At 66.9% G+C, this 54629-nt stretch carries 54 protein-coding genes and 1 tRNA gene (2 of these 55 running past the window's edge); 29 read left to right on the forward strand and 26 right to left on the reverse strand.

The window, feature by feature from the left end; translation table 11 throughout:
* The 3 genes in view from ABIB58_RS03130 to cysD are tightly spaced (at most 40 nt apart) and all read right to left on the reverse strand, a layout consistent with a single transcriptional unit that may run on beyond the window.
* A protein-coding gene (locus ABIB58_RS03130) for a mechanosensitive ion channel family protein (RefSeq protein ID WP_354039048.1) crosses the window boundary here: on the reverse strand, positions 1-55 show its start. Its footprint begins 995 nt before the window's first position; only the first 55 of its 1050 coding nucleotides appear in the window; its start codon is at positions 53-55; the stop codon falls past the left edge of the window.
* A gap of 40 nt (positions 56-95) precedes the next feature.
* Positions 96-2009 (reverse strand): sulfate adenylyltransferase subunit CysN, encoded by a 1914-nt coding sequence (gene cysN, locus ABIB58_RS03135; RefSeq protein ID WP_354039050.1) that lies wholly within the window; start codon positions 2007-2009, stop codon positions 96-98.
* Positions 2009-2950: a sulfate adenylyltransferase subunit CysD gene (gene cysD / locus ABIB58_RS03140; RefSeq protein WP_045811528.1), complete on the reverse strand. Its 942-nt coding sequence runs from the start codon at positions 2948-2950 to the stop codon at positions 2009-2011. The genes cysN and cysD overlap by 1 nt, the downstream gene beginning before the upstream one ends.
* 177 nt (positions 2951-3127) lie before the next feature.
* Here cysD and ABIB58_RS03145 point away from each other — a divergent pair, with 177 nt between their 5' ends.
* Both ABIB58_RS03145 and ABIB58_RS03150 read left to right on the forward strand, forming a co-directional pair.
* The gene (locus ABIB58_RS03145) at positions 3128-3679 is read left to right on the forward strand and encodes a lipocalin family protein (protein ID WP_052689597.1); all 552 of its coding nucleotides are present in this window, start codon (positions 3128-3130) and stop codon (positions 3677-3679) included.
* A gap of 12 nt (positions 3680-3691) precedes the next feature.
* On the forward strand, positions 3692-5014 hold the full coding sequence (locus ABIB58_RS03150) for a PQQ-dependent sugar dehydrogenase (RefSeq protein ID WP_045811529.1): 1323 nt from the start codon (positions 3692-3694) through the stop codon (positions 5012-5014).
* Between the two features lie 57 nt (positions 5015-5071).
* Here the strand turns inward: ABIB58_RS03150 and ABIB58_RS03155 are convergent, their stop codons facing one another.
* Complete coding sequence (locus ABIB58_RS03155) at positions 5072-5635, reverse strand: flagellar basal body-associated FliL family protein (RefSeq protein ID WP_156146822.1); 564 nt, start codon at positions 5633-5635, stop codon at positions 5072-5074.
* 325 nt (positions 5636-5960) lie between these two features.
* Between ABIB58_RS03155 and ABIB58_RS03160 the strand changes: the two genes are divergently transcribed.
* From ABIB58_RS03160 to ABIB58_RS03185, 6 genes are all read left to right on the forward strand, one after another.
* Entirely contained in the window at positions 5961-7760 is a 1800-nt protein-coding gene (locus ABIB58_RS03160; RefSeq protein ID WP_354039054.1) for a long-chain-acyl-CoA synthetase, read from the forward strand.
* A gap of 86 nt (positions 7761-7846) precedes the next feature.
* The gene (gene motA, locus ABIB58_RS03165; RefSeq protein WP_039246359.1) at positions 7847-8713 is read left to right on the forward strand and encodes a flagellar motor stator protein MotA; all 867 of its coding nucleotides are present in this window, start codon (positions 7847-7849) and stop codon (positions 8711-8713) included.
* Between the two features lie 98 nt (positions 8714-8811).
* Positions 8812-9117: a hypothetical protein gene (locus ABIB58_RS03170; protein ID WP_045811531.1), complete on the forward strand. Its 306-nt coding sequence runs from the start codon at positions 8812-8814 to the stop codon at positions 9115-9117.
* 85 nt (positions 9118-9202) lie between these two features.
* The gene (gene mnmC1 / locus ABIB58_RS03175; protein WP_354039057.1) at positions 9203-11035 is read left to right on the forward strand and encodes an FAD-dependent 5-carboxymethylaminomethyl-2-thiouridine(34) oxidoreductase MnmC1; all 1833 of its coding nucleotides are present in this window, start codon (positions 9203-9205) and stop codon (positions 11033-11035) included.
* 26 nt (positions 11036-11061) lie between these two features.
* A complete protein-coding gene (locus ABIB58_RS03180) occupies positions 11062-11448 on the forward strand; it encodes a DUF6491 family protein (RefSeq protein ID WP_354039059.1) in 387 nt (128 codons plus the stop codon).
* An 87-nt stretch (positions 11449-11535) separates the two neighbouring features.
* Positions 11536-11976 (forward strand): hypothetical protein, encoded by a 441-nt coding sequence (locus ABIB58_RS03185; protein WP_354039061.1) that lies wholly within the window; start codon positions 11536-11538, stop codon positions 11974-11976.
* Positions 11977-11996: 20 nt separating this feature from the next.
* On the opposite strand, the gene gyrB is transcribed toward ABIB58_RS03185, so the two are convergent.
* The 5 genes from gyrB to rpsT form a co-directional block, all read right to left on the reverse strand.
* Positions 11997-14423, reverse strand: coding sequence for a DNA topoisomerase (ATP-hydrolyzing) subunit B (gene gyrB / locus ABIB58_RS03190; RefSeq protein WP_354039063.1), 2427 nt, complete (start codon positions 14421-14423; stop codon positions 11997-11999).
* Positions 14424-14567: 144 nt separating this feature from the next.
* Positions 14568-15689, reverse strand: coding sequence for a DNA replication/repair protein RecF (gene recF, locus ABIB58_RS03195; RefSeq protein ID WP_354039065.1), 1122 nt, complete (start codon positions 15687-15689; stop codon positions 14568-14570).
* Positions 15690-15772: 83 nt separating this feature from the next.
* Positions 15773-16891 carry a DNA polymerase III subunit beta gene (gene dnaN / locus ABIB58_RS03200; protein WP_045811537.1) on the reverse strand — a complete coding sequence of 373 codons (1119 nt, stop codon included), beginning with the start codon at positions 16889-16891 and terminating at the stop codon, positions 15773-15775.
* Positions 16892-17086: 195 nt separating this feature from the next.
* The gene (gene dnaA / locus ABIB58_RS03205; RefSeq protein ID WP_369796287.1) at positions 17087-18562 is read right to left on the reverse strand and encodes a chromosomal replication initiator protein DnaA; all 1476 of its coding nucleotides are present in this window, start codon (positions 18560-18562) and stop codon (positions 17087-17089) included.
* A gap of 456 nt (positions 18563-19018) precedes the next feature.
* Entirely contained in the window at positions 19019-19288 is a 270-nt protein-coding gene (rpsT, locus tag ABIB58_RS03210) for a 30S ribosomal protein S20 (protein WP_017505938.1), read from the reverse strand.
* 339 nt (positions 19289-19627) lie between these two features.
* Between rpsT and ABIB58_RS03215 the strand changes: the two genes are divergently transcribed.
* From ABIB58_RS03215 to ABIB58_RS03230, 4 genes are all read left to right on the forward strand, one after another.
* The gene (locus ABIB58_RS03215; RefSeq protein ID WP_354039068.1) at positions 19628-22183 is read left to right on the forward strand and encodes a TonB-dependent receptor plug domain-containing protein; all 2556 of its coding nucleotides are present in this window, start codon (positions 19628-19630) and stop codon (positions 22181-22183) included.
* A gap of 198 nt (positions 22184-22381) precedes the next feature.
* Positions 22382-23095 carry a 2,3-diphosphoglycerate-dependent phosphoglycerate mutase gene (gene gpmA / locus ABIB58_RS03220; protein WP_017505936.1) on the forward strand — a complete coding sequence of 238 codons (714 nt, stop codon included), beginning with the start codon at positions 22382-22384 and terminating at the stop codon, positions 23093-23095.
* Complete coding sequence (locus ABIB58_RS03225; protein ID WP_017505935.1) at positions 23092-23721, forward strand: bifunctional diaminohydroxyphosphoribosylaminopyrimidine deaminase/5-amino-6-(5-phosphoribosylamino)uracil reductase RibD; 630 nt, start codon at positions 23092-23094, stop codon at positions 23719-23721. Before gpmA ends, ABIB58_RS03225 begins: the two co-directional genes overlap by 4 nt.
* A 52-nt stretch (positions 23722-23773) precedes the next feature.
* Complete coding sequence (locus ABIB58_RS03230) at positions 23774-25042, forward strand: pentapeptide repeat-containing protein (RefSeq protein WP_354039071.1); 1269 nt, start codon at positions 23774-23776, stop codon at positions 25040-25042.
* Between the two features lie 3 nt (positions 25043-25045).
* On the opposite strand, the gene metK is transcribed toward ABIB58_RS03230, so the two are convergent.
* Positions 25046-26251, reverse strand: a complete 1206-nt coding sequence (gene metK / locus ABIB58_RS03235; RefSeq protein ID WP_354039073.1) for a methionine adenosyltransferase — start codon at positions 26249-26251, stop codon at positions 25046-25048.
* Between the two features lie 160 nt (positions 26252-26411).
* On the opposite strand from metK, the gene ABIB58_RS03240 reads away from it, so the two are divergent.
* The 4 genes from ABIB58_RS03240 to ABIB58_RS03255 are packed head-to-tail and all read left to right on the forward strand — an operon-like array spanning position 26412 to position 28068.
* Positions 26412-26858, forward strand: coding sequence for a helix-turn-helix domain-containing protein (locus ABIB58_RS03240; RefSeq protein WP_354039075.1), 447 nt, complete (start codon positions 26412-26414; stop codon positions 26856-26858).
* Positions 26859-26885: 27 nt separating this feature from the next.
* The gene (locus tag ABIB58_RS03245) at positions 26886-27224 is read left to right on the forward strand and encodes a hypothetical protein (RefSeq protein WP_354039078.1); all 339 of its coding nucleotides are present in this window, start codon (positions 26886-26888) and stop codon (positions 27222-27224) included.
* A gap of 14 nt (positions 27225-27238) precedes the next feature.
* Positions 27239-27694 carry a hypothetical protein gene (locus tag ABIB58_RS03250; protein ID WP_045811545.1) on the forward strand — a complete coding sequence of 152 codons (456 nt, stop codon included), beginning with the start codon at positions 27239-27241 and terminating at the stop codon, positions 27692-27694.
* Between the two features lie 5 nt (positions 27695-27699).
* Entirely contained in the window at positions 27700-28068 is a 369-nt protein-coding gene (locus ABIB58_RS03255) for a hypothetical protein (protein WP_045811546.1), read from the forward strand.
* Here ABIB58_RS03255 and ABIB58_RS03260 read toward each other — a convergent pair whose 3' ends face one another.
* From ABIB58_RS03260 to hemC, 4 genes are all read right to left on the reverse strand, one after another.
* The gene (locus tag ABIB58_RS03260; protein WP_039246365.1) at positions 28069-28422 is read right to left on the reverse strand and encodes a helix-turn-helix domain-containing protein; all 354 of its coding nucleotides are present in this window, start codon (positions 28420-28422) and stop codon (positions 28069-28071) included.
* 171 nt (positions 28423-28593) lie between these two features.
* A tRNA-Thr gene (locus ABIB58_RS03265) sits at positions 28594-28669 on the reverse strand.
* A gap of 41 nt (positions 28670-28710) precedes the next feature.
* Positions 28711-29418, reverse strand: a complete 708-nt coding sequence (locus ABIB58_RS03270; RefSeq protein ID WP_045811548.1) for a uroporphyrinogen-III synthase — start codon at positions 29416-29418, stop codon at positions 28711-28713.
* Positions 29415-30380 carry a hydroxymethylbilane synthase gene (gene hemC / locus ABIB58_RS03275; RefSeq protein ID WP_185224453.1) on the reverse strand — a complete coding sequence of 322 codons (966 nt, stop codon included), beginning with the start codon at positions 30378-30380 and terminating at the stop codon, positions 29415-29417. The genes ABIB58_RS03270 and hemC overlap by 4 nt, the downstream gene beginning before the upstream one ends.
* 46 nt (positions 30381-30426) lie before the next feature.
* Here hemC and tsaD point away from each other — a divergent pair, with 46 nt between their 5' ends.
* The 3 genes from tsaD to ABIB58_RS03290 are packed head-to-tail and all read left to right on the forward strand — an operon-like array spanning position 30427 to position 32955.
* Positions 30427-31554 (forward strand): tRNA (adenosine(37)-N6)-threonylcarbamoyltransferase complex transferase subunit TsaD, encoded by a 1128-nt coding sequence (gene tsaD / locus ABIB58_RS03280; protein WP_045811595.1) that lies wholly within the window; start codon positions 30427-30429, stop codon positions 31552-31554.
* Positions 31555-31580: 26 nt separating this feature from the next.
* Positions 31581-32579, forward strand: a complete 999-nt coding sequence (locus ABIB58_RS03285) for an NAD(P)H-dependent glycerol-3-phosphate dehydrogenase (RefSeq protein WP_354039082.1) — start codon at positions 31581-31583, stop codon at positions 32577-32579.
* Positions 32572-32955, forward strand: a complete 384-nt coding sequence (locus ABIB58_RS03290; protein WP_045811551.1) for a Rieske (2Fe-2S) protein — start codon at positions 32572-32574, stop codon at positions 32953-32955. The genes ABIB58_RS03285 and ABIB58_RS03290 overlap by 8 nt, the downstream gene beginning before the upstream one ends.
* Positions 32956-32961: 6 nt before the next feature.
* On the opposite strand, the gene ppk2 is transcribed toward ABIB58_RS03290, so the two are convergent.
* Entirely contained in the window at positions 32962-33711 is a 750-nt protein-coding gene (gene ppk2 / locus ABIB58_RS03295) for a polyphosphate kinase 2 (RefSeq protein ID WP_045811552.1), read from the reverse strand.
* A 102-nt stretch (positions 33712-33813) separates the two neighbouring features.
* On the opposite strand from ppk2, the gene ABIB58_RS03300 reads away from it, so the two are divergent.
* Both ABIB58_RS03300 and ABIB58_RS03305 read left to right on the forward strand, forming a co-directional pair.
* On the forward strand, positions 33814-34575 hold the full coding sequence (locus ABIB58_RS03300; protein WP_045811553.1) for an extensin-like domain-containing protein: 762 nt from the start codon (positions 33814-33816) through the stop codon (positions 34573-34575).
* A 196-nt stretch (positions 34576-34771) separates the two neighbouring features.
* Positions 34772-34975 (forward strand): cold-shock protein, encoded by a 204-nt coding sequence (locus ABIB58_RS03305; protein WP_017505920.1) that lies wholly within the window; start codon positions 34772-34774, stop codon positions 34973-34975.
* Between the two features lie 68 nt (positions 34976-35043).
* Here the strand turns inward: ABIB58_RS03305 and ABIB58_RS03310 are convergent, their stop codons facing one another.
* The 3 genes from ABIB58_RS03310 to ABIB58_RS03320 are packed head-to-tail and all read right to left on the reverse strand — an operon-like array spanning position 35044 to position 38768.
* Positions 35044-35952, reverse strand: a complete 909-nt coding sequence (locus tag ABIB58_RS03310; RefSeq protein WP_045811554.1) for a DMT family transporter — start codon at positions 35950-35952, stop codon at positions 35044-35046.
* Positions 35953-36009: 57 nt separating this feature from the next.
* Complete coding sequence (locus ABIB58_RS03315) at positions 36010-38184, reverse strand: histidine kinase dimerization/phosphoacceptor domain -containing protein (RefSeq protein WP_045811555.1); 2175 nt, start codon at positions 38182-38184, stop codon at positions 36010-36012.
* The gene (locus ABIB58_RS03320) at positions 38181-38768 is read right to left on the reverse strand and encodes a biliverdin-producing heme oxygenase (protein ID WP_052689599.1); all 588 of its coding nucleotides are present in this window, start codon (positions 38766-38768) and stop codon (positions 38181-38183) included. Before ABIB58_RS03320 ends, ABIB58_RS03315 begins: the two co-directional genes overlap by 4 nt.
* A 132-nt stretch (positions 38769-38900) precedes the next feature.
* On the opposite strand from ABIB58_RS03320, the gene ABIB58_RS03325 reads away from it, so the two are divergent.
* Entirely contained in the window at positions 38901-39677 is a 777-nt protein-coding gene (locus ABIB58_RS03325) for a transglutaminase-like domain-containing protein (RefSeq protein ID WP_039246235.1), read from the forward strand.
* A gap of 7 nt (positions 39678-39684) precedes the next feature.
* Here ABIB58_RS03325 and ABIB58_RS03330 read toward each other — a convergent pair whose 3' ends face one another.
* Both ABIB58_RS03330 and rpmB read right to left on the reverse strand, forming a co-directional pair.
* Positions 39685-41409: a M1 family metallopeptidase gene (locus tag ABIB58_RS03330; RefSeq protein ID WP_354039087.1), complete on the reverse strand. Its 1725-nt coding sequence runs from the start codon at positions 41407-41409 to the stop codon at positions 39685-39687.
* Between the two features lie 109 nt (positions 41410-41518).
* Positions 41519-41815: a 50S ribosomal protein L28 gene (gene rpmB, locus ABIB58_RS03335; RefSeq protein ID WP_026108540.1), complete on the reverse strand. Its 297-nt coding sequence runs from the start codon at positions 41813-41815 to the stop codon at positions 41519-41521.
* 235 nt (positions 41816-42050) lie between these two features.
* Between rpmB and ABIB58_RS03340 the strand changes: the two genes are divergently transcribed.
* Entirely contained in the window at positions 42051-42530 is a 480-nt protein-coding gene (locus ABIB58_RS03340; RefSeq protein WP_354039089.1) for a DUF3617 domain-containing protein, read from the forward strand.
* 72 nt (positions 42531-42602) lie between these two features.
* On the opposite strand, the gene ABIB58_RS03345 is transcribed toward ABIB58_RS03340, so the two are convergent.
* Complete coding sequence (locus ABIB58_RS03345; protein ID WP_017505911.1) at positions 42603-43133, reverse strand: CarD family transcriptional regulator; 531 nt, start codon at positions 43131-43133, stop codon at positions 42603-42605.
* Between the two features lie 300 nt (positions 43134-43433).
* Positions 43434-43775, reverse strand: a complete 342-nt coding sequence (gene fdxA, locus ABIB58_RS03350) for a ferredoxin FdxA (RefSeq protein ID WP_017505910.1) — start codon at positions 43773-43775, stop codon at positions 43434-43436.
* 171 nt (positions 43776-43946) lie between these two features.
* On the opposite strand from fdxA, the gene ABIB58_RS03355 reads away from it, so the two are divergent.
* Complete coding sequence (locus ABIB58_RS03355; protein WP_052689600.1) at positions 43947-44573, forward strand: YceI family protein; 627 nt, start codon at positions 43947-43949, stop codon at positions 44571-44573.
* A 71-nt stretch (positions 44574-44644) separates the two neighbouring features.
* Here the strand turns inward: ABIB58_RS03355 and ABIB58_RS03360 are convergent, their stop codons facing one another.
* The 4 genes from ABIB58_RS03360 to ABIB58_RS03375 are packed head-to-tail and all read right to left on the reverse strand — an operon-like array spanning position 44645 to position 49446.
* Positions 44645-44920, reverse strand: a complete 276-nt coding sequence (locus ABIB58_RS03360) for an RNA-binding S4 domain-containing protein (RefSeq protein ID WP_039246231.1) — start codon at positions 44918-44920, stop codon at positions 44645-44647.
* Positions 44917-47406 (reverse strand): helicase-related protein, encoded by a 2490-nt coding sequence (locus tag ABIB58_RS03365; protein WP_185224459.1) that lies wholly within the window; start codon positions 47404-47406, stop codon positions 44917-44919. The genes ABIB58_RS03360 and ABIB58_RS03365 overlap by 4 nt, the downstream gene beginning before the upstream one ends.
* Before the next feature lie 34 nt (positions 47407-47440).
* Entirely contained in the window at positions 47441-48052 is a 612-nt protein-coding gene (gene fixJ / locus ABIB58_RS03370; protein WP_039246224.1) for a response regulator FixJ, read from the reverse strand.
* Positions 48052-49446, reverse strand: a complete 1395-nt coding sequence (locus ABIB58_RS03375; protein ID WP_354039094.1) for a sensor histidine kinase — start codon at positions 49444-49446, stop codon at positions 48052-48054. The genes fixJ and ABIB58_RS03375 overlap by 1 nt, the downstream gene beginning before the upstream one ends.
* A 351-nt stretch (positions 49447-49797) precedes the next feature.
* Between ABIB58_RS03375 and ABIB58_RS03380 the strand changes: the two genes are divergently transcribed.
* The 5 genes in view from ABIB58_RS03380 to ABIB58_RS03400 are tightly spaced (at most 45 nt apart) and all read left to right on the forward strand, a layout consistent with a single transcriptional unit that may run on beyond the window.
* Positions 49798-50475 carry a TorF family putative porin gene (locus ABIB58_RS03380; protein WP_045811559.1) on the forward strand — a complete coding sequence of 226 codons (678 nt, stop codon included), beginning with the start codon at positions 49798-49800 and terminating at the stop codon, positions 50473-50475.
* A 45-nt stretch (positions 50476-50520) separates the two neighbouring features.
* Complete coding sequence (locus tag ABIB58_RS03385; RefSeq protein ID WP_354039547.1) at positions 50521-52452, forward strand: methyl-accepting chemotaxis protein; 1932 nt, start codon at positions 50521-50523, stop codon at positions 52450-52452.
* Positions 52452-52727 carry an STAS domain-containing protein gene (locus ABIB58_RS03390; RefSeq protein ID WP_354039096.1) on the forward strand — a complete coding sequence of 92 codons (276 nt, stop codon included), beginning with the start codon at positions 52452-52454 and terminating at the stop codon, positions 52725-52727. The genes ABIB58_RS03385 and ABIB58_RS03390 overlap by 1 nt, the downstream gene beginning before the upstream one ends.
* A complete protein-coding gene (locus ABIB58_RS03395) occupies positions 52724-53089 on the forward strand; it encodes a response regulator (RefSeq protein ID WP_039246220.1) in 366 nt (121 codons plus the stop codon). Before ABIB58_RS03390 ends, ABIB58_RS03395 begins: the two co-directional genes overlap by 4 nt.
* Before the next feature lie 42 nt (positions 53090-53131).
* On the forward strand, positions 53132-54629 hold the 5' portion of the coding sequence (locus ABIB58_RS03400) for a chemotaxis protein CheA (protein WP_354039099.1). The gene runs 761 nt beyond the window's last position; only the first 1498 of its 2259 coding nucleotides appear in the window; it begins with the start codon at positions 53132-53134; its stop codon lies off the right edge, out of view.

Consider the following 54629-nt stretch of genomic DNA (forward strand, 5'->3'; position numbering starts at 1 on the left):
CGATCTGCGACTGCTCGATGGTGTCGAGGCTCAGCTTCTGGATCGGAGTGGTCATCGCGTCCTAGAGCGTCCGGCGAACGGTCAAGGTTCCGAACCTAGATGGCGAAGTCCTCGGTCGAGAAGCGGCCATCCAGCCAGGCGACGATGCGTTCGGCGGCGTCCTCGGGCGACATGGTTGTGGTGTCCACGACGATTTCGGGCGTCTCGGGCGCTTCGTAGGGGCTGTCGATGCCGGTGAAGTTCTTGAGCTCTCCCGCGCGGGCCTTCTTGTACAGACCCTTGACGTCGCGTGCTTCGGCCACCGCCAAGGGCGTATCGACATGGACCTCGACAAACTCGCCCTCGCCCAGCAGGTCGCGGGCCAGGCGGCGTTCGGCGCGGAAGGGCGAGATGAAGCTGACCAGGACGATCAGGCCCGCGTCCACCATCAGTTTCGACACCTCGGCGACGCGGCGGATGTTTTCGACCCGGTCTTCCTCCGTAAAGCCCAGGTCGCGGTTCAGGCCGTGGCGGACGTTGTCGCCGTCCAGCAGATAGGTGTGGCGACCGTCGGCGTGCAGCCGCTTTTCCACCAGATCGGCGATGGTCGATTTGCCGGCGCCTGAAAGGCCGGTCAGCCAGATGACGCGTCCCATCTGGTTCTTGATGGCTGCCCGAGCGTCCTTGTCGACCGACAGCGCCTGCCAATGGATGTTGTGGGCGCGACGCAGGGCGAAGTGCAGCAAACCCGCCCCGACCGTGCGGTTCGAGATCCGGTCGATCAGGATGAAGCCGCCCAAATCCTTGTTCTGGGCATAGGGAGTGAAGGCGACGGGGGCGTCCAGCGACAGGTTGCAAACGCCGATTTCGTTCAGTTCAAGGCGCTTGGCCGGCTGCTGTTCCAGGGTGTTGACGTTCACCTTGTGCTTGGGCTCGGTGATCGTGGCTCCGACCAGCTTTGCGCCGATCTTGAGCAGGTAAGGGCGGCCCGGCAGCAGGGGCTCGTCGTCCATCCAGACCACCGTGGCCTCGAACTGATCGGCCGCCTCAGGCGGAACGGCGGCGCTGGCCAGGACGTCGCCGCGCGAGACGTCGATCTCGTCGGCCAGGGTCAGGGTGATCGACTGGCCCGCGACGGCCTGGGCCAGGTCGCCGTCGGCGGTGACGAGCCGGGCGACGGTCGAGGTCTTGCCGGACGGCAGGACGCGGACCGGATCGCCGGGGCGCACGGTCCCGGCGGCGATCTGGCCGGCGAAGCCGCGGAAGTCGAGATTGGGACGGTTGACCCACTGCACCGGTAGGCGGAACGGATCGGCCTGAAGAGCGTCGCCGACCTCCAGCGTTTCCAAAAGGCTCATCAGCGGCGGGCCGGCGTACCAGGGCGAAAGGGCGCTGGGTTCGGTGATGTTGTCGCCGCGCAGGGCCGACATCGGAATGGCGTCGAAACCCTTCAGCCCGATCTGGGCGGCGAAGGCGGAGAAGTCGGCGACGATGGCGTCGAAGACGGACTGCGACCAGCCCATCAGGTCCATCTTGTTGATCGCCAGGATCACGTGGCGGATGCCCAGCAGGCTGACCAGATAGGCGTGCCGCCGTGTCTGGGTCAGGACGCCGCGCCGGGCGTCGATCAGGATGACGGCGGCGTCGGCGGTCGAGGCGCCGGTGACCATGTTGCGGGTGTACTGTTCGTGGCCCGGCGTATCGGCGACGATGAATTTCCGCTTCTCGGTCGAGAAGAAGCGATAGGCGACGTCGATGGTGATGCCCTGCTCGCGCTCGGCGGCGAGGCCATCGACCAGCAGGGCGAGGTCGATGTCGCCGCCTTGGGTGCCGACGCGGCGGCTGTCCGCCTCCAGCGCCGCCATCTGATCCTCGAAGATCATCTTGGAATTGTAGAGCAGCCGCCCGATCAGGGTGGACTTGCCGTCGTCCACGCTGCCGCAGGTGATGAAGCGCAGCAGGCTCTTGTGCTGGTGGGCGTCCAGATAGGCGTCGATGTCGCGCGCGATCAGATCCGATTGGTGGGCCATCAGAAATAGCCCTCCTGCTTCTTCTTCTCCATCGAGGCGGACTGGTCGTGGTCGATCATCCGGCCCTGCCGCTCCGAGGTGGTGGTCAGAAGCATTTCCTGGATGACCTCGGGCAGGGTCGCGGCCGTGCTCTCGACCGCCCCTGTCAGGGGGTAGCAGCCCAAGGTGCGGAAGCGGACCGACTTCATCTGGGGCGTCTCGCCGGGGCGCAGCCGGAACCGGTCGTCATCGACCATGATCAGGGCGCCGTCCCGCTCAACCACCGGCCGTTCGGCGGCTAGATACAGCGGCACGATGGGGATCCGCTCCAGGTGGATGTATTGCCAGACGTCCAACTCGGTCCAGTTTGAGATCGGAAAGACGCGGATGCTCTCACCGGGCTTTTTGCGCGTGTTGTAGAGCCGCCAGAGTTCAGGTCGCTGGTTCTTGGGGTCCCAGCGATGTTCGGCGGTGCGGAACGAGAAGATCCGCTCCTTGGCGCGCGACTTTTCCTCGTCGCGACGGGCGCCGCCGAAGGCCGCGTCGAAGCCGTAATGGTTCAGGGCCTGTTTCAGACCTTCGGTCTTCCACAGGTCCGTATGCAGGGCCGAGCCGTGATCGAAGGGATTGATGCCGCGTTGGAGGGCGTCGGGGTTCTGGTGGACCAGCAGTTCGACGCCCAGATCGGCGGCCGCCTGTTCCCGCATCGCGTACATGGCGCGGAACTTCCACGTCGTGTCGACGTGCAGAAGCGGGAAGGGCGGCCTGGACGGATAGAAGGCCTTCTTCGCCAGATGCAGCATGACGGCTGAATCCTTGCCGATCGAATACAGCATGACCGGGTGCTCCGCTTCGGCCGCCACCTCGCGCAGGATGTGGATGCTCTCGGCCTCCAGGCGCTGAAGGTGCGTCAGGCGCGGCGCGGACAGGGTTGGGTTCGCAGTCAGAATGGCAGTATCCACCGAGGGTCTCCGTCGAGCGGAGGTGACAACGCCAATGTGCGACGTAAGACAAGCGATTGATACTGCCACGTCCTGTGAGATTTCCGATCTGACGGGCAAGAGGTCCAAGAACAGCGTTGTGACGTAGAGGAACCAGGGTCGCGGAAAGCGGCTTATGGCATCAAAACGGAAACGCCCATGTCCAGCCTGAAATCCCTCGCCGCATCCGCCGCCGCCGCGATCGCGCTGGCGGGGTGCGTGACCGCGCCTTCTCCGTCCGAATATCGCGCGCCGCAGCCGGCCAAGCCGGTGGACGTGCAGCGTCTGTGGTCCGGGCGCTGGCACGAGATTGCGCGCCTGCCGGATCGGCTGACCGACGGCTGCGTCGCCGGCGCGTCGATCTATACGCCGGTGGAGGGCACGCGCGTCGATGTGCGCGACACCTGTCAGGTCGGCACGCCGGACGGCAAGGAAAAGGCCATCGGCGGGCGAGGCGAGATCCTTGATCCCGGAATGAACGCAAAACTCAGGGTGAGATATCTGGCCGGGTTCGTGACCTGGGACTATTGGGTGCTGGACCGGGCGGATGACTACAGCTGGTTCATCTCGGCCGATCCGACCTTCAATCGCCTGTTCATCTATACGCGCGACCTGCCCAGCGAGCAGCAAGTGCGCGCCTTGACCGAACGGGCGCGGGCCCTTGGATACGACGTCAGCCGTCTGGAGTTCCCGGCCCAACCGGCGCGGTAAGGATCAAAGGCAATGCGCTCGCCACGGACGGTCTTGTTTGCCTCGACACTGCTCGCGACGGTGATCGGTTTGGGAGCCTGCGCCGGTGGGACAGCCTTACCCGTCGCGGCGGGATTTGGTCCGGACCCGCAACTGCCGGCGCCGCGTCGGGGCTTGCTGCCCACCGTCAACATCGCCCCGGCGTCGAGCTGGCCCGAAGGCGCGACGCCGGTCGCGGCGGCGGGCTTGCGCGTGCAGGCGTTCGCGACAGGCCTAAACCACCCGCGCTGGCTCTATCGCCTGCCCAACGGCGACATTCTGGTCGCGGAGTCGAATGCGCCGCCCAAGCCCGAAGACAAGAAAGGCGGTCTGCGTGGCTGGGTGATGGGCAAGGTCATGGCCAAGGCCGGCGCCGGCGTCCCGAGCCCCAACAAGATCGTCCTGCTGCGGGATGCGGACGGCGACGGCGCAGCGGAGATCAGGACCGATTTCTTGGTCGGGCTGAACTCGCCGTTCGGCATGGCTCTGGTCGGCGATCGGCTCTACGTCGCCAACGCCGATGCGGTGGTGGCCTTTCCGTATCGGAGCGGCCAGACGCGGATCGACGCTGTGGCGACCAAGGTCGCGGACCTGCCCGCCGGCCGCAATCACCACTGGACCAAGAGCCTTGTCGCCAGCCCGGACGGCCGGCGGCTTTATGTCGGGGTCGGCTCCAACTCCAACGTCGGCGAAAACGGCCTGGATGAGGAAGTCGACCGCGCCGCCATCCTGGAGATCGATCCCGCGACGGGCGCACGGCACGTCTATGCCTCGGGCCTGCGCAATCCGGTCGGCATGGACTGGAACCCGCAGACCGGCCAGCTGTGGGTGGCGGTCAACGAGCGTGATGAAATCGGCGACGATCTGGTGCCCGACTATATGACTTCGGTGACGCCGGGCGCCTTCTACGGCTGGCCGTGGAGCTATTACGGTCAGACGGTCGATACGCGTCCGCCCGCCAATCCTGCGATGGTCGCGCGCGCGATCCGGCCGGATTACGCCCTGGGCGCGCACACGGCGTCGCTGGGGCTGACGTTCGGACAAGGCGCGAGCCTGTTGCCGCCAGCCCTCCGCTCTGGCGTTTTCGTCGGCCAGCATGGGTCGTGGAATCGCAGCGTGCGCAGCGGCTACAAGGTGATCTTCGTGCCGTTCGTCGATGGGCGTCCCGCCGGGCCGCCGCAGGATGTTCTGACCGGATTCCTCAACGCCCGGGGTCAGGCTCAGGGCCGGCCCGTCGGGGTGCAGGTCGACCGGCAAGGCGCGCTGCTGGTGGCCGACGACGTGGGCAATGTCATCTGGCGCGTCAGCGGCGCCTGACCTCGATCATGAAAAAAGCCCCGGCCGAAGCCGAGGCTTTCCATCATTCTGCTGAGATCAGTTCAGCGGCTGGACCGTGATCGCCGGAGCGGCGGGCGTGGTCACGACCGGAGCCGGGGTCGAGGCGGCCGGCGCAGAGTTCAACCGGCTGGTGCCCGACGTCGAAGCGGCCGGCGCAGTGTAGGGTTGCGGACCCGCAGGCGTAGCCGGCGTCTCGACACGGGCGGCGGCCGGCCGTTCGACGGCGGGCGCAGCGCGACGGGCCACGGGTTCGGCGCGGCGACCGACCGGCGCAGGCGCGGCGGCGGGCGTCGGAGCCGCAGCCGCCGTGGGCGCGACTTCGGCCGGGGCGGGCGTGACCGGCGCTTGGGCGGTTGCCATCGCGGCGGGCGCGGTCTGCATGGCCGGTGCAGCGGTCTCGGCGGGCTGGGCCGGAGCGGCCTGTTCGCCGCCCATCATCATGGCGACGCCGCTACCCAGCAGCACCACCGCGCCGATCGGGGCCAGGATCATCCAAGTCTTCACCGACTTCTTGGACTTGGTCGTGCGGGCGTAGCGCGGAACGAAGGTCGTGTCCTCAGCGCGGGCTTCGGTATTGGCGTTGGCATAGGTCATAGACATCGTTTCTGTCCTCCATGCCGTCGATCAACCAACCCGCCGTCCCGCAACGCCGTTCCGCGTAAGGCGCAAGAGCCCCGAAGAAACACCGTTTCCGCCCTGAATGCGGCGAAGACCGTGCGCGCCTCCGCCGCATTTGCCGTCAATACGGCAATAAAAAGCAGGGCGGCGCTCTGGATTTCCGCCGCGTCAACCGAACAAATGGATCACGGCCGGACGGCAATTCGTCAGGTTCGCGAAGGATTGCGGACCCTACGGTTGACCCGACCGGCCGCCTTCGTCCATCACCGGACCGGGTGGAACACGCATTGACCGGAGTACGGCGCGCATGGGTTTTGTAGCCAATATCCGCAGGGATGTCCGGTTCGCGCGCGGCCTGTTCCGTCTGTTGAAGCGCATCAAGCCGATCGAGTTGGACAGTGACGTCCTGCTCTGTGACGACTTCGAAGAAGCGGTCGACAAGTTCGCCGACAACATCGCCATCGACGACGGTCAGCGCACCCTGACCTATCGCGACCTGGACGCCATGGCCAACCGCTTCGCCCACTGGGCCAAGAACCGGGGCCTGCGTCGCAGCGACACCATCGCCCTGATGATGACCAACCGGATCGAGTATCTGGCGGCGTGGATCGGCTTCTCCAAGGTCGGCATCGCCACGGCCTTGATCAACACCAATCTGAACGGGCAGGGGCTGGCCCACTGTCTGGCCATCTCCAAGGCCTTCAACGTCGTCGCGGATGAGGATTGCTGGCGTCAGATCGAGGAGGCGCGGCCTCTGGTCGATCACAACTTGGCGCTCTGGGTTCTGGGCCTGACCGAAGATCTGGAGACCAGCGACCGTCGCGGCCTGGACAAGCCCGTGCGCGGCGGGTCTTCGGTGCGGCCGTCCAAATCGGCGCGCGAAGGCCTGACCAACCGCGACACAGCCCTTTATATCTACACCTCCGGCACGACCGGCCTGCCCAAGGCGGCGCGCATCCCGCATTCGCGCGCCCGGACCTATATGCGCGCCTTCGCCGGCGCCACGCGTTCGACCCCCGAGGACCGGATCTTCAATGTCCTGCCGCTGTATCACTCGACCGGCGGTCTGGTCGGCGTGGGCGCAGCGCTGTTGAACGGCGCGCGGTTGGTGATCCGCAAGAAGTTCTCGGCCAGCACCTTCTGGCCCGACGTGCGCTCGTCGGGCGCGACCATGTTCGTCTATATCGGCGAGTTGTGCCGCTATCTGGTCAACTGCCCGCCGCACGAAGACGAGACCAAGCACAAGCTGCGTCTGGCGTTCGGCAACGGCCTGCGCGCCGATGTCTGGCCCGACTTCCAGAGCCGGTTCAAGATCCCCGACATCCTGGAGTTCTACGGTTCGACCGAAGGCAATGTCTCGCTGTTCAACTTCGACGGCAAACAGGGCGCGATCGGTCGGGTGCCGAGCTTCCTGAAGTCGCAGATCAATATCCGCCTGGTCGAGTTCGACGTGGAGACGGAACAGCCGATCCGCGGCTCGGACGGCCTGTGTCGCCTGGCGCGCGTCGGCGAGGTCGGCGAGGCTATCGGACTTATCGGCAACGACATCCGCCACGACTTCTCGGGCTATGCCGACAAGGCCGCCTCGCAGAAGAAGATCCTGACCGACGTGTTCAAGAAGGGCGACCGCTGGTTCCGCACCGGCGACCTGATGAAGCAGGACAAGGAAGGCTATTTCTACTTCGTCGACCGGATGGGCGACACCTTCCGCTGGAAGGGCGAGAACGTGTCGACCTCAGAGGTCGAACAGGTGCTGATGGACGCACCGGGCGTAACCGAGGCCATCGTCTATGGCGTACCTGTGCCGGCCCAGGACGGCAAGGCCGGCATGGCGGCCCTGGTGGTGGACGGCAAGTTCGACGCCCAGGCCTTCTCCGATCATGTCGAGGCCAAGCTGCCCGCCTATGCCCAACCGGTGTTTGTGCGGCTGATCAAATCGGCGGAGACGACCGGCACCTTCAAATATCGCAAGGCCGATCTGGTGGTCGACGGGTTCGATCCGTCCAAGACCGGCGCCGCTCTCTATGTGCGGGGCGGGGCGACAGGCTATCAGAAGCTGACGGCGTCCGGTCGCAACGCCATTCTGAAGGGCGAAAGCCGTCTGTGACGACTGGGAAGGCGGCGTTCGCGAAACGCCGTCTTAATGATTAATGGCGATAGTCCCGACCTCTCGCGTCAGGATTGTTCGCCTCCATGTTCCAGATCATCGGCATCGTGCTGCTGTTCGGCCTCGTCTTCGGCAGCTACGCCATTTCGGGCGGCAAGTTCGAAGTGATCCTGCACGCCGCGCCGCACGAACTGATGGCGATCGGCGGGGCGGGCATCGCCGCCTTCCTGATCTCCAACTCCATGCCGGTAATCAAGGGGGCCATGGGCGGGCTGGGCAAGACCTTCGCCGGGCCGAAGTGGAAGAAGCAGGACTATAAGGACCTGCTGTCGCTGCTGTTCCAGCTGACCAAGACGATGAAGTCCAAGGGCGTGGTGGCGCTGGAAAGCCATATCGAAAAGCCCAAGGAATCGACCATCTTCCAGAAGTACCCCAAGGTGCTGAAGGACCATTTCGCCGTCGACTTCATCTGCGACACCCTGCGGATGATGACGATGAACCTGGAAGATCCGCACCAGGTCGAGGATGCGATGGAAAAGCAGCTCGAAAAGCACCACCACGAGCATCTGGAAAACGCGCACGCGCTTCAGAACCTGGCCGACGGCCTGCCGGCGCTGGGCATCGTCGCCGCCGTGCTGGGGGTCATCAAGACCATGGGTTCGATCACCGAGCCGCCCGAGGTGCTGGGCGGCATGATCGGCGGCGCCCTGGTCGGCACCTTCATGGGCGTGTTCCTGGCCTATGGTCTGGTGGGTCCGTTCGCGGCGCGTCTGACCGCAATCATCAACGAGGAAGCCGCCTACTATAAGATCATCCAGTCGGTTCTGGTCGCCCACCTGCACGGCAACGCCGCCCAGATCTCGGTCGAGATCGGCCGCGGCGACATTCCTTCTTCCTCGCAGCCGTCGTTCAGCGAGATGGAAGAGGCGTTGAACAGCATCACCGCCGACTGATCCCGACTTTCCTGATCTTAACTTGCCCTGCCGCGCGCGGCGGCCCTATCGTTTGCGCCAAGAGACGTTCCGGTCTCGCAAGCTTCGGAGACATCTTCATGCGTATCAAAGCCCTCGTCGCCGCATCCGCTGCGCTCCTGGTACTGGCCGCCTGCAGCAAGGCCCCGGAAGAAAAGGCCGAAGCGCCGGCCACCGATGCGGTCGAGGCCGCCGGCAGCGCCGAAGAAGCCGCCCTGACGGTGGATCAGGCCGCCAAGGACGCCGAAGCGGCGGCCAATCAGGCCATTCAGGAAGACACCGCCGCCCAGGCCGCCACGACGATGCAGGGCGCCGACGCCTCCGCCGCCGCGCCCGCGCCTGTCGCGCCCGCCGAGCCTGCGCACGGTCCGGCGGCCGCCCACTAGGCCACGTCGACACCAAGGCTTGAAGAGGCCGCTCCGACCGGGGCGGCCTTTTTCATGTCGGCGACGAAGGTGCTAGAGCCGCGCGATGACGCCTGACGACGACGCCTCGCCCCTGCTGACCTGGACCGAAGAGGGCGAACCCCGCTCCGGCCGGTTCGGCGACGTCTATTTCTCGCGAGACGACGGCCTGGCCGAGACGCGAGCGGTGTTTCTGGGAGGGTGCGGCCTGCCGGACGCCTGGAGGGGGCGGGATCGTTTCACGGTGGCCGAACTGGGCTTCGGCACGGGGTTGAACATCGCCGCCCTGCTGGATCTGTGGCGACGGACCCGGCCCGAGGGCGGGCGGCTGCACATCTTCTCTGTCGAGGGGTTTCCGCTGACGGCGGCGGAGGCGGCGCGAGCGCTGGGCGCCTGGCCCGAACTGGCGGCCGCGACCGAGGCCTTGATCGCAAACTGGCCGGCCGCGACGCCGGGCTTTCACCGGGTAGACCTGCCGGACTTCGACGCCGTGCTGGACGTAGGCGTAGGCGATGCGGCCTGGGCCCTGGGGCAGTGGTCGGGATCGGCGGACGCCTGGTTCCTGGACGGTTTCTCGCCGGCGCTGAACCCGGGCATATGGTCGCCCGAAGTAATGGCCTTGATCGCCAAACGCTCGGCACCGGGCGCGCGCCTGGCCACCTTCACCGTCGCCGGAGCCGTGCGGCGGGGCCTGGCCGAGCAGGGTTTCGTTGTCGAGAAGCGCCCCGGTCATGGTCGCAAGCGCGAGCGGCTTGAGGCCCATCTGCCCTCGGCTTTCGAACCGTCGCCGCAGCCCACCGTCGCCGTGATCGGCGCGGGCATCGCCGGCGCATCGGTGGTGCGGGCCCTGAAGGCGCAGGGCGTCCGGGCGATGGTGTTCGAGGGCGAGCGCCCGGGCGCAGGCGGCTCTGGCTTTCCGGCGGCCCTGGTTACGCCGCGTCTGGACGCTGGCGACCACGGCATCGCCGCCCTGCACGCCCAGGCGCTGGAGCGGGCGGGCGATCTTTATTCTGCGATCCAGGGCGCCATAACGGGCCACGGCGTGCTGCAACTGCCCCAGGCGCCGCGCGACGCCGCCCGGTTCGAAAAGATCGCCCGCCAGCCGATCTGGAATGACGGTGACATGGCGGTGCTGGACGAAGGGGCGGCCTCAGCCGTCGCCGGCGAAGCGACGGGGCAGGGCGGTCTTCTGATGAAGGGCGCGTTCGCGCTGCGTCCTGCGGCGGTGCTGTCGACCTGGCTTTCGGACGCGGAGATGCGCTCTGAGCGCGTGACGCGGCTGGAGCGCACCGACGGCCGCTGGCGGCTGATCGGCGAAGACGACGCGGTGCTGGTCCAGGTCGATGCGGTGGTTCTCGCCGCCGGCTGGCGATCGGCCGCCCTGCTGGACGGGTTTGACCAGACGCCGCGCCTGTCGCCCGTTCGGGGGCAGGCGGACTGGATCGACGGGGACGTGACCGCCCACCCCATAGCCTGGGGCGGCTATGCGGCTCCGACGGGCCAAGGCATGCTGTTCGGCGCGACCCATGATCGAGGCGACACCGACACGGCGCCGCGCGAGGACGACAGCGCGCGAAATCTGGCGACGTTGGAAGCGCGCCAGCCGGCATTGGCCAAGCGCATCGCGGCAGGCGGGCCAATCCAGAGCCGCGCCGCGATCCGCGCCACGACGCCGGATCGTCTCCCTTTGGCAGGCCCTCTCGATGACGGCCTCTATATGCTCGGCGGTCTGGGGTCGCGTGGGTTTTGCGTCGCGCCCCTGCTGGGCGAGCATGTCGCCGCCCTGATCCTGGGTCAGCCCTCGCCCCTGCCGCGCGATCTGGCGGCGCGCGTGTCGCTCCGTCTGTCTTCGGTGCTGGCGGACGCCCTTGCATCGTCCTCGCCCGCGCGCGCAGGATGAAGTGGGGGCCTGTTCAGGAGTTGACTATGCATCGTCTCATTCTGTCGTCGGCGGCTCTCCTCGCCGTGTCGGCCTGTGCGCCCTCGCCGGGCGTGGCGACGTCCAACCGCGCCGACGCCGGCCAGTGTTTCCGGCCCAATCTGGTGCGCAACTTCACCGCCCCGAACGACCAGACCCTCTATGTCCGAACAGCCGACGCCGGGGTGTTTCAGATCGAGACCCCCTTCTGTCGCGACATGACCCGCGCCCTGTCGATCGCGCTGGAACCTGTCGCCGGATCCAGCCGCCTGTGTCCCGGCGATCAGGCCGCCTTGCTCAGTCCGGCGACGGGCCCTCAACCGTGCCGCGTGCGCGTGGCCAGGAAGCTGACGACCGCCGAGATCGAGGCCCTGCCGTCTCGCGATCGGCCCTGATCGAAAACGCGTTCGGAGCCTTCGGGAGAGATTGAATTCTCGCGCGCGCGGGTATGAAATGATCGTCTTGCCTGGGGAGGGAAGAGAATGATCAGAACAATCGGCGTGGCGGCGATCCTGGCGACGGCGGCGATCGCATCGCCATCGGCGGCCGAAAGCTGGGCCACGTTTTCACGCAGCGACGCCACCGTCTATCTGGTGGATGTCGACGCGCTGACGCCGGTGGACGGCGTGGCGACGACGCGCATGGCGCGGGTGCCCGCGCGCGGCGAGGCGAGCAATCTCAGCCATGAGACCGAAGAGGTCATGGTGCGGTGCTCGGACGGCCAGTCGCGTTCGGGCGCGACAGTGACCTATGGCGCGGATGGGGCGGAAACCGATCGCTATTCCGAGGACACGCCGTGGGAAGCGACGCCGGCCGGCGGCATCTATGGCGCGATCAAATCCTTCGCCTGCGAGGACATGCGTCCCCAGACGGCGGCCTTCCCGACCATCCAGGCCTTCATCGCGGGCGGACGCGGCCAGTAGGCCGCGCCGCCCCTTCGCCGTCAGACGTCGACGGCCGCGTCTAGGGCGTTGTCCTGGATGAACTCGCGGCGCGGTTCGACCACGTCGCCCATCAGCTTGGCGAACAGATCGTTGGCGTCTTCCTCATGTTCGACCGAGACCTGGAGCAGGGTGCGGGCGTTGACGTCCAACGTCGTCTCCCAAAGCTGCTCGGGGTTCATCTCGCCGAGGCCCTTGTAGCGCTGGATCGACAGACCCTTCTTGCCGGCGTCCAGCACGGCGGTCAGCAGGTCCAGCGGCCCGCGAATGGTCGTGGACTTGTCCTTGCGGCGGTAGGTGGCCGGGGCGCTGAAGACGCCGTCGAAGGCGCCGGCGCGTTCGGCCAGACGACGGGCGTCCAGCGAACGGATCAGGGTCTCTTCCAGTACGATGGTCTCCTGTACCGCGCGACGGGTGCGGCTGAAGACCACGGCGCCCTGTTCGCCCGGCGCGCCCGTCCACTCCCCATCGCCCTCTTCGGCATAGAGGTTCAGGCGCACGGCGGCGGCGGCCGAGGCGACCGCCATGTCGGCGTTGTCGGCGAACAGGCCGGCGAGCGCCGCCTGTTCGATGGCGAAGGCGGGGGCGCGCTGGCTGAGGCGATCGACGCCCGCGCTGAAGGCCTTGGCCTTGCGCACCAGGGATTGCAGGTCCAGACCCAGGCGACGCTCGCCCGTGGACAGGTCCAACTCGGCCTCTGACGCGCCTTCCTCGATCAGATAGGCGTCCATCTCGGCCTGATCCTTCAGGTAGCGCGACTGCTTGCCCTTGGAGACCTTATAGAGCGGCGGCTGGGCGATATAGACGTGGCCGCGCGTGATCAGCTCGGGCATCTGACGATAGAAGAAGGTCAGCAGCAAGGTGCGGATGTGGGCGCCGTCGACGTCGGCGTCGGCCATCAGGATGATCTTGTGATAGCGCAGCTTGTCGGCGTTGAAGTCGTCGCGGCCGATGCCGGTGCCGAGCGCCAGGATCAGCGTGCCGATCAAATCCGACGACAGCATCCGGTCAAAGCGCGCGCGTTCGACGTTCAGAATCTTGCCGCGCAGAGGCAGGACGGCCTGGTTCTCGCGGTTGCGCGCCTGTTTGGCCGAGCCGCCGGCGGAATCGCCCTCGACGATGAACAGTTCGGACTTGGCGGGATCGCGTTCCTGGCAGTCAGCGAGCTTGCCCGGCAGGCTCGAGATTTCCAGCGCGGATTTGCGCCGGGTCAGGTCGCGGGCCTTGCGGGCAGCCTCACGCGCTGACGCCGCCTCGATGATCTTGGCCACGATCTGCTTGGCCTCGACCGGATGCTCCTCGAACCAGGTCGACAGGCCCTCGGTGCACAGGCTTTCGACGGCCGGACGCACTTCGGAGGAGACCAGCTTGTCCTTGGTCTGGGAGCTGAACTTGGGATCCGGCACCTTGACCGACAGAACGCAGGTCAGGCCCTCGCGCGCATCCTCGCCCGTGACGGAGACCTTCTCCTTCTTTCCGGCGCCCGAGCTCTCGATATAGCCGCCCATGACGCGGGTCAGGCTGGCGCGGAAGGCCGACAGGTGGGTGCCTCCATCCCGCTGGGGGATGTTGTTGGTGAAGCACAGCATGGTCTCGTGGTAGCTGTCGTTCCACCACAGGGCGAGATCCAGCTCGATCCCTTCCTTCTTGCCGCGAATGACGATGACGTCCTTCAGGATCGGCGTCTTGGACTTGTCGAGGTGACGCACGAAGGCCTCGACCCCGCCCTCGTAGTGCAGGATCATCTCGACCGGCTCGGCGTGGCGCTGGTCGGCCAGCTTGATGACCACGCCCGAGTTCAGGAAGGCCAGTTCGCGCAGACGGTGCTCCAGCGTCTTCAGGTCGAAGTCGATGTGGCTGAAGGTCGTGACGGACGGGAAGAAGGTGACCTCGGTCCCGCTCAGCGGCTTGCCGGTGTCCTCACGGATCGGCGCAACGCCGGTGACTTCCAGCGACTTGACCGTGTCGCCGCGCTCGAAGCGCATCTCGTGCTGCTTGCCGTCGCGATAGATCTTCAGCTGCAGCCAGTCGGACAGGGCGTTGACGACCGACACGCCGACGCCGTGCAGACCGCCCGACACCTTGTAGGAGTTCTGGTCGAACTTACCGCCGGCGTGCAGCTGGGTCATGATGACCTCGGCGGCGGATACGCCTTCCTCGGCGTGAATGTCGGTGGGGATGCCGCGCCCGTTGTCGGTCACGGTGACCGAGCCGTCGCTGTTCAGGATGACCTGGACCAGGTCGGCGTGGCCGGCCAGGGCCTCGTCGATGGCGTTGTCGACCACCTCATAGACCATGTGGTGCAGGCCCGAGCCGTCGTCGGTGTCGCCGATATACATGCCGGGGCGTTTGCGCACGGCGTCCAGGCCTTTGAGAACCTTGATGGAATCGGCGCCATATTCGGGCAGGTCGGCAATCGGATCGGTCATGAAGTCATTGGCTCTGAAGTCCCGACCGGGACGGGGATGGAGCGCCGGACCCGGCGCTCGAATCGACGGCGGGATCGCACCGCGCCGAAGCCCGCAACATATAGGAAATTCCGGCGAAAAAGCGAGGATTTCCGCGATTGGAGCCTAGTCGGTTTCCAGCGCGCCGCCGGCCACGCGGACGAACTGGGCGCGGCCTTCCAGACCGGCGAACAGATCGCGTTCGGTGCCGGTTATGAAGGCCTGAAGATCCAGCGCAGTGATCTCGTCGAACAGGGCTGTGCGGCGCGCCTCATCGAGGTGGGCGGGGGCTTCGTCCAGCAGCAGGATCGGGCGCGCAGCGTGATCGGAAAGCCGCGCGATCTGCGCCAGGATCAGGTTCAGGACGAGGGCCTTTTGCTCACCCGAAGAGCCCTCGGCGGCGGGACGCTGTTTTTCGCGGTGAAGCGCGGTCAGGTCGGTGCGGTGGGGCCCGAACAGGGAGCGGCCGGCGGCGCCGTCGCGGGCGCGCGCCTTGGCCAGGCCTTCGCGGATCGCGGCGGCGATTTCGTCCTCCTCGGCGCCCGCTTCGGCCATCTGTTCGGCGGCGCCGTCCAGACCCAGGTCGGCCTGGGGGAAGGGTCGGTCGCTGCGGGCGTCGATGGCGGCCTGGAGCGCGTGCAGGGCGGCGACGCGGGCGAGGGCGGCGCGGGCTCCGGCCTCGCCCAGCCGAACCTCCAGGGCGTCCAGCCAGACGGGGTCGGCCTCACGGCCGTCCTGGGCGTCGTTCAGCAGGCGCAGCCGCTCGCGCAGGGCCTTTTCATAGGCGGAGACGCTGGCGGCGTGGTCGGGATCGGCGGCGAAGACCAGCCGGTCGAAGAACTTCAACCGCTCGGCGCGCGCGTCCGAGAACAGCCGGTCCTGTTCCGGCGTCGCCCAGACGGGACGCAGGTAGTCGAGCAATCGCCCCGGCTGGGCCGTCTCGCCGTCGATCCGCACGATGCGCCGCGCGGCGCCCGCCGCCTGGACCCCGGTGCCCAGCCGCGTCTCGTCGTCCAGTTCGACCATGACGGCCCAGGCGCGCCCGGTCGCCTCGCCCGGCTCGCGCCGGCCCATCTCGGCGGCGGTGGCGCCCCGCAGCCCCTTGCCCGGGGTCAACAGGCTGATCGCCTCCAGCAGATTGGTCTTTCCCGCCCCGTTCGGCCCGTGCAACACCACAGGCCCGGAGGTCATCTCCAGCCGCGCCCCTGCATAGGATCGGAAGTCGGTGAGGGTGAGGGAGGTGATCACAAGTGGCGAGTGGCGAGTGGCGCGTGGCGAGTCAATGCGAACCCAATCTTGCTCGCCACTCGTCACTAATCACTCGCTACTGACTAGACCCGCAGCGGCATCAGCACATACTGAACGCCCGGATCGCCCGGATCGAGCACCAGGGTGGGGGAGGCCGGGTCGGCGAAGCGGAAGGCGGCGTTTTCGCCGGTGATCTGGCCGGCGACGTCCAGCAGGTAGCGGGCGTTGAAGCCGATCTCGAACGGTTCGTCGGAATAGCCGATCTCGACCTCTTCCTCGGCCTGGCCGGCTTCCATGTTGCGCACGGTCAGCTTCACGCGGTCGTTGTCGAACGCCAGTTTCACCGAACGGCTCTTCTCGGCCGAGATGGTGGCGACGCGGTCGACGGCCTTGGCGAACAGGGCGTTGTCGATGTCGGCCTGTTTGTCGTTGCCGCGCGGGATGACGCGCAGATAGTCGGGGAAGGCGCCGTCGATGACCTTGGACGTCAGGGACGCCTCGCCCATCTGGAAGCGGATTTTCTGGGCCGAGACGGTGACCTCTACGGGTGCGCCGGCGTCGTCCAGCAGGCGACGGACCTGGTCCACCGTCTTGCGCGGCACGATGACGCCAGGGCCGCCGGCCGCACCCTCGGGCGCGGGGGTCTCGGCCAGGGCCAGGCGGTGGCCGTCGGTCGCGACGGCGCGCAACAGGGGAATGCCCTGTTCGGCGACCGTGTGAAGATAGAGGCCGTTCAGATAGTAGCGGGTTTCCTCGGTCGAGACCGCGAACCGGGTCTTGTCGATCAGGCGGGCCAGATCCTCCTTGGGCAGGACATAGGAGGCGCCGGCGCTGTCGGTGGACATGACGGGGAAGTCGCCCGCCGGCAGGACCGGCAGGTTGAAGCGCGACCGGCCGGCCGAGACGACGAGGCGAGGATCGTCGCCGGAGTAGAGCAGCGAAACCTCGGCGCCTTCCGGCAGCTTGCGCACGATTTCGTACAGGGTGTGGGCGGGAGCCGTGATCTGACCCTCAACCTGAACCTGGGCCTCGGCCTCGTCGACCATCTCCATGTCCAGATCGGTGGCGGCGAAGGCCAGCCGGTCGCGGCCCGCGCTCAGCAGGACGTTGGACAGGATCGGAATGGTGTTTCGACGTTCGACGACGCTCTGCACGTGGCCCAGGGCCTTCAGGAGCGCGGATCGTTCGATGGTCAGCTGCATGTCGTCTCGCCCGGCGCGGCCGACTCGCAAGGCGGCTGCGGTTAAGTGACCTGGGACACTAGCGGATTGGGCGCGTGCTGCAAGGAAGTGGCGAGTGGTTAGTGGCGAGTGGCGAGTGGATATTGGGGGCAACTCGGTAGGAGGAGACAGTTTCTCCTCGCTTGTCACTCGCCACGCGTCACTCGCCGCTCGAAATCAGCCCCGCAGCTTGCGCGTCAGGGCCTCGACATCGCGGGCGATCTGATCGTCCTGCGGCATCAGCTCCTCGATCTTGCGCACGCCGTGCAGGACCGTGGTGTGATCGCGCCCGCCGAAACGACGGCCGATGTCGGGGTAGGAGCGGGTCGTGTGCTGCTTGCACAGATACATGGCGATCTGGCGCGGGCGGGCGACCGAACGGGTGCGGCGCTCGCTGAGCAGGTCGGCCTGTTTCATGTTGAAGTGGTCGGCGACCGTCTTCTGAATCTCGTCCACGGTGATGCGACGCTCGGGGCCGCCGCGCATGGCCATGCCCAGCAGGGTCGAGGCTTCGTCCACCGACACCGACGACAGGCGCGCGCCCGCGGCGGCGGCCAGGGTGTTCACGGCGCCCTCGAGCTCTCGCATCGAGCCGGGGGTGCGGTCCACCAGCTGGGCCAGGACCTCCGGGTTGGCTTCGCCCTGGACGACGCCCAGGGCTGACAGGGCCTTCAGACGGTTCTGGGCCACGGCGATCTTCAGCTCGCGGTCGCCCGCCTCGACCGGGCAGGTCAAACCGGCGGCAAGGTGGCTGCGCAGGCGCGGCTCGACCTCGGTCAGGGCCATGGGCGCACGGTCGGCCGAGAAGACGATGCGTTTGCCGTCCTCGATCAGGGCGGTCAGGGTCGAGAGCAGCTCTTCCTGGGTCGAGGTCTTGCCGCCCACGAACTGGACGTCGTCCAGCAGCAGCATGTCGGCCGAGCGCAGGCTTTCCTTGAAGGCGGCGGTCGAGCGGTCCTGCATCGCCTTGACGAAGGTCGACAGGAAACGTTCGGCGGTCAGATAGACGACCTTGGCCTCTGGCCGCAGACGCTGAGCCTCCCAGGCGATCGCGTTCAGCAGGTGGGTCTTGCCGTAACCGTAGGGGCCGCAGAAGAAGACGGGATTGAAGTGACCGTCGGCCCAGCTGGCGACCTGTTTGGCGATGGCCAGGGCGAAGGCGTTGCCCTGACCCTCGACGAAGCTGTCGAACGTCAGGCGATCCTGCAGACCGGCGGCGCGAACGGCGCGGGCGCCGTCGGCGCTGATTGGGGCGGCGGACGCCATCTGCGGCGTGGCGGCGAAGGCGGCCAGACGCGGGGCGGCGTCCACCACATTGCCTGGCATCACGGCCGAGGCCGGCGGGGCCGAACCCACTTCGGCGCGGCAGCGCACCTCAAGGCGGCGCGACAGGCCGTCCAGGCCCAGCCACAGCTCGTTCATGCGACGCAGGGCGTTCTTGCGCACCCAGTCGCGAGCATAGGCGGTCGGGGTGACCAGGATCAGATGGCCGGCGTTGTCCAGGCGGACCGCCGACGGGGCGATATAGGACGAGAAGGGACCATCGCCGATTTCAGCGCGCAGGCGCACGGACGCCTCGCTCCAGATGCGGTCCGGATCCGTCAGTCCCGACGTCTTCGTTCCGCCTGCCATCGCCGCTGCGCCCCCAACCATCTTTGCCCGCCCACCTTGAGAAGAACCATTCCGACCTTCCGCGCTTCAGGGCGATGGTTCAGGGACGACTTCTCCTGCGCCGAAAAGCAGTGCTTTTCGGACGGGGTCTAACCTCTGAACAGACATCTCCCGCCGACGCGAAACATAGGCCTCGCGCCGTCTTCATCCGTGCTGGGATGGAAGTGCGTTAGAGGTCAAAACTTACGCCGCGAGCCGGGTGGGTCAACGCTGATTCGTTGGTCGATTCGCAGTTAAATTGTTTGACTCCGTGAAACCCTGACACCGCTTGGAATTTCGGCCGGATCATGGCTCGACGATCGGTGTTTTCAGATTTGACAGTTAGCGACACAACGCAAAACGGCGAAGGAGCTTGCGCGCCTTCGCCGTTGATATTGCTTTATAATCCCACAACGAAACAGCGACAGCTGCTCCGTCCGCTGTTGGATTAATTTTGGCTCAGGCGGCCGACAGCTTCTTCAGCTGGGCGGCCAGGCGCGAAACCTTGCGCGAGCCGGTGTTCTTGTGAACGACGCCCTTGGAGACGGCGCGCATCAGCTCGGACTGGGCCTCGATGAAGGCGGTCTTGGCGACGGCGGCGTCGCCGCCGGCCAGAGCTTCCTGGAACTTGCGCAGATAGGTGCGGACGCGCGAGCGGCGCGCCTTGTTCACTTCGGTACGCGCTTCGATCTTGCGGATCGCCTTGCGGGCGCCGGGGTTGTTGGCCATGTCAAACCTTCGAACGGAAAACGCCGCGGAGCACACGTCCACGGCGCGGAAATCTCAAGAGGGCGGGCCTATAGCCGAAAGCCCGGAGGCGGTCAACGCGGAGTCTTCATCGCTGGACTCCAAGGTTGGGCCAGGACGCCGGTTTGAGCGCGCCTTGCGCGCTATCATCCAAACGCAACCCAACAGGCTTTAACGCGCTTTAGCGGACTTTCCGTCGCAGGTTTTTGCGTTGTGTCGAAAGAGTGCAACGCTTTCACTTTGTTCATGAATTGTGTCGTTTTACGGCCATGTTTGTCCCGTCCTGACAAGGGCTGAAATCATCTCCCGGATCGTCGTTCCATGACCCAGACCGCGCTTCTCCTGCTTGCGCTGGCCCCCGCCGCCGGTGTCGTCCAGCCTGTTCAGGCCCAAACCAATGCGGCCCAGCCGCTAGAAGCCCAGGCGCAGGTCCAGCAGGAGGAGCCGACGGTCGTTCTGCCGGACGTAGAGGTGACGGCGGCGCGGCGCGGGGTGGCCCTGGGCGGGCAGGAACCGATCGTCTCTTACGACACCGCCCAGATCCAGGCGTTCGGCGCGACCAACATCGGCGAACTGATCACCCTGCTGGAGGCCCAAACCCGCAGCGCGCGCGGCGGGTCTCCGGTCTTCCTGGTCAATGGACGCCGCATCTCGGGCTTCCGCGAAATCCGCGGCATTCCGCCCGAGGCCATCGAACGGTTCGACGTTCTGCCTGAAGAGACCGCGTTGTCCTATGGCTACAGCGCCAATCAGCGGGTGGTGAACATCGTGCTGAAGGCGGACTTCAAGTCCCTGACCGCCTCGGTCAACGTCAGCCGACCTGAGCAGGGTGGTCGCACGACCACCGCCAGCGAGAACAATATCCTGCGCATCGCCGGCTCGGACCGCTGGTCGGTCGATATCAACGGCACGACCTCCAACACCCTGTTCGAGACCGAGCGCGACATCGACCGCAGCACGACAGCCGGCGGCGACAGCGAACTGGCCAACGCCTATCGCACCCTGCTGCCCAAGACGGACGAACTGTCGGTGTCGGGCACCTACAAGCACGACCTGAACGACAAGGTCGGCATGACGCTGAGCGGCAGCGTGGAGGACTCCAACAGCTTCAGCTATCAGGGCCTGCCCAATGTTCAGCTGACCGTGCCGGGGACCAATCCGTTCTCGCCGACCGGCCAGGACGCGACCCTGTTCAGCTATCTGGACCTGCCCGGCGCCCTGACGCGCAAGACCGATACGCGCACCGCCGAACTGGGCACGGTGTTCGACGGCTATGTCGGTGACTGGCGCTGGACGGCGACGGGGGAATACAGCCGCGTCGAGACCGACACCACGACGGGGCGAGGCGTGAACGCGACGGCGTTGCGGGCTTTGATCGCAGGCGATCTGACGGTCAATCCTTTCGGCGACCTGACCGACCGGGCCATCGTCAATCCGCGCGACACCGCCAACTCTGTGGCCCAGACGGCGACGGCGGAACTGGTGTTGAACGGGCGTCCCTATGAACTGCCGGCCGGCGACATCACCTCGACCTTCAAGGTCGGGGCCGGTTATCAGTCGCTGGATTCCGAGAGCCTGCGGTTCTCCGAGAGCCTGGGTTCAAGTGTCGCCGTGGATCGGTCGCAGTCGCGCAACTCGGGCAGCGTCCAGGCCAACTTCGATCTGCCGATCTCCAACGTCGAGCGCGGCGTCCTGCCCAAGATCGGCGATCTGTCGGCCAATCTGAACTTGGCCTATCAGGAGCTGTCCGACTTCGGCGGCGTGTCCTCGGTCGGGGCCGGGCTGAACTGGTCGCCGGTCGAGCGGCTGTCCTTCTCGGCCAACTATTCCGACGAGGGCAAGGCTCCAACGGTCCAGCAGTTGAACGACCCGACGGTATCGACGCCGAATACGCCGGTCTTCGACTTCCGCACCGGCCAGACCGTCGAGATCAACCGGATCACCGGCGGCGATCCCAATCTGCAGGCCGAGGATCGGCGCATCCTGAAGCTGGGCATGAACTGGCAGCCTGTGTCGAACAAGGATTTCCGCCTGAACCTGGCCTACACCCGCACCGAGGCGGACAACGAAATCTCCAGCTTCCCGGCCATCACGCCCGACCTGGAAGCGGCCCTGCCGGATCGGTTCGTTCGCGATGCGGACGGCAATCTGGTGTCCATCGACGCCCGTCCGCTGAACTTCTTCAAGCGCGAGCAGCAGGACGTTCAATGGGGCTTCAACTTCTCGCGCCCGTTCGGCAAGCCGAACCCGGCGGCTGCGAGCGGCCGTGGTCCGGGCGGACGCGGCGGTCCGGGCGGCGGCGGAATGATGATGATGGGCGGACCGGGCGGCCCCGGCGGCCCCGGCGGCGGACGGATGCGCGGGGGACGTGGATCGGGAATGCAGCCCGGCCAAGGCATCTTCAACCTGTCGCTGACCCACACCTGGCGCGTCCAGGACGAGGTCACCATCCGCGACGGTCTGGCGCCGCTGGATCTGCTGGACGGCGATTCCATCTCCGGCTCGGGCGGTCAGTCGCGCCACGAGGTCCAGCTTCAGACCGGGCTCTCCCGAAACGGCGTGGGCGCCTTCGTCAACGCCAACTGGCGCTCGGGCACGACGGTCAATGGCGACGCGCTGGGGTCGCCCGATCTGGACTTCTCGGGCCGGACCACCGTCAATCTGTTCGCCTTCGCCGACCTGACCCAACGTACGTCATGGGTCGAGCGCTTCCCGTTCCTGAAGGGCACGCGGATCGGCTTCGGCGTTCAGAACATCTTCGACGACCGCGTCTCAGTGACCAGCAGCGACGGTCAGACGCCGGTCAACTATCAGCGCGACTATCTGGACCCGCAGGGGCGCGTCTTCCGCATCAATCTGCGCAAGATCCTCTTTTAAGGATCAGGGCCAGACGGTCGCCAGGGCGATCATCACGACGGCGGCGGCGAGCGCCAGGGGAAAGAAAAGACGGTCGGACATCGATCCGACCGTTACCCCGACCTGCGCGGCGCCACAAGCGATGGCGCGGCCCGCGAGCCTTGACCGACTTCGGAGGGCGTCCTACCCCGAGAGGCCCTATTTCGAAGGACCGACCGAATGCCGCGCCTGATCCTGCTCCGCCACGGCCAGAGCCAGTGGAACCTCGAGAACCGCTTCACCGGCTGGGTCGATGTCGATCTGACGGCGGAGGGGGAGGCCCAGGCGCGTCGCGGCGGGGAACTGATCGCCGAGGCCGGGTTCAAGCCGGCGGTGATGTTCACCTCGGTCCTGACGCGCGCCCAGCGCACCGGCGCCCTGGCGTTGCAGTCGGCGGGCCTGACCGATGTGCCGGTGATCGAGGACTGGCGGCTGAACGAGCGCCACTATGGCGGTCTGACGGGTCTGAACAAGGCCGAGACGGCCCAGAAGCACGGCGAGGACCAGGTCAAGATCTGGCGCCGCAGCTATGACGTGCCGCCGCCCCCTCTGGCGCCCGGCGGCGAGTTCGATTTCAACGCCGATCCCCGCTACGCCGGCAAGGCCATTCCCGATACCGAAAGCCTGAAGACCACCCTGGACCGGGTGAAGCCCTATTGGGACGCCGAGATCGCGCCGCGCCTGAAGGCGGGCGAGGACGTGCTGATCGCCGCCCACGGCAACTCCCTGCGCGCCATCGTCAAACTGCTGTTCAACGTGCCGGACGATCAGATCGTCGGCGTCGAAATCCCCACCGGCAATCCGCTGGAGATCGATCTGGACGCGGATCTGAAGCCCACCGCCGCCCGCTACCTCGACGCCGCTCGCGCCGAGACATTGCCGACCGCATCATGAGCTGGAGCGAAGCCGACCAGGCCTTCATGGCCCAGGCGATCGCCCTGGCGACCGGCCGCATGGGCGAGACCTGGCCCAATCCGGCGGTCGGCTGCGTCATCGTCAAGGACGGCCGGGTCATCGCCCAGGCCGCCACCGCGCCGGGCGGTCGTCCTCATGCCGAGGAGCAGGCCGTGCCCGCCGCCGGCGCGGATGTCGTGGGCTCGACCGTCTATGTCACGCTGGAACCGTGCGGCGCGCGGTCGTCGGGCCGCAAGTCCTGCGCCCACTTCCTGACCGAGGCGGGCGTGGCGCGGGTCGTGATCGCCTGTATGGATCCGTCGCCGTTTGCGGCCGGGCGCGGCACCGAGCGGCTGCGCGCGCAAGGGCTGACGGTCGAGACCGGCCTGATGTGCGAAGAGGGCGCGGCCCTGTGCGAAGGCTTCCTGCACCGACTGGAAACCGGTCGCCCGATGGTGCGCATCAGCGAGGACGGCTCGGGCTTCGACGGCCGGTTCGTCGCCTCGCCCAAGGCCGATCTGGTCACCGAACTGAAGCGACTGGGCGAAGCGGGCTACACGCGCCTGTGGACCGGGCCGGGGGAACTGGCCGAGGCCCTTCAGGCCCAGGGGCTGCTGACCGTCTGAGGCGGCTTCGCCGTTCAAAGGTTTCTTAAGTCAGGGCGCGTAATGTGCCCTGATGGCCCTCGCCGCTGAACCCCTCGTGAGAAAGCGCCTGACGCAGGCGGAGCTGGACGTCATCTGCGCCCGGCACGATCGGCTGTTCCAGGCCCGACCCGGCGGCGCGCGCGCCGTCTTCGCCTGGATGGACCTTTCAGGGCTCAGCCTGAAAGGCCGCAATCTGGCCGACGCCGATTTCGCCGCCGCCTGTCTGGAAGGCTGCGACCTGACCGGGGCCAAGCTGGACAACGCCAACTTCTTCGGCGCGGACATGCAGGACGTGATCCTGGCCGAGGCCAGCCTGCGCCGCTCCGACCTGCGCGGCGCCTGCCTGCGCGGGGCGGACCTGTCGGGGGCCGATCTGTTCGAGGCCGATCTGCGCGAAGGCACCATCGCCGCCGCCGACGCCAGACTGGGCTTCAAGGTCATCGAACCGCGCCACCGCGACGAGACCGTGGCCAGCGGCGCCTGCCTGGCCGGCGCCAATCTTCAACGCTCCAAGATGGCCGGCGTCATCGCCGTGAAGGCCGACTTCTCCGGCGCGGTGATGAAGGACTGCAAGCTGGTGCGGGCCAATTTGAAACAGGCGGATTTCCGCGGGGCCGACCTGGCCGGCGCCGATCTGTCAGGGGCCGACCTGTCGGGCGCGGACCTGCGCGACGCGATCCTGGTGGGCTGCAAGACGACCATGTGGCGCGCCGACGGCGCCGACATGCAGGGCGCCCTGACCGACAACAAGTCGTCCTGCGAGTCCGTGGACAAGATGCCCGCCGCCGAGATGCTGCGCGAACATGCGCGCTGGTGCGAGACCGGCGGCGCGGAGGGGCAGCCGTCGGTCTTCAACGGCGTCGACCTGCGTCCGCTGAAATCGATCACGGGCCTGAACCTGACCGCCCTGTCGGCCAAGGGCGCGGTCTTCTACGGCCTCGATATGGAGGGGGTGCAGTTGCAGGGCGCCCAGCTCGACAACGCCGATTTGCGATCGGCCAAACTGCGGCGCGCCGACCTGCGCGGGGCGCGCCTGCGGGGCGCGCGACTGAGCGGAGCGGACATGCGCGAGGCGCAGCTGGGGCCGCTTCTGATCGCCGCCGACCGGCTGATGCCTGCCGATCTGACGGGCGCCGTGCTCCGCGGCGCGGACCTGTCGGGCGCCGACCTGAGGCGCGCCGTCCTGGCCGGCGCCGATCTGGGCCGTGCAACGCTGCACGGCGCCCAGACCCGTCAGGCCGACCTGACCGACGCCAATCTGGCGGGTGTTCGCGGCCTGACCATCGATCAGGCCGCCTGAAGCCTAGGCCAAGGCCTTGAGCTGATCGACCAGATCGGTCTTTTCCCAGCTGAAACCGCCGTCCGCGTCCGGCTCGCGGCCGAAATGGCCATAGGCGGTCGTGCGGGCGTAGATGGGCTTGTTCAGGCCCAGGTGCTGGCGGATCGCACGCGGCGTGGCGCCGCCGATCAGGTCCAGAATCTTGTCTTCCAACGCCGCTTCGGAAATCTTGCCGGTGCCGTGCAGATCGACGTGGATCGATTGGGGCTTGGCCACGCCGATGGCGTAGGAGATCTGGATGGTGCAGCGATCGGCCAGACCGGCGGCGACCACGTTCTTGGCCAGATAGCGGCAGGCGTAGGCGGCCGAGCGGTCCACCTTCGTCGGATCCTTGCCCGAGAAGGCGCCGCCGCCGTGAGGCGCCGCGCCGCCGTAGGTATCGACGATGATCTTGCGGCCGGTCAGGCCGGCGTCGCCGTCGGGTCCGCCGATCTCGAAGATGCCGGTCGGGTTGATGTGCCAGACGGTGTTCTCGTCGGTGAAGCCTTCCGGCAATACTTCGAGAATGTAGGGTTTGACGATCTCGGCGACCTGCTCGGAGCTCAGCCCCTTGGCGTGCTGGGTCGACAGGACGATCGAGGTGGCGCGGACCGGCTTGCCGTCCTCGTATTCGATCGTGACCTGGCTCTTGGCGTCGGGCTCCAACTGCGAGCCGCCGGCGTGGCGAACCTCGGCCAGGCGCTTCAGGATGTTGTGGCTGTACTGCAGGGTGGCCGGCATCAGCTCGGGCGTCTCGTTCGACGCATAGCCGAACATGATGCCCTGATCGCCCGCGCCCTCGTCCTTCTCATTGGTCGAGTCGACGCCGACGGCGATGTCGGCCGACTGGGCGTGCAGGAAGCAGGCGTAGTCCGCCGTCTCCCAGTGGAAGCCCTCCTGCTCATAGCCGATGTCCTTCACCGCGGCGCGGACCAGCGGTTCCAAGCTGTCGATGATGTTCTGGGTGAAGGCCTCGTTCTGTTCTTTGGTGTTGCCCGGCTGGGTGGCGCGGACCTCGCCGGCCAGCACGATGCGCTGGGTCGTCACCAGGGTTTCGCACGCCACGCGCGCCTCGGGATCTTTGGCCAGGAAGGCGTCCACGACGGTGTCCGAGATGCGGTCCGCGACCTTGTCGGGGTGGCCTTCGGAAACGCTTTCCGAGGTGAAGAGGAAGGAAGAACGAGCGGCCAAGAGAGGCTCCTGTCAGTGTCAGACCGACAGGCATATAAAGATATGCTTATATGTTCAAGTGATCTGACACGGCGCACAGCCCGCAGAAACTGCTTCGCGGCGTAAGCATATCGGCTGACTCCCCCTCATTTTAGGGTAAACAGGCTTCAAAGGGGTCCCCATGCCAGATGGCCTGACGACGAGAGAAAGCGAATGCGTCCGACTGGCCGGCCAAGGTCTGGAGGACAAGGAAATCGCTGCGCGCCTGCGCATCTCGCCGCGCACGGTCGGCAACCACCTGCATCGCGCCTACGCCAAGCTTGGCGTTTCGGACCGCAAACTGGCGGCACGGCGACTGAGTATTGGCTACTCAGAGGCGTCAATACTCATTCCCGACACCGGCACCCATACGCTCAATGATCCCACGTCGGCCGAACAGTCGGGCGATGCGGTTTCCGACCCAACGACATCCTGGTTTCTGCCTGCGCCTCCTCGGGGCGCTCTGGCGAGAGTGGGGATCATCGTCGCCGGGGCCGCCATCGCCCTTCTGTTCGCCATCGGGATCGTGACGGCGGGCATGGTGGTTCCATCCCTTTTCGACCGGCTTGCTCCCGCTGAAATGCGCTGACTAAACGGCTTGAAGGAAGGTGAGCCAATGAAGAACATGCACGTCGGCGTCCGCGTGGCGCGGCAGGTCAGAACCGCAGAACACGCCGTCGATCAGGCGATGATCGAAATCAGCCGCTTGGTTCAGACCGCGTTGGAAGGTCGGGTCGAGGCGCGCCTGGCGGCGGAAGTCGGACAGGAGGCGCTGGCCAATATGGTGCGCGGCCTAAACCAACTGGCCGAGGTTCGTGGCGCCGTCATCGCCAGTCACTCCGAACTGGCCCAGGTCGCCGACGACCATCAGGTCGGCTGGCATATGGACGGCGCGCACGAAGACAAGACGGTCAAACCCACTGGGTTCGCCCCGGTTCTCGCCGTCGCCGCTTGATCGCGGCCGTCGGAATGGGGTCGCCGCTGTCCTTGTTTCTGATGTGCCTGACCTACGGCGTCATGGCCCTTCTGCTTTGGAAGGGTCGTATGCCGGAGCGGATCGCCCTGGTCGCACTGGTCGTCCTCAACTGGGGCACGCCATTGGTCGATCACCTGTTCATCGGGCATTTCCGGTGGGGGGTGGCGATCCTGTCGGTGTCCATGTTCTGTCTGCTGGTCGGTCTGGCGCTCCGTTACGACCGATGGTGGCTGCTTCTCGCCGCCGGCGCCCAGCTCATCGCGGTTTCGACCCATCTGGCCGGCATCGCCGGTTCCGACGCCCTGCTGTGGTCGATCGTATCGACCCGAATGGTCGTCTGGTTCGAGCTCCTTCTCCTCGCCCTCTTGGGCGTCTGGGAGGCCCAATGCGCCCCCTACGCCCGTCCCAAATCAGCGCCCGCATCGATCCGGGCGCTACAGAAAGTCTGAATGTCATGAATATCCAAACCGCCCCCGCCTTCATGCCGCTTTTCCGCTCGTGGCTGGAAACGGCCAATCTGGCGAAACAGGTCGGATCGTCATCGCTGTCCGCCAGCGGCGAGAACCTTCTTGTCGAACTGGATCTGACGCCGATGGAAGCGGCGGAAACCACGCTTCTCGATCACGCCCCGACCTCGGCCGTCGAGGCGGTCTGCATGATCGAGATCATCCGCCAGAGCCTGTCCGACGCCGGCCGTTCGGACGGACGCGATGCGCGCGCACTGGACGCCATCCAGTCATGGTTGGCAGGCGCGGCTCTCGACGGAGCCGACCATCGCGACGAGGTTGAGCAGTTGCTGAAAAGCGCCAGCAACCGGGCCTGATCAGCCGCGCAGGCCCTTGGCCACGGTCAGAAGGGCGTCGCGTTGAGCGGCGTCCTTGATGCCGCGGAAGGCCGCCAGCAGTTCGGCGACGCCGGGTGCGGCCAGGGCCAGCTCGTCGCCCTCGGCCGTTTCAAGTTCGCCCAACAGGGCTGCGCCGGTCGATTTCAGCACTGAGGCGATCTGCAGCAGACGGGCGGCCGAGACGCGGTTCACGCCCCGCTCGTACTTCTGGATCTGCTGGAAGGTCACGCCTGCGCCGGCGGCCAGTTGCGCCTGGGTGATACGCAGTTCCTCACGACGGGTGCGGATGCGTCCGCCGATGGCGATGTCTACGGGATCAACTGCGTCGTTCATGTCGGCCTGCGGGCATAGATAATGCGGCGCCATGGCCCCAAAACACCGATCCCGTCAAGCCAAAGCTGCTCAGCTAGGGATTGCTACGTGCGCTATAGCTGACGATTCAACCTTGAGGATATATTTCGGCGCTTCATGCGCCGCCTCCCGCGCGAATCGCGCTCGGAGAAGTGGTGCCGCTTAGGTGACTCGAACACCTGACCCCATCATTACGAATGATGTGCTCTACCGGCTGAGCTAAAGCGGCCCGGTTGCGACGGACGAAGCTGTCCGCGCGAGACGGGCTCTTTATACGGCCGGATCGCGCTTGCCAAGCGCCGCGTTCAAGATCGTGAGCAATGCGGTCTCGTCGGGCGATTTTGCCACAACGGGCGTCAGGCCGTGCGTGACGAACGGGGCTGCGGCGGCGGGAGAGATGCAGGCGAGGACCGCGTGCACCAGGACGTCGTGACTACGTTTGGCGAGGGCGTGCCCGGCGCGGGGGGAGTGGATCAGAACGGCGTCGAGCGGCGCGGGCGCTTCGGCTGACGTTTCGATGGCGCGATACACCGTCAGCGACTGGATCGACACGTTGCGGGCGCCGGCGGCGGCGAGGGCGGCGGTGAAATCGCCGGCGGGGGTTTCGGCTTGGGGGACCAGGACGGCGGCGTCGGCGATGGCGCCGGCGATCAGACGGGCGAGGGCGTGCAGGTCGCCGGAAGCGGAGCGAACATCGGCGAAGCCCGCATCGTGGGCGGCCTGGGCGGTCGCATCGCCTACGGCGAGGACCTGCAGGTCGCGGCGGGGCGTGAGGGCGGCGAAGGCGACGACGCCGTTGATGCTGGTGAAGGCCAGGGCGGCGAACGGCGCCAGATCGGGAACCGGCGGGGTCAGGTGTTCGATCGCCAGCAGGGGCGCGACGATCGGCTCGAACCCCATGTCGCGCAGGCGGGCGGCGGTGCGTGCGGCGCCCGGTTGGGCGCGGGTGATCCAGACGCGGGGTGACGTGAGGCTCATCCGTCCACGGTCGCGGGATCGACTTCCTGATCGCCGGCCGAGGCGTGGACCTCTCCGCCCAGGCGTTGGCCCAGTGCGCGCGCGTCGGCTTCGGTCGGTTGGAAAAGGTCGCCGACGCGGCGCCAGCGGGCGGAGCCGTCCGGGCTGAGCATTTCGGTGGTCAGATGCAGGGTGTCGTGTTCGATGCGGGCGTAGGCGCCGACGGCAGTGCGGCACGATCCTTCCAGCGCCGTCATGGCCCCGCGCTCGGCGGCGATGCACAAGGCAGTCTCGGGGTGATTCAGGGCGGCGACCCATTGGGTGCTCAGGGGCGCGTCGATGTCGGCGGCGCGCGTTTGGATCGCCAGGGCGCCCTGGCCCGGCGCGGGCAGGAAGCTGTCCAGCGACAGCTTCTCGCGGATATGGGCGGTGACGCCCAGGCGCGTCATGCCCGAGACGGCCAGAAGGATGGCGTCGAAATCGCCATCGGCCGCGCGACGTAGCCGGGTGTCGATGTTTCCGCGCAGCATTTCGACCTTCAGGTCGGGCCGCAGGGCCAGCGCCTGGGCCTGGCGACGCAGGCTGGCGGTGCCAAGGCGCGCGCCGAAGGGCAGGGCGTCGAAACTGTCGAAATCGCGGCTGATGAAGGCGTCGCGGGCGTCCTCGCGTTCGGGAATGGCGGCGATGCACAGTCCGTCGGGCTGTTCGGCGGGGACGTCCTTCATCGAATGGATGGCGATGTCGATCCGGCCGGCCAGCAGGGCCTCCTCGATCTCCTTGGTGAACAGCGCCTTGCCGCCGACCTCCAGCAGGCGGCGATCCTGGATGCGGTCGCCGGTGGTGACGATCTCGACCAAAGGAACGGCGGTCTCGATCTCGGCCTCGGGCACGTTCAGGGCGCGGCCGATGGCGCGCTGCATCATGCCGGATTGGGCGAGCGCCAGCTTGGAGCGTCGGGTGCCGATGCGGAGAGGAAAGGTCATGAGCGTTGCGCACCGGTCGCCGGGTCGCTACCTCGACCCGATGGAAATGTCCGCCGACTATAGCAGCGGCGCCAAGTCAGCAACTGGACGGGATGTCCGGCCGCTGACGGTGCTGGGCCTGGAGACCAGTTGCGACGAGACCGCCGCCTCGGTCGTGCGCCTGACGGGTGGTCGGGCGGAGGTGCTGTCCTCGGTCGTTCACAGCCAGATCGACGATCATGCGGCCTATGGCGGCGTGGTGCCCGAAATCGCGGCGCGCAGCCACGTCGAGATGATCGCCGAGGTCACCCGCCGCGCGATGGCCGAGGCCGATCTGGGCTATGACGGGCTGGACGGGATTGCGGCGACGGCCGGGCCGGGTCTGGTCGGCGGGGTTATGGTGGGGCTCAGCTTCGGCAAGGCGGCGGCGCTGGCGCGCGGCCTCCCGCTAGTGGCGGTCAACCATCTTGAAGGCCACGCGGTGTCGGCCCGGCTGGGTGCGGAGGTGGCCTATCCTTTCCTGCTGCTGCTGGTGTCCGGCGGCCATTGCCAGCTTCTGGAGGTGCGCGGCGTCGGCGACATGAGCCGGATCGGGGCCACCATCGACGACGCGGCCGGCGAGGCCTTCGACAAGATCGCCAAGGCCTTGGGCCTGGGTTATCCGGGCGGCCCGGCGCTGGAGCGGCTGGCCATGCAGGGCGACGGGTCCAGGATCGATCTGCCGCGCGCCCTTCTGGGCCGCAAGGATTGCGACTTCTCGTTCTCGGGGCTGAAGACGGCGGCCTTCCGCATCGCCCAGACCTGCGAGACCGAACAGGACAAGGCGGACCTGGCCGATGCGGTGCAAAACGCTATCGCGCGCCAACTGTCGGATCGGTCGGAACGGGCGCTGGCGGCCTATGCGGAGACGCATGACCACCGTCTGTTCGTGGTGGCTGGCGGGGTTGCGGCCAACAAGACCATCCGCGCGACCTTGCAGGCGACGGCGGCGAAACACGGCTTCGACTTCCTGGCGCCGCCGATGGCCTATTGCACCGACAATGCGGCGATGATCGCCCTGGCCGGGGCGGAACGGCTGGCGTTGGGCCTGACCAGCGACATTGACGTCGTCGCCCGGCCGCGATGGCCGCTGGACGAAGCGCGCGCCCTGTCCGATCCTTCGCACAAGCCGGGCCGTAAAGGCGCCAAGGCGTGAACGGTAAACAAGCCTCGGGAGGGCGTATGGAATTCCGCACGGCAGGGGTCATCGGCGCGGGCGCCTGGGGCACGGCTCTGGCGCAGGTGTGCGTTCGGGCTGGCCTGGACACGACCTTGCAGGCGCGCGAGCAGCAGTTGGTCAAGACAATGCGGGCGACGCGGGCCAACGACCTGTATCTGCCCGGCGTGCCGCTGGCCGACGAACTGAAATTCACCGCCGATCTGGCCGATCTGGGCGACTGCGACGTGATCCTGGCCGTGCCGCCGGCCCAGCACATGCGCGCGACGCTGACGGCGTTTGCGCCCCACTATCGCGCCGGCGTGCCGGTGGTGCTTTGCTCCAAGGGGGTCGAGCGCGGCACGATGAAGCTGATGACCGAGGTGCTGGCCGAGACCCTGCCGGACGCTCCCGCCGCAGTCCTCTCCGGCCCCAGTTTCGCGGGCGAGGTGTCGCGCGGCCTGCCGACCGCCGTGACCCTGGCCTGTGCCGATCAGACGCTGGGAGAGGCCTTGCTGAACACCCTGTCGGCGCCGGGCTTCCGGCCCTATCTGGCGACCGATCTGGTGGGGGCCGAGGCGGGCGGCGCGCTGAAGAACGTGCTGGCCATCGCCTGCGGCATCTCCGAGGGGCGTCAGTTGGGCCGCAGCGCCCATGCCGCTCTGATCACGCGCGGCTTTGCGGAAATGACTCGCCTCGCCGTCGCCATGGGCGGGCAGGCGGAGACGGTGGCGGGCCTGTGCGGCCTGGGCGACCTCGTCCTGACCTGCTCCAGCCCCCAGTCGCGCAACATGAGCCTGGGTCTGGCCCTGGGGCAGGGACAGACGGTCGAACAGGCTCTGGCCGGCAAACGATCGGTGGCGGAAGGCTATGAGAGCGCGCCGGCGGTTCGCGAACTGGCCGCGCGTCTGGGCGTGGAAATCCCGATCTCCGAAGGCGTCGCCGCTCTCCTTGCCGGCGAGATCGGTGTCGATGGTCTGATCGACGGCCTGCTGTCGCGCCCGCTGAAGGCCGAACGTGTCTGAAGCCGCCGAAGCGCCAGGTGAGCGCAAACGGGTCTGGAAGACGCCGCCGGGCGTGGCCCTGTGCGCCGAGGGCGACATCGCCGATCCGGGCTCGCGCGGCTTCGTGCTGCAGATCGGCGAGGCCTTCTTCCACGGCTTCGTGGTCAGGAAGGACGGTCAGGTCGCGGGTTGGGTCGATCGCTGCCCGCATGCGGGCTTTCCGATCGCGATGGAGATCGACCGGTATCTGACGCCGGACGGCGCGCTGATCCTGTGCGGCTGGCATGGGGCGGTGTTCGAACCGCTGACCGGCGAATGCAAGGGCGGCCCCTGCGCGGGCGGGCGGCTGACGCCCTGGCCGGTGACGGCCTCTGGCGGGATCGTCAGAACGGCCTGAGGCGCTTCAGCGCGCCAGTCTGCCTTTGGCCTTTTCGGCGCTGAACACGACGTCGGGATCCGGTTTCTTGATGTCGATGCTGGTGTGGCTCAGCACCGACAGGATGTAGCGGCCGATGTTCAGCCGCGCCGTCTTCTTGTCGTCAGTGGCGACGACGGTCCAGGGCGCATAGTCGCGGTCGGTCTCGTCCAGCATCCGGTCGCGGGCGTCGGAATAGGCGTCGAACCGCGCCTCGGCCTCGGCGTCCAGCGACGACAGCTTGAACTTCTTCAACGGATCCTCGCGACGTTCCTTCAGCCGCTTGGCCTGCTCCTTGCGCGAGATGTCCAGCCAGATCTTGATCAGGATGATCCCGTCGTCGGTCAGCATCCGCTCGAAGCGCGGGGCGTCGGTCATGAACTGGGCGTACTGTTCGGGCGTGCAATAGCCCATGACCGGCTCGACCCCGGCGCGGTTGTACCAGGACCGGTTGAAGATCACCGTCTCGCCCGCCGCCGGCAGGTGCGGGACATAGCGCTGGAAATACCACTGGCTGGTTTCGCGGTCGCTGGGCTTGGGCAGGGCGATGACGCGGGTCTGGCGCGGCGACATATGTTCGGTCAGGCGCTTGATCGCGCCGTCCTTGCCGGCGGTGTCGCGCCCCTCCAGCACGATGACCACGCGCGAGCCATGCTCGATGCTCCAGGCCTGGGTCTGGACGATGGCCAGCTGGATCTGCTCCAGCTCGGCGTCATAGGTGTCGGATTTCTTTCCCATGGAAAGAGAGTGGGCCGAGGGCCGGCAGAGAGCAAGGGCGAGGGAGCCGACTGCGAAGCTGGGCGTTAAGGCGCCGGGCCCGTCCGGCCTGCGAGGGGCCGAATGAAGCGCGATGTGGCGGACATGTGGAATCTGGTGTGGGAACTGGCGCTGCTGGTCTGCGCCGGCTTCGCCTTGCTGAACGCCTTTGCGCCGCCCCAGGACCTGCCGTGGAAGCCGCTGGATCTGGATCGCCCACTGGGCCGCGCGACCACCGCAAAGGTCGCCGCCTTCGACGTGCCGACCGCCGCCACGCCCGAAGCAGTCGAGGGCGCGACCGAGGCCTGTATGCAGGCGCTGCGCAATGCGGGGGTTCGGGTCGAACGCGCGCCCGACCGCGACGACGGCGGCTTCTGCGTGGTGCGCGGGGCGGTGCGGATCACGGGCGGCGAGGTGACGCCTCTGGCGCCGGCCGATGTCGTCATGCAGTGCCCGCTAGCGGTCCGCTATGTCATCTGGGATCGACAGGTGCTGCGCCCGGCCTCGCGCGACATTCTGGGCTCGGCGCCCGCGCGGGTCGACAACTACGGGACCTATTCGTGCCGCCGCATCTACGGCTCACAGGACGAGGCGGAGCGGCCCAGCGAACACGCCAAGGCCAATGCGCTGGATGTCGCAGCGGTGACCTTGAAGGACGGCCGGACCGTCAGCGTGCTGAACGACTGGCGCGGCGACGGGCCGGCGGGCGAGTCGGGCGGCCGCTTCCTGCACGCCCTGCGCGACGGGGCCTGCCAGCTGTTTTCAACGGTCCTGACGCCCGATTACAACGCCGCCCACGCCAACCATCTGCACATCGACGGGGCCGCGCGGGGCCTGTGTCGTTAAGCCTGAATGCGTCTGGTGCGACTCGCTTTGCTGTTGACCGTCTGGAAAAGCCGGGTGACAACATCGCTGCAGTCCGGATTTCGCGTGGGGTCCAAACCCGCGTTTCGCTCCTTCGCCTGAACGAGCTGTCCAGATGGATTGTCGGGTCACCTCGTGAGGGATCCGCCTGGAAAAGCGCGTTTACGGAGACGCAGACATGGCGACCGGCACGGTCAAGTGGTTCAACCCCACCAAGGGCTACGGCTTCATCCAGCCCGATAGCGGCGGCTCCGACGTGTTCGTTCACGTCACCGCCGTTCAGAAGGCCGGACTTCAGGGCCTCGATGAGAACGCCAAGGTCGAATACGAGCTGGAAAACCAGCGCGGCAAGACTTCGGCGATCGACCTCAAGGTTCTTTAAGTCGATCCAGCCTTCAAGGCTTAGAGGCGGGCGCGGGAGTTTCTCCCGCGCCCGTTTTGTTTTTTGGGCTACCGCGCTTCGCGCTGCTTGAGCCCGTCGGGCTTCGCCCTCTGTGACCGCTGCGCCAGGACGATGGCGCCCAGCACCAGGGCGCCGCCCAGGGCCTGGATCGGCGTCAGGGTCTCGCCGAAGATCCACCAGCCCAGCAGGCCCGCGACGACCGGCTGGATCAGGATGGTCACGGCCGTGACCGAGGCCGGAAGCTTGCCCAGCGCCCAGGCCACGCCGCCTTGTCCGAAGACGTGCATCACGCCCATGGCCACGCAGGCGGCCCAGCCGGCCGGTCCGGCGGGTATGACAGCCTCGCCCAGCGCCAGGGCGACAATCAGCAGCAGGGGCGCGCCCAGCAGCGTCGCCCAGAAGGTCACCCGCATCGCGCCGGCCGTGCGTCGCGCCGCCTGAACCGCCAGGAAATAGCCCGAGTACCAGACCGCCACCGACAGGGAGAACACGTCGCCCAGCATCGGATTGGTCCCCTGTCCGCCGTCCGCGCCCGCCGCCATGGCGAAGGCGCCGCCCATGGCCAAGGCCAGGGCCAGGATGAACAGCCGGTGCGGCCGCTCCTTCAGGACGAACCAGCCGAACAGGGTCACGACAACCGGCGTCAGGTTGCACAGCACCGTCGCGTTTGCGACCGAAGTCATGACGATGCCGTAGTGCCAGAAGCTGAGGTCCAGGGCGAAGAATAGGCCCGCCAGCAGCGCCCATTTTGACGGCGCGCCAACGCCGCCCGGCTCGCGCGCCGCCAGGATCGTCAGCAGGGGTAAGGCGAACAGGAACCGCCAGAACCCCGCCGCCGCCGGCCCCGTCTCGGTCAACCGCACCAGAATGGGCGCCAGGCCCAGCACGCTGGCGGCGATCAGCAGAACGATCAGCGCGAAGGCGCGCGAGGAGGGGCGAAAGGCCAGGGCGGACATGGCCCGGCTCTTACGACGCCCTGCGACCTGACGCCACAGGCGCCGTTGGCTCTGACCTCAAACGAGCGGGTCGATGCGCGCCCGCAGCACGACGCTGAGGCCCGGCGCGCGATCGCGATAGTCGATCGTCCCGTCCAACTGACCGACCAGGCTCTTGATCATCATCGAGCCGAACCCCTTGCCGGCCAGATGCCCGCCAGCGCCCTCGTCCTCCACCGTCATGCGGAAGAAGGCGCCGTCTTCTTCGAACCGAATGCAGAGCGGGCCGGGCTTGCCGCCATAGGCGTATTTCTGGGCGTTGATGATCAGTTCGGTCAGGATCAGGCCGATGGTGATGGCGCGGCCCGGCTCGATGCAGACGGGATCCAGGTCCGTCTCCAGGGCCGCAACCCAGTCGGGCCCCATGCTGGAGCCCAGATCGCCGATCAACTCGCCGATATAGCGGCTCATGTCGATGGTCGTGACCTGGTCGCTCAGATAGAGCCGACTGTGGACGGCGGACACGGCGCGCACGCGACGGCGCGCCTCGTTCAGCGCCATCGCGGCCGATCCGCCCGCCTGTTCTCGCGCCTGAAGGCCCAGGAAGCTGGACACCAGCGTCAGGCTGTTCTGAACCCGGTGGTTTACCTCGCGGATCAGATATTGCTGCTGCTCCAGCCGCAGATCGCGCTCGGACAGGCGGTCCTGCAGGGATCGGTTCAGCCGGCGGATCTGATGGACGGCGGCATAGTCGGCCAGGGCGTCCCTCAGCCGCGCGGCGGACTCGACGGCGGCCGGACCCCAGCGGTGCGCGCGGCCCGAGACTGTGTCCGACCAGCTTTCGAACGAGGCGCGCGGCGTCAGAATGGCGTTGGGGCCCGTCTTCTCCGCCGTCGCGGGATTGCCGGCCCAGCGCACCGTCTCCAGCACCTCCGAGCGGAACCACAGCAGCGACACCGGCTGATCGAGAGGTAGGGTGACGGCCAGCAGCCCGCTGGCGTGCGTTTTCCACGCCTCGGCGGCCGGCAGGATCGAGGACAGGTGATGCGACGAGACGGGGCGCAGGCCCGGCCGTCCCGCGACCCAGGCGGCGATGGCGCGTACGCCATCTTCGGGCGGCGTATAGCCGAAGGTCTGGATGTCGCCCTCGCTGACGATGGCCAGACCGTCCGCGCTGGTCAGCTGCATCAGGGCGTCGGCTTTTTCGCCCAGCGCCTCTCGCATCGGCCGGTCCGGCGACAGCCGCGACAGCAGTTCGTCCTCCATCCGACGCAGGCGCGTACGCTCGCGATAGAGATCGGCGTCGCTCCTGGATTTCAGCTGTCGCGCCAGATTGCGGGCCAGAGCCGTGCAGCCCACGCGCAACTCATAGGGCAGCAGTTTGGGCGAGGCGTTGTGGCAGGCCACCAGCCCCCACAGGGCGTCATCGACGATGATCGACACGGACGCCGAGGCCCGAACGTCCATATTGCGCAGATATTGCAGATGGATCGGCGACACCGAGCGCAGGCCGCTGTCACTCATGTCCAGCGGCGCCTCGCCGGGCGCAATGGGGCGCAGGGGCTGGGGCGTGTAACGGCTATCGGGAATGACCCGCACCGGGTTGCGCAGATAAAGGGCGCGCGCCTGCTGGGGGATATCGGTGGCGGGGAAATGGTGATTTAGGAAGGAGCCGGAGCCATCGGCGCGGCTTTCGGCGACGACCTGACCCGCCTCGTCGTCTTGGAAGCGATAGATCATCACCCGGTCGAAACCGGTCAGGCGACGGAAGGCGTCCGCCGCCCGCTCGCACACCGTCTGGATCGTCACCGCCCGTTCCAGCGCGGCGCCGGCGGCGTCCAGACTGGCGATCAGATCGACGCCGAGCCGAGCCTGCTGCGAGCTCTGCTCGACCTCGATGATCATCAGATCGTTGATCGCGCCGGCGGTCGTGCCGGGCGCGCGGTGCACCACGACGTCGTATTCCAGACGATTGGTCGCGCGCCAGCGACAGGCGAAGCCGGCCTCCTGATGCGCGGCCATGGCGCGCACGGCCCGGTCGGCGACATCGCCGAGCACGTCGGCGACGGTGCGGTCGATCCAGACCTTGGGGCCGGTCAGTTCCTCGATCGCGCCCGCCCCCTGCCGGATGGTCAGGGATTGCAGATCCAGCACCAGCATGAAGCCGTGCGGCTGGATCGATTGAGGAATATGGATCGGCTCGCGATCACACTCGTTCAGCGCGGTGTCGGCCAGGTCGAGCGTCTCGGTCATGCCGCGACCTCCTGCGGCTGGGGGTGCAAGGTGCGGTGGGCGAAGGCGAAACCGTCGATGCCGCCCTTCACCACCTGATCGATCGTGACAAGGCCGCTAGCGCAGGCCCGGTCCAGCAAATCCATGAAGGCGCGCCAGCGTGCGCCGGTCTCTTCGCCATAGGGATCCAGAAAGCCGAGGCCCTCCAGATCGCGACCCTCGGCGGCCAGCCGCCGTCGTATGATCCGACCGCCCAGCATCGATCCTTCAGCCACATAGACCCATCCCAGGGCTTCGCCGGCCGAGGCGGGCGCAGCCGGACGCGCGGGCGAGGGAATGCGCTGGCCCAGTATGGTCAGGTCCTGGGCGATCCCATGCGCGCGTGATCGCGGTTCGAAATCGGCGTCCAGTTCAGCGTTCAACGCCGCCACCAGCGGATGGCTGAGCGGCTCCAGTCCGGCATGGAAGCGGTGAAACGCCGCCACGGTCGCCGCCCGCGTGGCGGGGTCCGACAGACGCGGCTCGATCCCGGCCTGGACTTCCAGGGTTTCGTGGGCTGAGGCGGTGGCTTCCCGAAGAGCGAGAAGGGCAGGGGAAGCGATCATGGGGCTCAGATTAACACACTGTCTTGTCTTGTCGATTTGCACAGGCCAGAAGGCGCGGACCACCACGGAACGGCCCAGACCGCGTGGCGTTCACCAGCGACCTTCTCATCTCCCTCTGATCGGCGGATTTTCATGAAACTGCGCGTCCGCGCCGAACTCGTCTATCGTTTCGATCCGCCGACGGACGCCATCTACAAGATCCAGGTCGCGCATTGGCCGGGCCAGGACATCCTGGAAGAGACCCTGACCTTCGACCCGCCGGTTGATTTTCACGAGGACGAGGACATCGATTTCGGCGCCCGCACACTGCGCTGCCACGTCGAGGGCGAGGTCAAGCTGACCTATGAGGCGGTGGTCGAGAACGGCGTGTTGAAGGGCCTGCCGCCCAGCGTATCCCAGCATGACTGGGGCGAGTTGCCCGCCGAGGTCCTGCCCTATCTCCAGCCCAGCCGCTATTGTCCGTCGGACCAGTTCGGCCGCTTCGTGACGCGCGAGTTCGGCGACACGGCGGGCGGCGCGCGCGTGCTGGCGATCCTGAACTGGATCACCGAGAACGTCGATTACGAGCACGGCGTGTCGGACACCGAAACCACGGCGGCGCGCACCTTCATCGACCGGGCCGGCGTGTGCCGCGACTTCACTCATTTGGGCATGACGCTATGCCGGGCTTCGGGCATTCCTGCGCGCGCGGTCAGCGCCTTCGCTCACCAACTCAGCCCGCCCGACTTCCACGCTATCTTCGAGGTCTGGCTGGACAACGGCTGGTGGCTGGTCGATCCGACGGGCCTGGCGCCGGTCGAGGGTCTGGTGCGGATCGCCTGCGGGCGCGATGCGGCGGACATCGCCTTCCTGACGACCCAGGAGCGCTGTCAGATGGTGCGCCAGTCGGTGACGGTGGCCGAGGCCTGACCGGCCGCTACTTCGCCTTCTGCGTCGCCTTGTAGGCCTGAAGCGCGTCGATCACGTCCATCTGGCGCAGCACCTTGTTCTGCGGATCGATCAGGACATGGGCGCCGGCCGGAACCGCGATCTGGCCGCGCCCGCCCGTCATGGCCACGGTCTGAACGCGCCCGTCGATCTCGACCTCCAGCGGCATGGGGAAGACGCCGCCGTCGCCCGTCGTCCACTCCAGCTTCAGCCCATCGCCGTCGCGCGTCTGGGTCAGCACCGGCAGGGCGGCGTTGTAGAGATAGCCGCGGAAAAACCAGCCATAGTCCTGGCCCGTGATGTCATTGATGATCGCGACGAAGTCGCCGGTGGACCGGTACAGCGGCGCGAAATTGCCCGGCCGGGGGTCAGGCCGGCCATAGACCAAGCGGGTGACCGCCTGATGGAAGGCGGCGTCGCCGATCAGCATCCGCAGCGAATGGCTGATCAGCGAGCCCTTGTTGTAAATGTCGAGACCCGGTCCGACGTCGCCCTTGTAGACCTCGTCCTCGGTCTTGGGTATGCCTGAGACGACGGGATATGTGTTGATCAGCCCCTCGCGCTGATTGGCCAGTTCCCGGTGCATGTAGCGGTCGCCCAGCAACCAGCGCGCATAGAGCGGCTGCATATAGCTGCCCAATCCTTCGTGCAGCCACATGTCGTCGGCGTTCTGGTTGGTCAGCTGGTTGCCGAACCATTCGTGGGCGAACTCGTGCTGCAACAGCCAGTCATAGCCCCGGCCGTCGATCTTGTAGCCGTTGCCGTAGGCGTTGATCGTCTGGTGCTCCATGCCCAGGTGCGGGGTCTCGACCACCCCCATCTTCTCATCGCCAAAAGGGAAGGGGCCGACGGTGGCTTCGAAGAAGTCCAGCATCTTGGGGAACTGAGCGAACAGGCCCTGGACCTGTTCGGGTGTGTCCGATTTCAGATGCCAGTAGCGCATGGGGATCGTGTTGCCGAACCGGCTGGCGTACTCACCCGACACCTCTTCATAGGGCCCGACGTTCAGCGCGATGGCGTAGGTGTTGGGCGATTTCGCCGACCAGTTCCAGGTGGTCCAGCCGTCGCCGTGATCGACCTTGCCTAGGAAGCGGCCGTTGGACGGCGCAGACAGGGCGGACGGCACGGTGATGTGCAGGTCGACCCGGCCCGGCTCGCCATGCGGGCTGTCGATGCAGGGCCAGAAGATGTCGCAGCCCTCGCCCTGAACCGCCGTGGCGATCCATGGCTCGCCCGACGGCGCGGTGGACCAGACGAAGCCGCCGTCCCACGGCGCGCGGGGCGCCACCCGCGGCCGGCCGGCATAGGCGACGCGCAGGGAAACCGACCGGCCCATGGCCAGGGTCTCGGGCAGTTGTACCGTCAGCCGGCCCTCAGGGTTGGACCAGCGATCGACGGCGACTTCGACCCCGTCGATCTGGACCGAGGAAATGTTCAGCAGCGTGTCCAGTTCGACGACCAGAGCGGTCAGGGGCGCCTTCGCGGTGAAGTCCAGCACGGCGACCGCGTCGATGGCCTTGTCGTCGGGCAGGACCTTGATCGACAAATCGGCCTTGTCGAACTGCATCGCCTGCTGTTCCGGCGTCAGCGGCTGATCGGTGGCCAGGGTGAAGGCGGTCGATTCGCGTGGCGTCGGCGCCGGCTGGGCGACGGTGGCGCAGGCCGACAGCGTCAGGGCGCTGGCTGCGGCCAAAAGCAAGATCTTGATGCGCATGAAGCCGTCCCTTTCTGAGGCGACAGGCTAGCGCGGGCGGGCAATGGCGCAAAGAAAAAGGCCGGTGTTTCCACCGGCCTCTTCCAGAACTCTATGTCGCGGTCGCCGATCAGGCGGCGGCTTGTTCGGCCAGCTTGGCGCGAATCTGGCGCTTGATGCGCTGAGCGGCGATCGACAGCTGCTCGTCGCGAGCCTTGACGATGAAGACGTCCAGGCCGCCCTTGTAGTCCAGGGTGCGCAGCGCGGCGTTCGAGATGCGCAGGCTGAACGTCTGGCCCAGGGCTTCCGACGTGACCTTGACCGTCTTCAGCGACGGCAGGAAGCGGCGCTTGGTCTTGATGTTCGAGTGGCTCACGTTGTGGCCGACCATGGGGCCGATACCGGTGAGTTCGCAACGACGCGACATCGTCAGATCCTTAAGGTGCGGCGTCCAGCCCGAGCGTGGGAGAGGACGCATGAAACAGTTGCGCGCGGGAACCAGCCCGCGCGAGAGGGGGCCGTATAAGGGAAGAGGCGGTTCGGCGTCAAGCCGAGTCTGGACCCATCGTCCCGCGCCTCGTTCAGCCGTCATTCAAATGCCGCCCTGTATGGCCCATATGATGACGACCTCAAAAGAGACCCAAGCAGAACAGAAGGCTTCCATGTCCCGTCCGTCCTTGATCGATCGCCTGCCCAAGCGCGCGCTCGCCGTCCTAGCCCCGGTGATGGCCGGCGGCTTCATGCTGGCCTCGCCCGCCATCTCCCCGGCCCAGACCGCCGCCCAGACCGAAGTCCTGCCCGGCTATTGGGAATACACCACCAGCGCGGTGGGCCAGCGCGACACCGAGCAGAAATGCGTGCGGCCCAGCGAGATCAACCGATTCTTCGGCGGCCTGTCGACCAACAAGTGGCGCTGCACCTATCCGACCCGCGTGGTCGGCAACGGCAACGCCCGCTTCGAGGGAACCTGCCAGGATCGCAAGGGCCGTCGCATTGCCGTTCGCCTGAACGGGACCTACACGGAAACCAGCTTCAGCTTCCGCGGCGGCGCCCAGATCGTGCGCGGCACGCCCTATATCCCCGCCAGCATCACGGCGCGCCGCATCAGCGCCCAGTGCCCGGCCAACGCCGAATACTTCTGACAGCGGCTCTGCGACGCATCAAAAAAGGCCCCGGATCGCTCCGGGGCCTCTTCTTTAGTCCGAAACTGAAGCTTAGGCGGCTTCGGCGGTCGGGACCGGCTTCTTGGCGCTGAGCGACTTGGCAAGCAGCTCGACGGCGGCGTCCTTGTCGATCTTGTTGGCGGCCGCGACTTCGCGCGCCATGCGGTCCAGGGCCGATTCATAGAGCTGGCGCTCCGAATAGGACTGTTCCGGCTGGGTGTCGGCGCGGTGCAGGTCGCGGACCACTTCGGCGATGGAGATCAGGTCGCCGGAGTTGATCTTGGCTTCGTATTCCTGGGCGCGACGCGACCACATGGTGCGCTTGATGCGCGCGCGGCCCTTCAGTGTGGTCAGGGCCTTGGTCACGACGTCGTCGGCGGCCAACGAACGCAGACCGGCCGTCACGGCCTTCTTGGTCGGGACGCGCAGGGTCATCTTTTCGTGGTCGAAGGTCACGACATAGACCTCCAGCGACATGCCCGCGACTTCTTGGGTCTCGATCGCCGCCACCTTGCCGACGCCGTGCGCCGGATAGACGACCGCGTCGCCAACCTTGAACTCCAGACCAGTCTTGCTCGTCATAATCGTCCTTTCCCGGTCAGGGCCGGGCGAAACGAAGGCGCAGGAAACGCAAACAGGATCTCATCCGCCGGATCGCTCCGTCGGAGGAGATGATGTCAGGCGTCAAAAGCGGAAACGGATCACCAAACCTCTGGCCGATCCCGTCTAGGGCGGGATTCTGTCGCAAACACGGGCGGCGCGAAGATTTCGCGGACCGCCCGATCCAATGAAACAGAACCTATCACAAATCTGCGGAATTTCAAAACGTCCACAGGGCGGACGTGCAAATGCGGCAAGGCTTGAGCGCCGCCAGTCCTGAAATCAGGAACCCTTGCCCGGCTTGGGGCTGAAGTATTTCTCGTATTTGCCCGTTTCGCGCTCGTACTGCTCGCGATCGGCGGGGGGCGTGCCCTTGACGGTGATGTTGGGCCAGACCTTGGCGTATTCCGCGTTGACCTGAAGCCATTTGCCGTCGGGCTCGTCCTCGGTGTCCGGCACGATGGCGTCGACCGGGCATTCCGGTTCGCACACGCCGCAGTCGATGCATTCGTCGGGTGCGATCACCAGAAAGTTCTCGCCTTCGTAGAAACAGTCCACAGGACACACCTCGACGCAGTCCATGAACTTACATTTCACGCAGGCGTCGGTGACGATGTAGGTCATTGGGCGAAAAACGGGTGTCGGTCTGTGGGCGGGAGGCCTGCGACATGGCGGCCACGCAACCAACTGTCAACAGCGCGGCTTAAGGCGAGAGCCATTCGCAGCGCCTTGACAGAACGGCGCCTAATCGCAACTGTATTGATTGCATATCCGCCCCATCGACAGGAAATCCCTATGCGCACCTCCTTCATGAAATACGCCGTCGCCGGCGCGGCCGCCCTCAGCCTGGTCGCAGGCGGCGCGGTCGTGGCTCAGGCCGCTCTGACCAAGAACCCCGCCGAGGTCACCTCCGGGACCTACGATCTGGATTCCGGCCACGGCAAGATCACCTGGTCGGTCAATCACTTCGGTCTTTCGACCTATACGGGCCAGTTCGTGAACGTGAAGGCGGTGCTGAAGCTGGACCCGGCCAACCCCTCGGCCTCGACGCTGACCGCGACGATCCCGCTGACCGACGTGGCGCCCAACGACGACCGTCTGAAGGCCCACCTTCAGACCGCCGACTTCTTCGACACCGCTAAATATCCGACGGCAACCTTCGTCTCGCGCTCGGTCACGGTCGACGCCGATGACGCCAACGAGGCGACCGTGGTTGGCGATCTGACCCTGAAGGGCGTGACCAAGCCCGTCACCATCGAGGTCGAGTTCAACGGCGCCGGAACCGTCATGGGCGCCTACAAGGCCGGCTTCGACGGCGAAGCCACCATCAAACGCTCGGACTTCGGCATCAACTACGCCCTGCCGGCCGTCTCCGACGAGGTGAAGCTGCACATTGAAGGCGAGTTCGTCATTCAGAAGTAGGGCCTGCCGCGCTTCGCGTGACTTGAGGCGGCTCTTTTAAGCCTACCGCGCTGCGCGCGACTTGAGGCCATTTAGACCGTCAGCGAATACAGGGCGCGGGCCTCCTCTGCGGGTCCGCGCCTTTCGCCCAGCCCCTCGACCTTCAGGCTGGTGACGCGTCCGTTCTGGGCGAAGGTCAGCAGGTCGCCGACGTGAACGCACCGGCTGGGCTTGTCGAGCCGCGTCTCGCGCCCCTGATGCGTCAGCCGCACCGCACCCCGCTCCACCAGACCGGCCGCCAGGCCGCGCGTCTTTACGAACCGCGCGCGCCACAGCCAGATGTCGATGCGACAGGCGTTCTCGTTCAAGCCTTCGCCTTTCGACGCGGACGACGACGCTTGGGCCGCGCCGGGGGCGCCTCCGTCAGGGCGGCGAGGGCGGCGAAGGGCGAGTCCTTGACGATCTTGGGCGCTGCGCCCGGCTTGTCGGGCAGGCGGGCGCGTTCGATCTTCAAGGCGGCGATGATCTGTTTGGCCTGATCGGCGCGCCAGCCCAGATCGGTCAGGGCCTCGTCGGACAGTCGGCCGTGATTGGCGGCCCGCAGCTCGGCCATCTTCTCCAGCGTCTCGACCGGCGCCAGCCACCGTCCCGCCAATCGTAATCCATGCGCGGACAACAGACGCGCCGAGGGCGGCTCCACCGGCGCGGGGATCAGATCGGGCGTGGCCGGGATCAGCGGCGCGGCGACAAAGGCCTGGGCGAAATGGCGGGCGCGCGGCTTCTGAAGGCCAGGCAGCCAAACCGAATGCCCCCCGATGCGGATGGCGAAACTGCGCAGCGTGCGGCGCTCGACCTGACTGAGCGCGGCCAGATCGCGCTCGACCTCGCGCCGGTCGATCACGCCGCCGGCCTCGATCAGACGGAAGGCGATGCCGCGCGGAAGGCCCTTGAGCGCGCCACTCTCGACCGCCTGACGCAGCCGTCGCAGATCACGCAACGCACGGCCCGCTTCCGCCGCCAGCCACGCCTCGATCCGGCGCTGGGCGCGCTCGCGGGCGGGCGTCGGTCCCAGATCGCCGAGCAGGCGCACGGAGGGCGTAAAGGGATCGACCCCCTGCGGCGTCGCATTGATCTGCGCCGTCAGCACGCCGCGCCACAGCACCGCCCCGTCCGGCGTGACCGAAAACCCGTCGTCGGTCTCGGCCGCCAGACGCCCCAGCCGTCGATTGATCTCGGGCGTCACCGCACGCACGGCGGCCTGGCGCAGGGTGCGATCCTCCAGAGCCGAAGAGCCCTTCTCCATCTGGAACCGCACGCCCTCCAGCTGGCCGACGACCTGACCCTCGACGGTGACCTCCCCGTCTTCGGCGACGCCAGCAAACGTGTCTTCGCGCACGTTCAGCGCCCGCATCAGGGCGGTGGTTCGGCGATCCACGAACCGGGCGGTCAGCCGCTCGTGTAGTACGTCGGACAGCCGGTCCTCGAGCGCGCGGGTCTTGTCGCGCCAGCCTTGCGCGTCGTGAACCCAGTCCGGCCGGTTGGCGATGTAGGACAGGGTGCGCACTGCCGACAGCCGCGCCGACAGCTGGTCGATCTGACCGTCGTCGCGATCCACGAAGGCGAAGCGCGGCGCCATCCAGTCGTCGGTCAGCCGGCCGCGCTTGCCGGTCAGGGCGTGGAAGACGTCCTTGGCCAGCCGGGCGTGTTCATCCAGCGTCGTCTTCTGGAAGTCGGGCAACTGGCACGCCTCCCACAGACGCATGACCGCCCCGCGCGAGCGCCCGATGCGGGCCACCTCCTCGTCCTTGATCAGGCGACGCAGCAGGGTCTCGTCCAGCGCCTCCGCCGTTAGGCTCAGCCCCGAACGCTGGGGCGTCACCGTCAGCGAGCGCAGCAGATCGGGCAGGGTGTCGAAATCCAGCCGGGCGTTCCGCCACTCCGCCGCCTCGATCGGATCGAACCGATGCTCGACCACCTGTTCGACCAGGTCGGGGTCCAGATCCTCGGCCTCGGCCGTGACGCCGAAGGTGCCGTCGCGCAGATGCCGGCCGGCCCGCCCGGCGATCTGGCCGATCTCATGGGCGTAAAGCCAGCGGGTGCGCCGCCCGTCGAACTTTCTCAGGCCCGCGAAGGCGACATGGTCTACATCCATGTTCAACCCCATGCCGATGGCGTCGGTGGCGACCAGGAAATCGACCTCGCCCGACTGATACAGCGCCACCTGGGCGTTGCGGGTGCGGGGCGACAGACTGCCCATCACCACGGCCGCCCCGCCGCGCTGACGCCGGATCAGTTCAGCGATGGCGTAGACCCGGTCGGTCGAGAAGGCGACGATTGCGCTGCGGCGCGGCAGGCGGGTCAGCTTCTTGGAGCCCGCATAGGACAGGGTGGATAGCCGGTCGCGCGTCACGATCTCCACGTCCGGCACCAGGCGGCGGATCAGCGGCTCCATGGCGCCAGCGCCCAGGAACATCGTCTCGAACCGGCCGCGCGCGTGCAGCAGCCGCTGGGTGAAGACGTGGCCGCGTTCGGGGTCGGCGACCAGCTGGATTTCGTCGATGGCCAGAAACTCGACCGACCGCTCCAGCGGCATGGCCTCGACGGTGCAGACGAAATAGTGCGGGCGCGGCGGGACGATCTTTTCCTCGCCGGTGATCAGGGCGACGGCCGCCGCGCCGCGCTGTTTGACGATCCGCTCATAGATCTCGCGGGCCAGCAGGCGCAGGGGCAGGCCGATCATGCCCGAGGCGTGACCCAGCATCCGCTCGACCGCCAGATGGGTCTTGCCAGTGTTGGTGGGCCCCAGGACCGCAGTCACGCGGGACGGGGCGAGGCCTGCGGACCGGTCGCTCATGTCGCGACTAAGGTGGCGACGAATCTCGTCCGGCTCAAGCGTCGCCGGCGCGCATTCCGATCCGGACCAGGGTGGACAGGTTCGCGGCCTGCATTTTCGTCATCACCTTGGCGCGAAAGATTTCCACCGTGCGCGGGCTGATCTCCAGCCTTTGCGCGATTTCCTTGTTGGAACAGCCGTCGATCAGGGCGTCGAAGACCTGCCGTTCGCGCGGGGTGAGGGTGTCCAGTCGGGCCTTGGCGTCCTCGCGCGCGATCCGCTCGGCCTCCAGACTGGTCAAGGAGGCCAGGCAGCTGGAAACCGCGTCCAGCATTCGCTGCGGATCGAACGGCTTTTCGACGAAATCTACGACGCCCGCCTTCATCAACTGAACCGCCAGCGTCACCTCCCCATGACCCGTGATGACGATCACCGGCCAGGTGTCGCCGCGCAGGCTTTTCAGACGCCCGACCAGCTCGGAACCCTGAAGCCCCGGCATCCGCACATCGGTAATGACGCAGGCGCTGCGGTCTTCGGGCAGATTGTCCAGGAAGTCGTCGGCGCTGACGAAACTGCGCGCCCGATACCCAGCCCCGCGCAGCATCAGCACCAGGGCGTCGCGCATGGCGGGGTCGTCATCGATGATGAAAACGGAGTGCGGGCTCATCAGATTTCGGACTCCGTGGGACGCGGCAGACGAAACGAAAAGGTCGCTCCACCCTGAGAATTCCGGCTGACGACCAAGGTCGCGCCATGGCTCTCGACGATTGAACGCGTGACCGACAGCCCCAGACCCATGCCGCCGGCCTTCGTCGTCGCCATCGGGTGAAAGATGCTGTCGATTCTGTCTTCGGGGATGCCGTCGCCATTGTCGCACACCGCGATCTCATAGCCGTCCGCGCCCAGCGTCCGGCCGGTCACCGTCACGCGTGCGCCCTCGCGTCCGATGACGGCGTCCACGGCGTTGCGCACCAGATTGGCCAGCGCCTGCTGAATCTGGATGCGGTCGGCCAGAACCTGATCGTCGTCCTCTTCCACATCCAGAGCGATCGTCGTGTCGGTGTCCTGTCCCGTCAGGGCGAAGACCGGCGCCAGGTCGAGGACGATCAGCGAGGCGCGCTCTTCGGTAAAGGACCGCGAACCTGTCGCGACCTGTTCGCGCATGCGCCGAATGATGTCGCCCGCGCGCAGCAACTGCGTCTTGGCCAGGTCGATGGTCTTGGCCGGCCCTTCCGCGACCGTTCCCAGCCGGGTCAGTTCGGCCTGGCCGGCATGCAGATACACGGTGGCGGCGGTCAGCGGCTGGTTCAGTTCGTGGGCCAGGGTCGCGGCCATTTCCCCCATTGAGTTCAGACGCCAGACGCTGCTGAGCTTGTCGTTCAGATCGCGCTCGCCCTTGCGGATCGTCTCGGCCTGGCTCTGATCGCCCAGCGTCAGCACGATGTGTTCGGGAGCGATGTCGTCAGGCAGGACATTGGCGTGGAGCGTCAGCGACGGCCCGGGTGTATTTATACTGCCGCTCGTCCAAGGTCCGGAGGACGGGCCCAGAACCTCGCCCCCTTGGCGAGCCTTCGCCAGGGCCGCATCGTCGAAGCCGGGCAGTAGCGATCCGAAAGGCTGCGCCATCGCCGCGTCTCGATCCACACGCAGCAGATCGGCGGCGGCCGGGGTCACGCGGCGCGTCCGCCCCTCACGATCCAGCGTCACGATCGGCGTCGTGGCCACAATGGTGTCGAGCAGCATCTCGCGCAGCGCCAAGTCACGCGTCAGGGCGCGGGCCTGTTCCAGGGCGTCGATTAGCCGACGACAGACCTCTGCGATGACCCAGGCGATGACCGCAAAAAGCGCGGCGTTGGTCGCCGCATCCAGCACGCTTTCGCGATGCACCAGCCACAGATTAGCCCCGATGGCCAACAGGATCGCCAGCACGACCGCCCCCCTTTGCGCCAGCAGAGCCGTAACAATCACCGCCGGGACCAGCGGCAGATAATAGAAGTTTCCAAACGGTTCGAGCGCGCTACGAACCAGCGTCGCCACAAGGACAGCCAGGCACGCGATCAAGACCCCGCTCCACCATGTCCTGGACCTGAAGATCATGTCTTCGTGATGTTCCTGGGCCGCTGGATATATTTCACCGGAGTATGAATTGGGATGCGAGAACTCGCCAAAACTTGGGCTGACGGGCGTCGCCGCTTTTCTGACAACTTTTGTATAGGCTCGTTTCGACTACGTGAACATACGTATTCGCTCAAAATCGGTTTGGAGTGACGAGCACCCCTGCCGATGACGCAGCCCGGAGGCCGCGCGACACTCCTCACGGGTTACGCAATCCTACATACAGTCCGGTTCAGATTTAATATTAATCATCGCCTCATCCTTGGGCTTCAGAATGCAGAAGCTTCAGGGATCACCATGTTTCGTTCGTCAGCCTTCTTTGTTGTCGCGGCAGTAGGCCTCGCAACACCGATCACGTCCCAGGCCCAATCGTTCGGCCTCGATGTCGGTGTCGCCAGCCAATATGTCGGCAAAGGGCTGGGCAAGAGCAATCAGGACGTTGCGCCTTTCGCCAAGGCCGAAGCCGGCTTCGGCGAAGGCTACGCCAGCGTCTTCGTCTCTGACGCCGCCGGATCTCAAGGCTACGACATGGAAATCGTCAGCATGGTCGGCTGGCGCCCCAAGGCGGGCGGTTTCACCTTCGATCTGGGGGTCATGAACCGCGACCTGCCAGGGTCGCGCGCCGGCGTCGACAAAAACTATTGGGAATATCAGGCAGACGCTTCACGCAAGCTGGGCCCCGTGGCGACGCGCCTGCGCGTCAACTATTCGCCCGACGGCTTTGCGGCGACGAAAGAGGCTTGGTGGCTGGAGTTGCAAGGCACGGTCGCCGTCGCCGCCAAGACAAAGATTTCGGCCGGAGTCGCCAACCGCATGGCCGACGGCGGTGTCGATTACAACGCCTGGAACGTCGGCGCCAAACAGAAGCTGACCGACGCCTTGGCCGTCGATCTGCGCTGGTACGACACCGACCGCCACAGCGCAGGCGAACCCTATGAGGGTCGTCTCGTCGCCGCCGCCACCTATTCGTTCTGAGTTACCGATCCACCGGGGGATGCTGAGTTGAAGTTGATTGAAAATATGCCCGTCGGCCGCAAGCTGTTCGCGGCCTTTGGTCTCGTTTTGGCGGCGATCGCCGTCATGGGCGTCCTCGTCGTCACCAGCCTGCTCCAGCTGGAGAAGGCCGGCGAAGTGCGTACGGTGGAAAACCAGGTCAATCGCACCACGGCGACGGCCGAGTTCTACGTGGCGCGCCAGGAGAACGCCTTCCGCGGTTACCTCCTGTCTCAGGACCCCTACTACATTGAGCGCGTCGATGCGCACCGGGCCAAGTTCTTGGCGGCCATGGACGATCTGCGCGGCGAACTGCCCGCTGATCGCGCCACCCTGGTCGACAAGGCGGTTGAGGCGAATGCGACCTGGTACAAGAACGTCGTTGAAACCGGCTCGGCGATGGTGCGCGATGGTCGCGCGGCCCAGGCTGTTCAGATGGTCGGCCGCAACGGAACGGCCGACAACTACGTCGCGCCGGTCGAAGACACGATCGACCAGATCAAGACGGCCAACGATGTGGCGCGCAAGGCCTCGACCGAAGCTCAGGCCGCCGCCAGCCGCACCGCGCTGATCGCCACGATCGTCGGTTTGATCGCAGCCTTGGTGATCGCCATCATCGCCGGTTTCGTCGCGACGCGCTCCATCGTGCGCCCGATCTTCACGATGATCGGCTATATGCAAAAGCTGATGGCCGGCGACACCGACATCAAGGTCGCCAGCGCCGAGCGCAAGGATGAGTTCGGCAAGATGGGTCAGGCCATCGTGGCCTTCCGCGACGCCGCGATCGAAAAGGTCCGCGTCGAGCAGGACGCCCTGTCGCAGCGCTCGATGTCCGAGCAGGAGCGCGCCGAACGCGAGGCCGAAAAGGCGCGCGAGGCCGCCGAAGACGCCCGGGCCATCGCAGCCTTGGGCCAAGGTCTCTCGGCCATGTCGAACGGCGATCTCACCCACCGCATCGACATCGAATTCAGCGCCAAGTCCGCTCAGCTGAAAACCGACTTCAACGCCGCCATCTCCCAGCTGCAGCAGGCCGTCTCGGTCGTGGTCAACAACGTCTCGGGCATTCGCTCGGGCGCCGGCGAAATCTCGCAGGCCGCCGACGACCTGTCGCGCCGCACCGAACAGCAGGCCGCCTCGCTGGAAGAAACGGCTGCGGCCCTGGATGAAATCACCGCCACGGTGAACAAGACCGCCTCGGGCGCCCGCCAGGCCTCCGACGTGGTTCAGGCCGCGCGCGGCGACGCCGAAAAGAGCGGCATCATCGTGCGCGACGCTGTCCAGGCCATGACCGCCATCGAAGGCTCCTCCAACCAGATCAATCAGATCATCGGCGTGATCGACGAGATCGCTTTCCAGACCAACCTTCTGGCCCTGAACGCGGGCGTTGAGGCCGCTCGTGCGGGCGAGGCCGGTCGCGGCTTTGCGGTGGTCGCCTCCGAAGTTCGCGCCCTGGCCCAGCGTTCGGCCGAAGCCGCCAAGGAGATCAAGACCCTGATCTCGGCCTCGACGGGTCAGGTCGGCTCAGGCGTCAAACTGGTCGGCGAGACCGGCGAGGCCCTGCAACGCATCGTCGACCGGGTCGCCGAAATCGACAGCCTGGTGACCGAAATCGCGGCCTCTGCCCAGGAACAGGCCGTCGGCCTGGCCCAGGTCAACACCGCCGTGAACCAGATGGATCAGGTCACCCAGCAGAACGCGGCCATGGTCGAGCAGTCCACCGCCGCAAGCCATTCGCTGGCTCAGGAGGCGGAGAGCCTGCAAGCCTCGGTCGCTCAGTTCCGCGTCGGGTCTTCGCCGTCGCGCGCCGCTGCGCCTGCGCCGGTTCGCGCGCCTGCGCCCGTCGCCAAGCCCGCTGCTCGCTCCAGCCACATGGTGGCCGCGCTGAAGACCATCGGCCGTGGCGGCGCCGCGCCCAAGCCTCAAGCCGCCGCCGTCGAAGACGGTTGGGAGGAGTTCTGATGACCGAAACCCTGATCCTGTCCGACGTGCTGGACCTGAATGCGGCCGAACCGCTGAAGGCCGAACTGCTGGCCCTGCGCGGTCATCCGGTGATCGTGGACGCCTCTGCGGTCCAGCGCCTGGGCGGCCTGTGCCTGCAGATCCTGCTGTCGGCGCGAAAGACGTGGGCGGCCGACGGCGTCAACCTAAGTTTAGGGTCTGTGTCCCAATATTGGACGGAACAATGGGCGGCCTATGGCGCGCCGGACTTCAACACCGAGGGGGCGTTGGCATGACCAAGACCGTTCTGACGATCGACGATTCACGCACCATGCGCGACATGCTGCTGATGGCGCTGGAAGACGCGGGCTATACCGTGATCCAGGCGGTGGACGGCGTGGACGGTCTGGAGACCCTGGCGTCCAAGGGCGCCGACGTCATCATCACCGACATCAACATGCCGCGCATGGACGGCTTCGGCGTCATCGAGGGTGTCCGCGCCGATCCGAACCACCGCACGACCCCGGTGCTGGTGCTGACGACCGAGAGCGACGTCGAGAAGAAGGCGCGCGCCCGCGCCGCCGGCGCCACCGGCTGGATCGTCAAGCCGTTCGACCCCGCCAAGCTGGTGGACGCCGTCCGCCGCGTCGCCGCCTGATCGCCTAACTCTGATCGCTGAAGCCCGCCGGACCCCGACCTAATGGACGCCTTCGAAGCCATCAAAGCCACCTTCTTCCAAGAGTGCGACGAGCTGCTCGCGGACCTGGAAGCCAAGTTGATGCTGCTTGAACAGGGTCAGACCGACCTGGAGACGATCAACGCCGTCTTCCGCGCCGTCCATTCGGTCAAGGGCGGAGCAGGGGCCTTCGGGCTGGAGGCCCTGGTCCGGTTCGCCCACGTCTTCGAGACCCTGATGGACGAACTGCGCGCGGGCCGTAAGCCGTGCGACGCCATCACCATCAAGACCCTGCTGCGCGCCTCCGACGTGCTGGCCGATCACATCCAGGCCGCGCAAGGATTGATCCCGCCGGTGGACGAAGCGCGGTCCGCCGCCCTGGTCGCCGAAATGCAGGTCCTGACCCATGGGGGCGCGGCGCCGGTCGAGGTCGAGGAAGACGAAGACGATTTCGGCTTCACCCCCATGGCCTTCGACATGGCGCTGGACGAGCCTGCGCCCCTGCCCATCGCCGATCTGGGCGCCGACCTGGGCGCCGACGCGCCGTCGGTCGGCTGGCGCATCGTGTTCAAGCCGATGGGCCGGATGTACGTGAACGCCAACGAGACCAGCCTGCTGCTGCGCGAACTGGGCCGCCTCGGCCCGGTCACGGTCGTCGTGGACGACAGCGAAACGCCGACGCTGGACGCGCTGTCGATCGAGGACGGCTGCCTGACCTGGACGGTCGATCTGGCCGCCGCCGTCGATGAGGCGGCCGTGCGCGAGGTCTTCGACTTCGTCGAAAGCGACTGCGACCTGACCATCACATCTCTGGGCGCCGGCGGTGATGAATTCGCTGCGTTCGAAGACGAACCGGCCGCCGTCCTGCCCGCCAGCGACGATCTGGACATCGCCGCCCTGTTGGCCAAGGCTTCCGGCGCCGCCGCCGAGCCGGCGGCCGAGGTCGTGCCCTTCGCTCCCTTGGAGCCCGAGCCCGCGCCGGCCCCGATCGCGGCTGCACCAGCCGTAGAGCCGGCGGCTCCCCCTGTCGCCGCACCCGTGACGGCGACGCTCGCGCCGGCTTCTGCTCCCGTTGCGCCTGCGCCGGTGACGATCCGTGTCGATCTTGATCGGGTTGATCGCCTGATCAACGTCGTCGGCGAACTGGTTATCCAGCAGGCGATGCTATCGCAGCGCGTCTTGGAAAGCGGCCTGGCCCGCTCGTCGGGCATCGCGCTCGGTCTCGAAGATTTGGAACTGCTGACCCGCGAGATCCAGGACAGCGTCATGGCCATCCGCGCCCAGCCGGTGAAGTCGGTGTTCCAGCGCATGCCGCGCTTGGTCCGCGAAGTCGCCGACATGGTCTCCAAGCAGGTCCGTCTGGTCACGGCCGGCGAGGACACCGAGGTCGACAAGACCGTGGTCGAACGTCTGGCCGAGCCCATCACCCATATGCTGCGCAACGCCATCGACCACGGGCTGGAAACGCCCGAGGAGCGCGTCGCCGCCGGCAAGCCGGCCGAGGGCACGGTGCGTCTCGCCG

Source organism: Brevundimonas sp. UYEF29, from assembly GCF_040546195.1.
In the GTDB taxonomy this organism is placed as follows: Bacteria; Pseudomonadota; Alphaproteobacteria; order Caulobacterales; family Caulobacteraceae; genus Brevundimonas; species Brevundimonas huaxiensis.

Excerpts from the sequence above, each read along its gene's own strand:
- cysN (WP_354039050.1), bottom strand. The coding sequence starts at position 2,009 with ATGGCCCACCAATCGGATCTGATCGCGCGCGACATCGACGCCTATCTG.
- ABIB58_RS03145 (WP_052689597.1), top strand. The coding sequence starts at position 3,128 with ATGTCCAGCCTGAAATCCCTCGCCGCATCCGCCGCCGCCGCGATCGCG.
- ABIB58_RS03150 (WP_045811529.1), top strand. The coding sequence starts at position 3,692 with ATGCGCTCGCCACGGACGGTCTTGTTTGCCTCGACACTGCTCGCGACG.
- ABIB58_RS03155 (WP_156146822.1), bottom strand. The coding sequence starts at position 5,635 with ATGTCTATGACCTATGCCAACGCCAATACCGAAGCCCGCGCTGAGGAC.
- ABIB58_RS03160 (WP_354039054.1), top strand. The coding sequence starts at position 5,961 with ATGGGTTTTGTAGCCAATATCCGCAGGGATGTCCGGTTCGCGCGCGGC.
- motA (WP_039246359.1), top strand. The coding sequence starts at position 7,847 with ATGTTCCAGATCATCGGCATCGTGCTGCTGTTCGGCCTCGTCTTCGGC.
- ABIB58_RS03170 (WP_045811531.1), top strand. The coding sequence starts at position 8,812 with ATGCGTATCAAAGCCCTCGTCGCCGCATCCGCTGCGCTCCTGGTACTG.
- mnmC1 (WP_354039057.1), top strand. The coding sequence starts at position 9,203 with ATGACGCCTGACGACGACGCCTCGCCCCTGCTGACCTGGACCGAAGAG.
- ABIB58_RS03180 (WP_354039059.1), top strand. The coding sequence starts at position 11,062 with ATGCATCGTCTCATTCTGTCGTCGGCGGCTCTCCTCGCCGTGTCGGCC.
- ABIB58_RS03185 (WP_354039061.1), top strand. The coding sequence starts at position 11,536 with ATGATCAGAACAATCGGCGTGGCGGCGATCCTGGCGACGGCGGCGATC.
- gyrB (WP_354039063.1), bottom strand. The coding sequence starts at position 14,423 with ATGACCGATCCGATTGCCGACCTGCCCGAATATGGCGCCGATTCCATC.
- dnaN (WP_045811537.1), bottom strand. The coding sequence starts at position 16,891 with ATGCAGCTGACCATCGAACGATCCGCGCTCCTGAAGGCCCTGGGCCAC.
- dnaA (WP_369796287.1), bottom strand. The coding sequence starts at position 18,562 with ATGGTTGGGGGCGCAGCGGCGATGGCAGGCGGAACGAAGACGTCGGGA.
- rpsT (WP_017505938.1), bottom strand. The coding sequence starts at position 19,288 with ATGGCCAACAACCCCGGCGCCCGCAAGGCGATCCGCAAGATCGAAGCG.
- ABIB58_RS03215 (WP_354039068.1), top strand. The coding sequence starts at position 19,628 with ATGACCCAGACCGCGCTTCTCCTGCTTGCGCTGGCCCCCGCCGCCGGT.
- gpmA (WP_017505936.1), top strand. The coding sequence starts at position 22,382 with ATGCCGCGCCTGATCCTGCTCCGCCACGGCCAGAGCCAGTGGAACCTC.
- ABIB58_RS03225 (WP_017505935.1), top strand. The coding sequence starts at position 23,092 with ATGAGCTGGAGCGAAGCCGACCAGGCCTTCATGGCCCAGGCGATCGCC.
- ABIB58_RS03230 (WP_354039071.1), top strand. The coding sequence starts at position 23,774 with ATGGCCCTCGCCGCTGAACCCCTCGTGAGAAAGCGCCTGACGCAGGCG.
- ABIB58_RS03240 (WP_354039075.1), top strand. The coding sequence starts at position 26,412 with ATGCCAGATGGCCTGACGACGAGAGAAAGCGAATGCGTCCGACTGGCC.
- ABIB58_RS03245 (WP_354039078.1), top strand. The coding sequence starts at position 26,886 with ATGAAGAACATGCACGTCGGCGTCCGCGTGGCGCGGCAGGTCAGAACC.
- ABIB58_RS03250 (WP_045811545.1), top strand. The coding sequence starts at position 27,239 with ATGGGGTCGCCGCTGTCCTTGTTTCTGATGTGCCTGACCTACGGCGTC.
- ABIB58_RS03255 (WP_045811546.1), top strand. The coding sequence starts at position 27,700 with ATGAATATCCAAACCGCCCCCGCCTTCATGCCGCTTTTCCGCTCGTGG.
- ABIB58_RS03260 (WP_039246365.1), bottom strand. The coding sequence starts at position 28,422 with ATGAACGACGCAGTTGATCCCGTAGACATCGCCATCGGCGGACGCATC.
- ABIB58_RS03270 (WP_045811548.1), bottom strand. The coding sequence starts at position 29,418 with ATGAGCCTCACGTCACCCCGCGTCTGGATCACCCGCGCCCAACCGGGC.
- hemC (WP_185224453.1), bottom strand. The coding sequence starts at position 30,380 with ATGACCTTTCCTCTCCGCATCGGCACCCGACGCTCCAAGCTGGCGCTC.
- tsaD (WP_045811595.1), top strand. The coding sequence starts at position 30,427 with ATGTCCGCCGACTATAGCAGCGGCGCCAAGTCAGCAACTGGACGGGAT.
- ABIB58_RS03285 (WP_354039082.1), top strand. The coding sequence starts at position 31,581 with ATGGAATTCCGCACGGCAGGGGTCATCGGCGCGGGCGCCTGGGGCACG.
- ppk2 (WP_045811552.1), bottom strand. The coding sequence starts at position 33,711 with ATGGGAAAGAAATCCGACACCTATGACGCCGAGCTGGAGCAGATCCAG.
- ABIB58_RS03300 (WP_045811553.1), top strand. The coding sequence starts at position 33,814 with ATGAAGCGCGATGTGGCGGACATGTGGAATCTGGTGTGGGAACTGGCG.
- ABIB58_RS03305 (WP_017505920.1), top strand. The coding sequence starts at position 34,772 with ATGGCGACCGGCACGGTCAAGTGGTTCAACCCCACCAAGGGCTACGGC.
- ABIB58_RS03310 (WP_045811554.1), bottom strand. The coding sequence starts at position 35,952 with ATGTCCGCCCTGGCCTTTCGCCCCTCCTCGCGCGCCTTCGCGCTGATC.
- ABIB58_RS03315 (WP_045811555.1), bottom strand. The coding sequence starts at position 38,184 with ATGACCGAGACGCTCGACCTGGCCGACACCGCGCTGAACGAGTGTGAT.
- ABIB58_RS03320 (WP_052689599.1), bottom strand. The coding sequence starts at position 38,768 with ATGATCGCTTCCCCTGCCCTTCTCGCTCTTCGGGAAGCCACCGCCTCA.
- ABIB58_RS03325 (WP_039246235.1), top strand. The coding sequence starts at position 38,901 with ATGAAACTGCGCGTCCGCGCCGAACTCGTCTATCGTTTCGATCCGCCG.
- ABIB58_RS03330 (WP_354039087.1), bottom strand. The coding sequence starts at position 41,409 with ATGCGCATCAAGATCTTGCTTTTGGCCGCAGCCAGCGCCCTGACGCTG.
- rpmB (WP_026108540.1), bottom strand. The coding sequence starts at position 41,815 with ATGTCGCGTCGTTGCGAACTCACCGGTATCGGCCCCATGGTCGGCCAC.
- ABIB58_RS03340 (WP_354039089.1), top strand. The coding sequence starts at position 42,051 with ATGTCCCGTCCGTCCTTGATCGATCGCCTGCCCAAGCGCGCGCTCGCC.
- ABIB58_RS03345 (WP_017505911.1), bottom strand. The coding sequence starts at position 43,133 with ATGACGAGCAAGACTGGTCTGGAGTTCAAGGTTGGCGACGCGGTCGTC.
- fdxA (WP_017505910.1), bottom strand. The coding sequence starts at position 43,775 with ATGACCTACATCGTCACCGACGCCTGCGTGAAATGTAAGTTCATGGAC.
- ABIB58_RS03355 (WP_052689600.1), top strand. The coding sequence starts at position 43,947 with ATGCGCACCTCCTTCATGAAATACGCCGTCGCCGGCGCGGCCGCCCTC.
- ABIB58_RS03365 (WP_185224459.1), bottom strand. The coding sequence starts at position 47,406 with ATGAGCGACCGGTCCGCAGGCCTCGCCCCGTCCCGCGTGACTGCGGTC.
- fixJ (WP_039246224.1), bottom strand. The coding sequence starts at position 48,052 with ATGAGCCCGCACTCCGTTTTCATCATCGATGACGACCCCGCCATGCGC.
- ABIB58_RS03380 (WP_045811559.1), top strand. The coding sequence starts at position 49,798 with ATGTTTCGTTCGTCAGCCTTCTTTGTTGTCGCGGCAGTAGGCCTCGCA.
- ABIB58_RS03385 (WP_354039547.1), top strand. The coding sequence starts at position 50,521 with ATGCCCGTCGGCCGCAAGCTGTTCGCGGCCTTTGGTCTCGTTTTGGCG.
- ABIB58_RS03390 (WP_354039096.1), top strand. The coding sequence starts at position 52,452 with ATGACCGAAACCCTGATCCTGTCCGACGTGCTGGACCTGAATGCGGCC.
- ABIB58_RS03395 (WP_039246220.1), top strand. The coding sequence starts at position 52,724 with ATGACCAAGACCGTTCTGACGATCGACGATTCACGCACCATGCGCGAC.